Annotated in this window: 52 protein-coding genes, 4 tRNA genes and 1 other RNA gene (1 of these 57 cut by a window edge); 17 read left to right on the top strand and 40 right to left on the bottom strand. The window is 49.3% G+C overall.

All coding sequences use genetic code 11. The annotated features are described in order from the left end of the window. Positions 1–135 precede the first annotated feature (135 nt). The 5 genes from ACTHSW_RS04620 to rarD all read left to right on the top strand — a co-directional run bounded on the left by ACTHSW_RS04620 (position 136) and on the right by rarD (position 6409). A complete protein-coding gene (locus ACTHSW_RS04620; RefSeq protein WP_003684518.1) occupies positions 136–759 on the top strand; it encodes a c-type cytochrome in 624 nt (207 codons plus the stop codon). A gap of 268 nt (positions 760–1027) precedes the next feature. After that, positions 1028–2980, top strand: coding sequence for a cytochrome c biogenesis protein ResB (locus ACTHSW_RS04615; protein ID WP_199901394.1), 1953 nt, complete (start codon positions 1028–1030; stop codon positions 2978–2980). Then, complete coding sequence (gene ccsB, locus ACTHSW_RS04610; RefSeq protein ID WP_070460493.1) at positions 2973–4160, top strand: c-type cytochrome biogenesis protein CcsB; 1188 nt, start codon at positions 2973–2975, stop codon at positions 4158–4160. Before ACTHSW_RS04615 ends, ccsB begins: the two co-directional genes overlap by 8 nt. A 99-nt stretch (positions 4161–4259) precedes the next feature. Further along, entirely contained in the window at positions 4260–5330 is a 1071-nt protein-coding gene (gene tsaD, locus ACTHSW_RS04605) for a tRNA (adenosine(37)-N6)-threonylcarbamoyltransferase complex transferase subunit TsaD (protein WP_070460491.1), read from the top strand. Between the two features lie 176 nt (positions 5331–5506). Further along, positions 5507–6409: an EamA family transporter RarD gene (gene rarD / locus ACTHSW_RS04600; protein WP_070460489.1), complete on the top strand. Its 903-nt coding sequence runs from the start codon at positions 5507–5509 to the stop codon at positions 6407–6409. 93 nt (positions 6410–6502) lie between these two features. Here the strand turns inward: rarD and murU are convergent, their stop codons facing one another. From murU to ACTHSW_RS04465, 27 genes are all read right to left on the bottom strand, one after another. After that, a complete protein-coding gene (murU, locus tag ACTHSW_RS04595; RefSeq protein ID WP_070460487.1) occupies positions 6503–7198 on the bottom strand; it encodes an N-acetylmuramate alpha-1-phosphate uridylyltransferase MurU in 696 nt (231 codons plus the stop codon). Between the two features lie 86 nt (positions 7199–7284). Next, positions 7285–7785, bottom strand: a complete 501-nt coding sequence (gene hpaC / locus ACTHSW_RS04590) for a 4-hydroxyphenylacetate 3-monooxygenase, reductase component (protein ID WP_070460485.1) — start codon at positions 7783–7785, stop codon at positions 7285–7287. 10 nt (positions 7786–7795) lie between these two features. Continuing rightward, positions 7796–8233, bottom strand: coding sequence for a homoprotocatechuate degradation operon regulator HpaR (gene hpaR, locus ACTHSW_RS04585; RefSeq protein WP_003684610.1), 438 nt, complete (start codon positions 8231–8233; stop codon positions 7796–7798). A 340-nt stretch (positions 8234–8573) separates the two neighbouring features. Beyond that, positions 8574–9080: a protein disulfide oxidoreductase gene (locus tag ACTHSW_RS04580; protein WP_070460484.1), complete on the bottom strand. Its 507-nt coding sequence runs from the start codon at positions 9078–9080 to the stop codon at positions 8574–8576. A gap of 87 nt (positions 9081–9167) precedes the next feature. Continuing rightward, positions 9168–9560, bottom strand: coding sequence for a 30S ribosomal protein S9 (gene rpsI, locus ACTHSW_RS04575; protein WP_003681515.1), 393 nt, complete (start codon positions 9558–9560; stop codon positions 9168–9170). 12 nt (positions 9561–9572) lie between these two features. After that, positions 9573–10004: a 50S ribosomal protein L13 gene (gene rplM / locus ACTHSW_RS04570; protein ID WP_003684605.1), complete on the bottom strand. Its 432-nt coding sequence runs from the start codon at positions 10002–10004 to the stop codon at positions 9573–9575. Positions 10005–10182: 178 nt separating this feature from the next. Continuing rightward, positions 10183–10363, bottom strand: a non-coding RNA gene (ssrS, locus tag ACTHSW_RS04565) — 6S RNA. A gap of 14 nt (positions 10364–10377) precedes the next feature. Next, the gene (locus ACTHSW_RS04560; protein ID WP_070460483.1) at positions 10378–10674 is read right to left on the bottom strand and encodes a cell division protein ZapA; all 297 of its coding nucleotides are present in this window, start codon (positions 10672–10674) and stop codon (positions 10378–10380) included. Between the two features lie 11 nt (positions 10675–10685). Continuing rightward, entirely contained in the window at positions 10686–11009 is a 324-nt protein-coding gene (locus tag ACTHSW_RS04555; RefSeq protein ID WP_039864236.1) for a hypothetical protein, read from the bottom strand. A gap of 74 nt (positions 11010–11083) precedes the next feature. Then, positions 11084–12073 carry an NAD(P)H-dependent glycerol-3-phosphate dehydrogenase gene (locus tag ACTHSW_RS04550; protein ID WP_107810433.1) on the bottom strand — a complete coding sequence of 330 codons (990 nt, stop codon included), beginning with the start codon at positions 12071–12073 and terminating at the stop codon, positions 11084–11086. 135 nt (positions 12074–12208) lie between these two features. Next, the gene (locus ACTHSW_RS04545; protein WP_107769119.1) at positions 12209–14368 is read right to left on the bottom strand and encodes a polysaccharide biosynthesis tyrosine autokinase; all 2160 of its coding nucleotides are present in this window, start codon (positions 14366–14368) and stop codon (positions 12209–12211) included. 26 nt (positions 14369–14394) lie between these two features. Then, positions 14395–14844: a low molecular weight protein-tyrosine-phosphatase gene (locus tag ACTHSW_RS04540; RefSeq protein ID WP_070584690.1), complete on the bottom strand. Its 450-nt coding sequence runs from the start codon at positions 14842–14844 to the stop codon at positions 14395–14397. 171 nt (positions 14845–15015) lie between these two features. Beyond that, positions 15016–16143 (bottom strand): polysaccharide export protein, encoded by a 1128-nt coding sequence (locus tag ACTHSW_RS04535; protein WP_107769120.1) that lies wholly within the window; start codon positions 16141–16143, stop codon positions 15016–15018. Positions 16144–16186: 43 nt separating this feature from the next. Further along, positions 16187–18088 carry a polysaccharide biosynthesis protein gene (locus ACTHSW_RS04530; protein WP_107810926.1) on the bottom strand — a complete coding sequence of 634 codons (1902 nt, stop codon included), beginning with the start codon at positions 18086–18088 and terminating at the stop codon, positions 16187–16189. 108 nt (positions 18089–18196) lie between these two features. After that, positions 18197–19372, bottom strand: coding sequence for a DegT/DnrJ/EryC1/StrS family aminotransferase (locus ACTHSW_RS04525; RefSeq protein WP_070460472.1), 1176 nt, complete (start codon positions 19370–19372; stop codon positions 18197–18199). After that, positions 19365–20144: a methionyl-tRNA formyltransferase gene (locus ACTHSW_RS04520; protein WP_070460470.1), complete on the bottom strand. Its 780-nt coding sequence runs from the start codon at positions 20142–20144 to the stop codon at positions 19365–19367. The genes ACTHSW_RS04525 and ACTHSW_RS04520 overlap by 8 nt, the downstream gene beginning before the upstream one ends. Before the next feature lie 13 nt (positions 20145–20157). Continuing rightward, positions 20158–20850, bottom strand: coding sequence for an HAD family hydrolase (locus ACTHSW_RS04515; protein WP_070460468.1), 693 nt, complete (start codon positions 20848–20850; stop codon positions 20158–20160). Further along, complete coding sequence (locus ACTHSW_RS04510) at positions 20843–21817, bottom strand: ATP-grasp domain-containing protein (RefSeq protein ID WP_070460467.1); 975 nt, start codon at positions 21815–21817, stop codon at positions 20843–20845. The genes ACTHSW_RS04515 and ACTHSW_RS04510 overlap by 8 nt, the downstream gene beginning before the upstream one ends. Further along, positions 21804–22421, bottom strand: coding sequence for a sugar transferase (locus ACTHSW_RS04505; RefSeq protein WP_049333552.1), 618 nt, complete (start codon positions 22419–22421; stop codon positions 21804–21806). The genes ACTHSW_RS04510 and ACTHSW_RS04505 overlap by 14 nt, the downstream gene beginning before the upstream one ends. Then, positions 22414–23586: a glycosyltransferase gene (locus ACTHSW_RS04500; RefSeq protein WP_070460465.1), complete on the bottom strand. Its 1173-nt coding sequence runs from the start codon at positions 23584–23586 to the stop codon at positions 22414–22416. Before ACTHSW_RS04500 ends, ACTHSW_RS04505 begins: the two co-directional genes overlap by 8 nt. 13 nt (positions 23587–23599) lie before the next feature. Then, positions 23600–24670, bottom strand: a complete 1071-nt coding sequence (locus tag ACTHSW_RS04495) for a glycosyltransferase family 4 protein (protein WP_070460464.1) — start codon at positions 24668–24670, stop codon at positions 23600–23602. After that, positions 24667–25977 (bottom strand): O-antigen ligase family protein, encoded by a 1311-nt coding sequence (locus tag ACTHSW_RS04490; protein ID WP_070460461.1) that lies wholly within the window; start codon positions 25975–25977, stop codon positions 24667–24669. Before ACTHSW_RS04490 ends, ACTHSW_RS04495 begins: the two co-directional genes overlap by 4 nt. A gap of 42 nt (positions 25978–26019) precedes the next feature. Beyond that, a complete protein-coding gene (locus ACTHSW_RS04485; RefSeq protein ID WP_070460460.1) occupies positions 26020–27447 on the bottom strand; it encodes an oligosaccharide flippase family protein in 1428 nt (475 codons plus the stop codon). 168 nt (positions 27448–27615) lie between these two features. Continuing rightward, positions 27616–28923 carry a nucleotide sugar dehydrogenase gene (locus ACTHSW_RS04480; RefSeq protein ID WP_070460459.1) on the bottom strand — a complete coding sequence of 436 codons (1308 nt, stop codon included), beginning with the start codon at positions 28921–28923 and terminating at the stop codon, positions 27616–27618. A gap of 572 nt (positions 28924–29495) precedes the next feature. Continuing rightward, the gene (gene ribD / locus ACTHSW_RS04475; protein ID WP_070460458.1) at positions 29496–30599 is read right to left on the bottom strand and encodes a bifunctional diaminohydroxyphosphoribosylaminopyrimidine deaminase/5-amino-6-(5-phosphoribosylamino)uracil reductase RibD; all 1104 of its coding nucleotides are present in this window, start codon (positions 30597–30599) and stop codon (positions 29496–29498) included. 14 nt (positions 30600–30613) lie between these two features. Further along, on the bottom strand, positions 30614–31066 hold the full coding sequence (nrdR, locus tag ACTHSW_RS04470; RefSeq protein ID WP_004520863.1) for a transcriptional regulator NrdR: 453 nt from the start codon (positions 31064–31066) through the stop codon (positions 30614–30616). A 199-nt stretch (positions 31067–31265) separates the two neighbouring features. Continuing rightward, on the bottom strand, positions 31266–32108 hold the full coding sequence (locus tag ACTHSW_RS04465) for a class II glutamine amidotransferase (protein WP_070460457.1): 843 nt from the start codon (positions 32106–32108) through the stop codon (positions 31266–31268). Positions 32109–32391: 283 nt separating this feature from the next. Between ACTHSW_RS04465 and ACTHSW_RS04460 the strand changes: the two genes are divergently transcribed. The 3 genes from ACTHSW_RS04460 (at position 32392) to ACTHSW_RS04450 (ending at position 35776) form a co-directional block, all read left to right on the top strand. Continuing rightward, positions 32392–33132 carry a Slam-dependent surface lipoprotein gene (locus ACTHSW_RS04460; protein WP_070460456.1) on the top strand — a complete coding sequence of 247 codons (741 nt, stop codon included), beginning with the start codon at positions 32392–32394 and terminating at the stop codon, positions 33130–33132. A gap of 106 nt (positions 33133–33238) precedes the next feature. Further along, positions 33239–34678: a surface lipoprotein assembly modifier gene (locus ACTHSW_RS04455; RefSeq protein WP_070460453.1), complete on the top strand. Its 1440-nt coding sequence runs from the start codon at positions 33239–33241 to the stop codon at positions 34676–34678. 237 nt (positions 34679–34915) lie between these two features. Beyond that, on the top strand, positions 34916–35776 hold the full coding sequence (locus ACTHSW_RS04450) for a DUF6236 family protein (RefSeq protein WP_070460452.1): 861 nt from the start codon (positions 34916–34918) through the stop codon (positions 35774–35776). Between the two features lie 140 nt (positions 35777–35916). Here the strand turns inward: ACTHSW_RS04450 and ACTHSW_RS04445 are convergent, their stop codons facing one another. Both ACTHSW_RS04445 and ACTHSW_RS04440 read right to left on the bottom strand, forming a co-directional pair. Then, positions 35917–36753, bottom strand: a complete 837-nt coding sequence (locus ACTHSW_RS04445; RefSeq protein ID WP_070460450.1) for a PHP domain-containing protein — start codon at positions 36751–36753, stop codon at positions 35917–35919. Between the two features lie 60 nt (positions 36754–36813). Next, on the bottom strand, positions 36814–39201 hold the full coding sequence (locus ACTHSW_RS04440; RefSeq protein ID WP_070460449.1) for a penicillin-binding protein 1A: 2388 nt from the start codon (positions 39199–39201) through the stop codon (positions 36814–36816). A gap of 153 nt (positions 39202–39354) precedes the next feature. Here ACTHSW_RS04440 and pilM point away from each other — a divergent pair, with 153 nt between their 5' ends. The 7 genes from pilM (at position 39355) to aroB (ending at position 46203) form a co-directional block, all read left to right on the top strand. Next, entirely contained in the window at positions 39355–40446 is a 1092-nt protein-coding gene (gene pilM / locus ACTHSW_RS04435) for a type IV pilus assembly protein PilM (RefSeq protein WP_039862505.1), read from the top strand. Between the two features lie 4 nt (positions 40447–40450). Further along, positions 40451–41074 carry a PilN domain-containing protein gene (locus ACTHSW_RS04430; RefSeq protein WP_440373770.1) on the top strand — a complete coding sequence of 208 codons (624 nt, stop codon included), beginning with the start codon at positions 40451–40453 and terminating at the stop codon, positions 41072–41074. Then, positions 41074–41745, top strand: coding sequence for a type 4a pilus biogenesis protein PilO (locus ACTHSW_RS04425; RefSeq protein WP_070460443.1), 672 nt, complete (start codon positions 41074–41076; stop codon positions 41743–41745). The genes ACTHSW_RS04430 and ACTHSW_RS04425 overlap by 1 nt, the downstream gene beginning before the upstream one ends. Before the next feature lie 15 nt (positions 41746–41760). Continuing rightward, the gene (locus ACTHSW_RS04420) at positions 41761–42303 is read left to right on the top strand and encodes a pilus assembly protein PilP (protein ID WP_070460442.1); all 543 of its coding nucleotides are present in this window, start codon (positions 41761–41763) and stop codon (positions 42301–42303) included. A gap of 20 nt (positions 42304–42323) precedes the next feature. Further along, on the top strand, positions 42324–44456 hold the full coding sequence (gene pilQ, locus ACTHSW_RS04415) for a type IV pilus secretin PilQ (RefSeq protein WP_070460440.1): 2133 nt from the start codon (positions 42324–42326) through the stop codon (positions 44454–44456). 132 nt (positions 44457–44588) lie between these two features. Next, positions 44589–45101 (top strand): shikimate kinase, encoded by a 513-nt coding sequence (locus ACTHSW_RS04410; RefSeq protein WP_049333679.1) that lies wholly within the window; start codon positions 44589–44591, stop codon positions 45099–45101. A gap of 22 nt (positions 45102–45123) precedes the next feature. After that, positions 45124–46203, top strand: a complete 1080-nt coding sequence (gene aroB, locus ACTHSW_RS04405) for a 3-dehydroquinate synthase (RefSeq protein ID WP_070460438.1) — start codon at positions 45124–45126, stop codon at positions 46201–46203. Between the two features lie 128 nt (positions 46204–46331). Here aroB and ACTHSW_RS04400 read toward each other — a convergent pair whose 3' ends face one another. From ACTHSW_RS04400 to ACTHSW_RS04390, 3 genes are all read right to left on the bottom strand, one after another. Then, the gene (locus ACTHSW_RS04400; protein ID WP_070460436.1) at positions 46332–47645 is read right to left on the bottom strand and encodes a sensor histidine kinase; all 1314 of its coding nucleotides are present in this window, start codon (positions 47643–47645) and stop codon (positions 46332–46334) included. Positions 47646–47674: 29 nt separating this feature from the next. Beyond that, positions 47675–48352 carry a response regulator gene (locus tag ACTHSW_RS04395; protein WP_070460434.1) on the bottom strand — a complete coding sequence of 226 codons (678 nt, stop codon included), beginning with the start codon at positions 48350–48352 and terminating at the stop codon, positions 47675–47677. A 145-nt stretch (positions 48353–48497) separates the two neighbouring features. Continuing rightward, positions 48498–49064: an NADPH-dependent FMN reductase gene (locus tag ACTHSW_RS04390; protein WP_039864340.1), complete on the bottom strand. Its 567-nt coding sequence runs from the start codon at positions 49062–49064 to the stop codon at positions 48498–48500. Positions 49065–49200: 136 nt separating this feature from the next. Here ACTHSW_RS04390 and ACTHSW_RS04385 point away from each other — a divergent pair, with 136 nt between their 5' ends. Further along, the gene (locus ACTHSW_RS04385) at positions 49201–50637 is read left to right on the top strand and encodes an MFS transporter (RefSeq protein ID WP_070460431.1); all 1437 of its coding nucleotides are present in this window, start codon (positions 49201–49203) and stop codon (positions 50635–50637) included. Positions 50638–50707: 70 nt separating this feature from the next. Next, positions 50708–52120: a D-alanyl-D-alanine carboxypeptidase/D-alanyl-D-alanine endopeptidase gene (dacB, locus tag ACTHSW_RS04380; RefSeq protein WP_070460429.1), complete on the top strand. Its 1413-nt coding sequence runs from the start codon at positions 50708–50710 to the stop codon at positions 52118–52120. Positions 52121–52409: 289 nt separating this feature from the next. On the opposite strand, the gene ACTHSW_RS04375 is transcribed toward dacB, so the two are convergent. The 8 genes from ACTHSW_RS04375 to ACTHSW_RS04340 form a co-directional block, all read right to left on the bottom strand. Then, positions 52410–52486: transfer RNA gene (locus tag ACTHSW_RS04375), tRNA-Asp, on the bottom strand. Positions 52487–52518: 32 nt separating this feature from the next. Beyond that, positions 52519–52594 (bottom strand) — tRNA-Val (locus ACTHSW_RS04370). A gap of 39 nt (positions 52595–52633) precedes the next feature. Then, positions 52634–52710 (bottom strand) — tRNA-Asp (locus tag ACTHSW_RS04365). A 32-nt stretch (positions 52711–52742) separates the two neighbouring features. After that, positions 52743–52818 (bottom strand) — tRNA-Val (locus ACTHSW_RS04360). Between the two features lie 69 nt (positions 52819–52887). After that, positions 52888–54870: a monovalent cation:proton antiporter family protein gene (locus tag ACTHSW_RS04355; protein WP_107792208.1), complete on the bottom strand. Its 1983-nt coding sequence runs from the start codon at positions 54868–54870 to the stop codon at positions 52888–52890. 264 nt (positions 54871–55134) lie between these two features. Continuing rightward, a complete protein-coding gene (fabG, locus tag ACTHSW_RS04350; protein WP_070460425.1) occupies positions 55135–55881 on the bottom strand; it encodes a 3-oxoacyl-ACP reductase FabG in 747 nt (248 codons plus the stop codon). A 44-nt stretch (positions 55882–55925) separates the two neighbouring features. Continuing rightward, positions 55926–56963, bottom strand: a complete 1038-nt coding sequence (locus ACTHSW_RS04345; RefSeq protein WP_070460423.1) for a glycosyltransferase family 8 protein — start codon at positions 56961–56963, stop codon at positions 55926–55928. Continuing rightward, positions 56956–57083: the end of a hypothetical protein gene (locus ACTHSW_RS04340; RefSeq protein ID WP_070460634.1), read on the bottom strand. The gene runs 943 nt beyond the window's last position; only the last 128 of its 1071 coding nucleotides appear in the window; its start codon lies beyond the right edge, outside the window — the gene reads right to left on this strand; the stop codon is at positions 56956–56958. Before ACTHSW_RS04340 ends, ACTHSW_RS04345 begins: the two co-directional genes overlap by 8 nt.

Genomic DNA, 57083 nt, shown 5'->3' with positions numbered 1-57083 from the left:
AGTAGTAATTTAATGTAAACTTGGTATAGAATAGCACGTTTATAGAATTATCGGTTTTAATCGGGAAAATTCCCCGGTATTTGAGTATAAAAAAGGCATTGACGCGGTACGCAATGCTGTAATCAGGAGCACTCCATGAAACGATTGACTTTATTGGCCTTGGTATTGGCTGCCGGTGCGGTTTCCGCTGCCCCTAAAGCAGATGCTGAAAAAGGCAAACAGGTAGCGACTACTATCTGTGCGGCGTGTCACGCAGCCGATGGTAACAGCGGTATCGCAACTTATCCTAAACTGGCAGGTCAGGCTGCGGCCTACACCTACGGTCAAACCATGGCCATCAAAGACGGTACCCGTACGCACGGTGCTGCCGGCGTAATGAAACCGATGGTGATGAACTTGTCCGAACAAGACATCCGCGACGCTGCCGCCTACTATGCTAAACAACAAGGCAAACCGGGCGAAGCCAATCCTAAAGAAAACCCAGAGCTGGGCGCGAAAATCTATCGCGGCGGCCTGAGCGCTAAAAAACTGCCGGCATGTATGTCTTGCCACGGTCCTAGCGGCGCAGGTATCCCTGGCGGCGGTACTGAAATCCAAGCCTATCCTCGTCTGGGCGGCCAGCACAAAGCTTACGTTGTCGAGCAAATGAAAGCTTACCAATCCGGCCAACGCAAAAACGCCATCATGGCCGATATTGCCAACCGCCTGAGCGAAGAAGAGTTGAACGCAGTAGCCAACTTTATCCAAGGTTTGCACTAATTTCGTTTTGAAACGAGCTTATTGATACAGGCCGTCTGAAAACCCTTCAGACGGCCTTAGCCAATATAGGCCGATAAGCCTGATTGTTTTTTTCAAATAGCGACAGCAAGATTTTTACTACAATATGCAGTATTCTTCCTTTCGCATCACACGTCATTGCAGTCCGTTCCATCGGATCGGGTTGCCCCAAGCCGACATTTGAGACATGAGTAAATCTTCATCATCCGTCCCACTCATCCGCAGACCGTGGTTTGCCTTTTTCAGCTCCATGCGTTTTGCCGTCGCCCTGCTCAGCCTGTTGGGCGTGGCTTCGATTATCGGTACGGTCTTGCAGCAAAACCAGCCACAAGTCGATTATTTGGTGAAATTCGGCCCGTTTTGGTCGCAGATTTTCGGCTTTTTGGGCCTGTACGACGTATACGCCTCGGCGTGGTTCGTTGTCATCATGATGTTTTTGGTGATTTCCACCGGATTGTGCCTGATTCGCAATGTTCCGCCGTTTTTGCGCGAGATTCGTTCGTTCCGTGAAAACGCGAAGGAAAAATCGCTGGCGGCAATGCGCCATTCCATCGTTTTAGACGGACAGGTGACGCCTGAAGTCGCGCAACGATATTTGGAAGTGCAGGGCTACGGCTGCAAAACTGTTACGCGTGAAGACAGCTCGGTTTTGGTGGCGGCGAAAAAAGGCGCGATGAACAAATGGGGCTATATCTTTGCCCATGCCGCGCTTATTGTGATTTGTTTGGGCGGTTTGATAGACAGCAATATCCTGCTGAAAATCGGTATGCTTACCGGCCAAGTCGTGCCGGACAATACGGCGGTTTATGCCAAAGACTTTAAGCCCGAAAGCGTGTTGGGAGAATCCAACCTGTCGTTTAGGGGCAACGTCAATATCGCGGAAGGGCAGAGCGCGGACGTGGTGTTTCTGAATGCGGATAACGGCATGCTCGTGCAAGACTTACCGTTTTCCGTCAAATTGAAGAAATTCCATATTGATTTTTACGATACCGGTATGCCGCGTGATTTTGCTAGTGACTTGGAAGTAACGGACAAGGCGACCGGCAAAGTCAGCGAACACACCATCCGCGTCAACCATCCTTTGACGCTGCACGGTATTACAGTTTATCAGGCAAGTTTTGCCGACGGCGGCTCGGACTTGACGTTTAAAGCGTGGAATCTGGCTGATGCCGACCGCACTCCGGTCAAACTCAAAGCAACTTCCATGCGCGAGTTTCCGCTGGATTTGGGCAAGGCTTCTTATAAATTGGAATTCGACCAGTTTACTTCGATGAACGTCGAAGACATGAGCGAGCCGTCTGAAAAAGAGCAAAACCTGAAATCCGCCCTCAACGATGTTCGCTCCGTTCGTCAGGAAGGCAAAAAATACACCAATATAGGCCCGTCTATCGTTTACCGCATCCGCGACAAAGCAGGGCAGGCGGTCGAATATAAAAACTATATGTTGCCGGTAAAACAAGATGAAGACTATTTCTTCATTACCGGCACTCGCAGCGGCTTGGCGCAGCAATATCGTTGGTTGCGCATTCCGATGGATAAAAACGGCCAAATCGACACCTTTATGGCTTTGCGCCAATATCTGAAAGATGATGCGGCACGCCGTAAAACCGTTGCTAATGCCGTTAAAGGCGCGCCTGCCGAAATCCGTGAGCAATTCATGGCAGCGGCGGAAAACACTTTGTCGATTTTTGCCAAAGGCGGCTATTTGGCTTTGGACGAATTTGTTACCACCAATATTCCGAAAGAGCAGCAGGAAAAAATGCAGGGCTATTTCTATGAGATGCTCTATGGCGTGATGAATGCCGCTTTGGAAGATACGATCAGCACATACAATCTGCCGGCTTGGACACAAGATGAAAAACGCAACCGCTTCCTGCTGCACGCAATGGATGCTTACACCGGTTTGACCGAATATCCCGCGCCAATGATGCTGCAACTGGAAAGTTTTGCCGAAGTACGCTCTTCCGGTTTGCAGATGACTCGCTCGCCGGGCGCATTCTTGGTGTATTTGGGTTCGGTATTGCTGGTGTTGGGTACGGTGTTTATGTTCTATATTCGTGAAAAACGTGCTTGGCTGCTGTTTTCAGACGGCCGTATCCGTTTTGCCATGTCTTCCAGCCGCAACGAACGCGACTTGCAGAAAGAATTTCCGCAACACACACGGCAATTGCAGCAGCTTGCCAAGGATTTGAACCATGAATAACAAACATCAGGCTTTGCCCGAGCATGAGCTTCTGACACACAAATCATTTATCCGAAACCTCAACCTTTTCGACTGGGCATTCGCGCTGCTGATTGCAGTCGGTGCGTTTATTGCCCAAACCCAGTCCGGTCTGCATATGGACATCTACGAAATGGTGATTTTGTGGGCGAGTGCCGGTATTGCCGTTTTTCTGGGTTGGTTTTTCAAACCGATGCGCTGGTTTATCCCTTTGGGCGTGTGCTTGGCGTATTTGGCCGTTGATTTGTATGGCGGCAACATCAAACACGCAGACGGCTTCCTGCTCAAATACCTGTTAAGCAGCCAGTCGGCGATTATGTGGCAATGCGCGTTTGTGTTCTTCGCCTTGTTTGCCTATATCGTCGGTGCGATAGCGGCGGTGCGCAAAAATGTGCCGTCCAATACGCTTTTGGGCATGGGTACCGTGTTTGCATGGGTTTCCGCGATGGCGGGCTTTGTCGGTTTGCTGGTGCGCTGGCATGAAAGCTATCTGCTGCGTCCCGATGCCGGCCATATTCCGGTCTCCAACCTTTACGAAGTATTCATCTTGTTCTTGGTTATTACGGCGCTGATGTACCTCTATTACGAAGGTCGTTTTGCCGTACAAAAACTGGGCGGCTTCGTGTTCAGCTTTATGGCGATTGTGGTCGGATTTGTCTTGTGGTACAGCGTTTCACGCGAGGCGCATACCATCCAGCCGCTGATCCCTGCTTTGCAGTCTTGGTGGATGAAAATCCACGTTCCGGCCAACTTTATCGGCTACGGCGCATTCTGTATCGCCGCCATGTTGGGTATTGCCGAACTGCTGGCACTCAGAAAAGAAGATGCAGGCAAAAAATCATGGCTGCCGCACTCGCAAGTCATTGAAGAAGTGATGTACAAAGCGATTGCCGTCGGTTTCCTGTTCTTCACGATTGCCACCATTCTCGGCGCATTGTGGGCGGCTGACGCGTGGGGCCGCTATTGGAGCTGGGACCCGAAAGAAACTTGGGCATTCATCGTTTGGCTGAATTACGCGGTCTGGTTGCATTTGCGGCTGGTGGCAGGCTGGCGCGGCAAAGTGTTGGCTTGGTGGGCGGTCATCGGCCTGGTCATTACCGCCTTTGCCTTTATCGGCGTGAATATGTTCTTGAGCGGCCTGCACTCTTACGGCACTTTGTAAACCGCTTATTCCGCACTTTATTTCAGACGGCCTTTTTCCGTTTTCGGAGAAAACGCCGTCTGAATCGTTTTTAATCATTTTTTCAGACGGCCTCAAACCATGTTGGTATTAGGAATTGAATCATCTTGCGACGAAACCGGCGTTGCGCTCTACGATACCGAGCGCGGCCTGTTGGCGCATCATTTGCACACACAAATGGCGATGCACGCCGAATACGGCGGAGTTGTCCCCGAATTGGCCAGCCGCGACCATATCCGCCGTGTCGTGCCGTTGACGCAAGGTTGCTTGAAGGAAGCAGGCGTAGGCTATGCCGATATTGACGCGGTTGCCTTTACGCAAGGTCCGGGCTTGGGTGGCGCATTACTGGCCGGTTCAGGCTTCGCCAACGCTTTGGCATTTGCCATCGGCAAGCCCATTATCCCTGTCCACCATCTTGAAGGCCATTTGCTCTCGCCCTTGTTGGCAGACGATAAGCCTGAATTTCCATTTGTCGCTTTGCTGGTGTCGGGCGGACATACGCAATTTATGGCTGTACGCGGTATCGGTGATTACACCTTGCTGGGCGAGAGTGTGGATGATGCGACAGGCGAGGCATTTGATAAAACGGCCAAGCTCTTGGGCCTGCCTTATCCCGGCGGTGCCAAATTATCCGAGCTGGCCAAACTCGGCACGCCTGATGCTTTCACATTCCCACGCCCCATGCTCCATTCGCACGATTTGCAGATGAGCTTTTCCGGTTTGAAAACAGCCGTTTTGACCGCTGTCGAAAAAGTCCGCGCCGAAACCGGCAGCGATGAAATTCCGGAACAAACACGCAACGATATTTGCCGCGCCTTCCAAGATGCAGTGGTTGACGTATTGGCGGCCAAAGCCAAAAAAGCGTTGTTGGATACCGGCTTCAGAACTTTGGTGGTTGCCGGCGGCGTGGGTGCAAACTGGAAACTGCGTGATGAATTTTCGCGCTTAACCGTCAAAGTGCCGTCTGAAAAAGGCAAACCCAAACCGCAGGAAGAAAAAATCAATGTTTATTTTCCGCCGATGGCATACTGTACCGACAACGGCGCAATGATTGCCTTTGCCGGCGCGATGCGTCTTGCCGAGCGTCAGGCTGTCAGTGCATTCAATGTTAAGCCGCGCTGGCCGCTGTCGGATATTGTGAAGCAGGGCTGATGTATTAGACTGCTTCGATGCAATGAAAGGCCGTCTGAAAACCTGAAGATATGGTTTTCAGACGGCCTTTAATGAAACGGATGTTTGCGGTAAAACTTCATTCAAAAAGATGAGTAATTTTTTCATCCGTTTTTTCTACAATATTAACTTTGATTGATTGCAAAAGGCCGTCTGAAATGACGAATTTATCCAAAGGTTTGCTGGCTGCGATAGCGTCCAATTTGTTGTTTGCCATGCTGTTTCTGTACGGCGTATGGATGCAGCCGATGAGTGGCACAGAAATTTTCGCGTGGCGTATGGTGGCGATGTTGTCGGCTTTATGCGTGCTGATGACGATGGTCAACGGTTGGCGGGCGGCGGCGCGGTTTGCGAGCAATATCGGCCGCGATTGGAAGCGGTGGCTATTGATTGTATTGCCGACGCCGATATTTGCCAGCCAGTTGTGGCTGTTTGTCTGGGGGCCGGTCAACGGGGAAGGGGTAAACATCGCCATGGGTTATTTCCTGTTTCCTTTGGCGATGATGCTGGGTGGACGGATTTGGTTTAAAGAGCGTTTAAACCGATTGCAGACGGTTGCCGTTGCGTTGGCGTGTGCAGGCGTGGCATGTGAATTGGTACGGTCGGGTGCGTTTTCGTGGACGACTGTATGGGTGTTCGGCACCTATCCGTTTTATTATCTGCCACGCCGAAAACTGGGTGTGCCTTCTTTAATCGGTCTGACTTTTGATTTGATGATGATTACGCCATTTGCGTTGGCGTATATTATATTTGCAACGGATACGCCGGCGATGATTGCGGCCAAACCGGTTTTAATTTTCTTTATTGTGTTGCTAGGCTTCAATAGCGCAATATCTATGCATTTGAATTTGAAGGCGAGTCAGTTGTTGCAGGTTGCGGTGTTCGGCATGTTGAGCTATTTGGAGCCTGTATTGCTTTTTATTGTGTCGATTGTATGGCTGGGTGAGCCGGTGCAAAAAGGCGCATTGATCGGCTATGGCCTGATTTGGTCGGGATTGTGCGTGATGATTGTCAATGGCTTGTTGGGAATGAAGAAAGAAAAGAAATTGGCTAAAGCTTGATGATAGATTAAGGCCGTCTGAAAACTGAGTTGGTCAATATTTTCAGACGGCCTTTGATATTGAAAGGGACGTATCGGATACGCCCCTTTTGTTTTACCAGCTTTGGGCGACACGGTCGGCTTCTTGCAGGCGTTCGACTGTGCCGACGTCCAACCAAAGGCCGTTGTGGTGTTCGCCGCTGATTTGGCTTTGGCTCATGGCTTGACGCAACAGAGGGGCAAGTTTGGCAGCCTGATGCGCCGGGGTATCTTTGAAAAGTGCGGGATGATAAACGCCCACGCCGCTGAAAGTCAGGGCTTGGCCGTCTGCAGATGAGGCGGATACCAGGCCGTCTGAAAGCAGGCCGAAGTCGCCTTCGGGATGGTGGGGTGGATTGTCCACCAGCCATAAATGGGAGAGAAGGTTGTGTTCCTGCATACGCTGGGCAGCCAGTCGTGCAGCTTGGAAATCAATGTCAGTCAACACATCGCCATTGACGACCAAAAACGGCTCGTCGCCCAAAAGAGGCAGGGCGGTGGCAATGCCACCGGCGGTTTCCAGGCCTCCGGCGAGTTCTGGAGAATAGGCAATGCGTACGCCGTAGTCCGAACCGTCTTTCAAGGTATCTTCGATTTGTTGGCCAAGCCAGGCATGGTTGATGACGATTTCAGTGAAACCGGCTTGTTGCAGGCGGCGCAAGTGCCAGCCGATAAGCGGCGTGCCTGCTACTTCGAGTAAGGGTTTGGGCGTGTGGTCGGTCAGCGGGCGCATGCGTTCGCCGCGACCGGCGGCCAATATCATTGCTTTCATGGGTGTGCCTATAATGTGTGAAACAGAAAAAGTCTCAGGCCGTCTGAAACATCGGTTTCATTTTTCAGACGGCCTGAGACCTTTATTTATGCCAAAGATTTGAATTGCCTACGAAAATACAGCAATGCCGGTGCCTGCGTGTCGGTATTGCGGATTTCGTTGAGCTGAACGAAAAAGACGTAATGCGTGCCGATTTCGCGTTGATCGACAATGCTGCCGTGCAGGTGCGCCAGCGCACCTTCGACTTCAAGCTGTCCGGTTTGTCCCCTGTGCCAAATATGGTATTCGAAGCGTTCTTCGGGCGAGAGGTCGGTCAGTCCGGCAAAGTGTTCAGCAACATCCTGTTGGCTGTCGTTGAGCGTGTTGATGCACAAGTCACGGTTGCCTTGCAGGATGGGAATGATGGCGGATTGGCGGTTGATGCACAGCATGACCGTCGGCGGCTCGTCGGTAACGGCAGTTACGGCAGTCATAGTAATGCCATAGCGTCCCGTTTCGCCGTCTGTCGTGATAATGTGTACGCCGGCGGCACAGGAGGCCATGGCATCTCGAAATGGTCTCTTGAGTGTGTGTGTTGAGTCTGTCATCCGGCTTTCTTTATTTTAATGCCTGCTCGATTTTTGCCAGCTCTGCCAAGAGTTCTTTGAGTTGTGCCATTTTTTCTTTGGACAGAACTTTTTCAATCGCATCGTAGCGTTCGTCAACCAATGCACCGATGGATTCATAGAGTTTCTCACCTTCGGGCGTTAGTTTCAGATAAACACGGCGTTGGTCGTTGGAAGGCTTCAGGCGAACGGCCAAACCTGCTTTTTCCAGGCGAGTCAGAATGCCGGTCAGGCTGGGGCGAAGGATGCAGGCCTGATTGGCCAAATCTTGAAAGTCGAGTGTGCCGTTTTCCGCTAAGAGCCGGATGATACGCCATTGCTGGTCAGTAATATTGGCTTGGTTCAGAATAGGGCGGAATTGGGTCATCAATGCTTCCCGTGCCTGAATCAGACCGATATTGATAGATGCATGTTTAGATTGGTTGGGCATTACTAAGTCTCCGGTGTTATCAAAAATCAAACCGTTGAAGCGTGAGGTAGATTGATAAAGGTGAATATTGCTGTTTTAAGGCTGCCATCGGCAGCCGGGTCTATGGGAACAAAAGCATCACTGCCACGATATTAGATGAGAATCTCTAACAGTTTGTTTTGATAATAATGTTTCCAATTGTTCTTATGGTTATATCTTAGTCTATTTTCTTTATAATCTCAACAAAATGATATGTTATTGGGAAAGAGATAGTTTATTTATTTATGAAATTGAATTGTTTGAATATATTCAGGTGAAATTATTCTTTAGATTTTCTATTTTTAGTGGATTTTCAATGAATTTAGCTGAAGATATTTGCCAAGTAAATTCTGATTTTTAATCCGATATAACTGGAAAGTCCGGATGTGTGATGAATCATTTTGCCATCTTTTAATATGATAATGGTTGGTGTGACGGCTATGTTCCATTTTTGAGCCATCAGGCCGTCTGAATCGTTGAAGTTTGGAAAGGATAGATTGTTTTGTTGCATATGGTGGGCAATGTCCGCGTCACTTCCGGAGCGCAAGGCTACGCCCAATGTTGGGATATTGTCTTGGTGCAGTTTTTCTATGGTTGATGATGTGTATGAACAAATACGACACCAGCTGCCCCAAAAATAAACGACGGCAACCCGATTTTGGCTGAAGGATTGGAGGGAAGTGGTTTGACCATTGGTTAAAGTCAGTGTTTGTGCTGCCGACTGCAAAGGTTGGTCAGGCTTGCGCACCCAGTCGACAATCAGGGATAAGAAGATGAAGAGAATCACAGCCTGAAGCAATGATTTGGCGTAGTGGAGCAGGGTTTTCATCATATATTGCGGGGATATTGGATTATTGTTTGATAAATGAAAAAAGCCTTGCAAAGCAAGGCTTTTTGATTCGATTCTGAAAACGTATTAACGTTTGGAGAATTGTTTTGCGCGACGTGCTTTGCGCAAACCAGGTTTTTTACGTTCAACTTCACGAGCATCGCGAGTAACGAAGCCTGCTTGAGACAGGGCTGGTTTCAGAGCTGCATCGAAGTCGATCAGTGCACGGGTGATGCCGTGACGGATGGCGCCGGATTGACCAGTTTCGCCACCACCGGTTACGTTAACTTTGATGTCGAAAGATTCGGCATTTTCAGTCAAAACCAGAGGTTGACGTACAACCATGCGGCTGGTTTCACGTGCGAAAAATTCGTCAACGGGGCGGCCGTTTACGATGATTTGGCCGGTACCTTTAGTCAAGAATACACGAGCCACTGAACTTTTGCGGCGGCCTGTGCCGTAGTAGTATTTACCGTTCATGTCGTGTCCTTATTATTTCAGTTCCAAAACTTTAGGTTGTTGTGCAGCGTGGCCGTGTTCGGCGCCGGCGTACACTTTCAGTTTTTTGATCATGGCGTAGCCCAGAGGACCTTTAGGCAACATGCCTTTTACGGCTTGTTCCAAAGCGCGGCCAGGGAATTGCTCTTGCATTTCACGGAAAGTACGCTCGTAGATGCCGCCTGGGAAACCAGAGTGACGGAAGTATTTTTTGTCTTCGAATTTAGCACCGGTCACGCGCAGTTTGTCTGCGTTGATGACGATGATGTAGTCGCCGGTATCAACGTGAGGGGTGTATTCGGGTTTGTGTTTGCCGCGCAGACGGTGTGCGACTTCGGCTGCGACACGACCCAGAACTTTGTCTTCTGCGTCAATGACGAACCATTCGCGCTTCACCTCGTGGGGTTTTGCAGAGAAGGTTTTCATGGTTGGAATCCAGATATATATAGAAAGTTATGGATTTTAAAGAGGAGATTGGTTTTTGTCAATCTTAATCGAACGTGTTTGATGCATGAATATGCGGTTTTTTCAGACGGCCGGAAATCTTTACGAAAGTCTTTACTTGGAAAGGGAAAAGCCACACCTGTCGGTATGGCTTTTTTAGGGAATCCCCACGAGTGCCGTTTAGGCTGAATCCGCTTGAACCTTGCTGACAAGGCGGTCACCTCGGGTAGTTTCGGGTGCGTCCGATAAACGGACGCTCGCGCCCACTACAGCTCCCGGCAACCTAAAGCGAACGTATTGGTTCAAAGGAATGTATGCCTTCGCGAACACCGCAGGGAAAAGGGGAAAATCAGTTTTACTCCAAGCGCGCCAGTGCTTTTTGGCACGCGTTGTTCATGTCGGTTATTCTACGCTCAAATTCACCGATTGCCAAATCGTCGTTGAGGGTGGCTTTCAAGAGGTCGTGTACAACGTTGAGGGCTGCCATGACGACGATTTTGTCCGTGCCGACGATGCGGCCGCTTTCTTTAATCGCATCGCTTTTTTTGTTTAGCATTTCAACGGCTTGCAGGAGGGTGGCTTTTTCTTCACTCGGCGTGTTGATGGTGAAGTTGACATTCATGATGTCGAGATTGACTTGTTCGATACTCACGAGGCATCCTTTTATTGTTGTGTTTCTTGGGGCAATCGGGCAATGAGGCTGCGGATTTGGTCTGCACTTTGGGCCAGCGCGTTGCGGTAGTTTTCTTTTTCGGCAGTCAGGTTGTCAATTTTGCTTTGCAGGTCTTCTTTGAGTTTGCCGACTTGAACCAGCAAGGCTTCACTAAGTTCGTCAATGGCAGCGTCGTGTTGGTGTTTTTGTTGCTCTTGCTCGAGTTTGAGTCTGTCGATTTCTTCGTTGAGACGGCGGTTTTCTGAAACCAGCGTTTCAAATTTTTGGACAAGTTGGTAAACGTTGATTTCCAGATTGTTCAGTGATTGGTTCATGTGTTTCCCTTCAGACGGCCTGATGGCCGCCATATTGTGCGTCAGGCCGTCTGAATGGCAGACGGCGCGACCGTTTATTCGAAGCGCGCGCTTCGTTCCATCAGTCGTTCAACGACTTGCTGCGGGGTCATTTCTTTGCGGATGAGTTGCAGCAGGGTTTGAGTGATGGGCATATCGATTTGGTATTTGGCAGCGGTGTTGAAGACTTCTTCAATGGTGCTGACGCCTTCGGAAACGTGGCCGATTTCAACAAGCACTTGATGCAACTCTTTGCCTTCTGCGAGGCCGAGGCCGACGCGGCGGTTGCGCGAGAGTGCGCCGGTACAGGTTAGGATAAGGTCGCCGATGCCTGCCAAGCCCATCATGGTTTTAGGTTGTGCGCCCATGGCGATGGCAAGGCGGGTGATTTCGGCAAGGCCGCGTGTTACTAAGGCTGCGCGTGCATTGAGGCCGTATTCGAGGCCGTCTGAAAGGCCGGTGGCAATTGCCATGACGTTTTTAACGGCACCGCCCACAGCGACGCCGATGACGTCGGTGCTGCCGTACAGGCGCATTACGTTGGTGTTCAGTTGGGCAGTGGTTTCTTCCACCCAGTCTTTGTTTTCGGAAGCAAGCACGACGGCGCAAGGTAGTTGTGCTGCAAGTTCTTGGGCAAAGCTCGGTCCTGAGAGAACGCCGATTTTTTTATTGTTAGGCAGGACTTCTTTCAGTACTTGGAAAGTCAAAAGGCCGGTATCTTGTTCAAAACCTTTGCAGGCGGCGAGAACGGGAATATCGGCGGCGTTATGCTGTTTGAGCAGCTCGGCGCTGCTTCTGAGTCCGGCTACGGAGGTGACGATCAGGGCAAGTTGGCTGTCTTTCAGCGCTTCTCCCAAATCGGCGTGAACGGTTAGGGACTCAGGGAAAGGGAAGCCGGGCAGGCCGCGTTTGTTTTCGCGATCTGCTTGCAGGGTGCGGATTTGGTCGGGATTGCGTGTCCAAAGGGCAACTTCATTGTTGTGGTGCGCAAAGTGCAACGCGAGAGCTGTACCCCACGAACCTGCGCCGATGACGGTAATTTTCATGTTTCTCTTCCATATGGGAACGGGGCTTACTTTAAAACAAACGGCTTTGGGGTGCAAGGGCGGCGTTTGTGAAAAATTTTTTGTGCCGTTTAAAAAGCCTTAGGCCGTCTGAAAGTTCAGACGGCCTGCTTCGGTTTATGATTTATTGTTACCGGAATGGTAGGCATCGTAGGCGTAGTAGTCGTAGCTGTTGTTGGCTTCGCGCTTCATGCCGTTGAGGACGACACCTTTGATGTTGATACGGTTTTGTTTGAGGCGTTCAACGCTGGCCTCAAGCTCTCGTGCACGCGTGTGTGCATAACGGCTTATCATCAGGACGGTGCCTGCATGTTGGCCGATGATGACGGCGTCGGTCACGGCCAATACAGGCGGCGTGTCCAAGATGACGTAATCGTAGCGTTGGCGCGCGTGGGCGAGCAACTCGTTGAAACGTTTGTCCATCAAAAGCTCGGATGGATTGCTAGGATAGCTGCCGCTGCTGATGAGGTGGAGGTTTTCAATGCCGGTCTCTTGTACGGCTTTGGCCGGAGCCGCTTTGCCGTTGAGGATGTCAGACAAGCCGAACTCGGGGGTAAGGCCGAAGAGTCGGTCGAGGTAGCCTTTGCGCATATCGGTATCGATAAGCAGAACGCGTTTGCCTGACTGCGCCATTACGGTGGCGAGGTTGGCGGAGATAAAGGATTTACCTGCTTCAGGCGCGGCACCGGTAATCATGAGGATGTTGTTAGGCGCGTCCAGCATGGAGAAGTAGATATTGGTGCGCAGGGCGCGGATGGCTTCGACGGCAGTATCGGCGCGGTCTTCACTGGCCAGCAGATAGTTGGAACGGCCGCCGGTTTTCTTGAATTTGCTTTTGAAGAAGTCGCGTTTTTGCTGGGTTTTGGAGTGCGGAACAAGAGCGACGACTTCCAAATTGAGGTTTTCGATTTCTGCAGATGAAGTAATGCCGTTTTTCATGCGGTTGCGAATCATCAGCCACAAAGCGGTCAATGAGCCTGCGGCAAGTGCGCTCAGGAACGTGATTACGGCTTTACGCGGTGCAACGGGGTTTTCAGGGACATAGGCATAATCGACGATGCGGACATTACCTTGCGCGCTGGCTTTCATGATGTTGAGTTCTTGTTGTTTGCTCAACAGTTGGACGTAGGTAGCCTGGTTGGTTTCTACGTCGCGGGTCAGGCGGATAACTTCTTGTTGGGTATTCGGCAACTCGGCGATTTGTTGATTGATTTTGTTTTTAGCGCGCTCGAGAACGGCAAGTTTGTCCAATACGGCTTTATAGGAAGGGTGTTCCGGCGTGTACAGCTCGGCTAAGCCTGCTTCTTCGGTTTTGAGCAGGGTAATTTGGGTTTCGATGCTGGTCAGGCTTTCCAATGCGCCTTTGGACTCGAGTGGAATGTCGAGAGAGCCTGATTGTTGGCGGTAGGCATTGAGTTTGTTTTCAGCGTCTTGCAAGGTTTCTTTCAAGCGTGGCAATTCTTCGCTGATGAAGGCCAAACCGCTGGATGCAACTTGGACATCGCGTTCACGGTTTTGCGCAACGTAGTTGTCGGCAATGCTGTTGAGGATGACGCTGGTACGTTTAGGGTCGGTGCCGGTAAAGGCAAGGTTGATGATGGGGCTAGTTTTACCTTTGCTGATAACAGCCAGTTTGTTTTGGATGTTTTCGATGGCGCTGATGCGGGAGAACTTGGTCAACGTAAATTCTTGACCCGGATTGGCCAGTATTTGATCGATTTTGAGGGTGGTGTGATTGTTGATTTTCAGAGGCACGCCGACCTTGCCTTCGACGACGCGTTTGTCAGGAAGGGTAAGGGTATAGGCCTTGTTGCTTTTGGCGGTCAGCGTGAAGGTTTTGTTGAACCATTCGTCTTGTACGGTAAAGCTGCCGACGGTCAATTTAGGATCGGGGTCGCCGCTGATGTTGTGCATCAGGCTGCCGATAACGGGTGTGTATTTGGCTTTGACTTCTTGGTCAAGCTGAAGGTCATCGACGGTTTTACCCAGCACCAAGCGTGATTGAACCAGCTCGACTTCTGCTTCAGACGGCGTGGTTTGATTGTTGAAGATGCTGTTGATTTCGGTCAGGATTTGGTTTTGTCGCGTTTCAATTTCCAGCATGGCGTCGGCACGGTATTGCGGAGTGGATGCCAGGCTGAAGGCTGCGCCAAGAATGCCGCCTGCAAGCAGGGCAGCGAGGATTTTGTATTTATTTGTCCAAATTACGCGCAGCTGTTGACCGAAGTCGATTTCGTCATTGTCTGCGCTGTAAGGTATGTAGGTCGTTTTTTTCATTGCTTGCTTTCTTGTTTATGCCGGTTTTATACCGGTTGAGTTTTTCCGTTTAGTTTGGTTTTCCAAGTGTCTGCGGCAGCATTGAGCTGTTCAAAAACGGCTTCAAACATTTCGCTGCTTTGTTTGTATGGGTCAGGTACGGTTTTTTTAGGTAACCATTGGGCAAACAGCATGGTTTTGCTGCGTGCCGGCGAATGGATGTCGGCAACCATATCGATTTGACTGGGCTCCATCACAAGAATCAAATCGGCCTGCTCGCACATTTGGGCGGTCAGCTGGCGTGCCGTATGGCCTGCAACGATAACGCCGTGTTTGAGTGCGGTTTTAATAGCTTGGAAATCGGCATCCTTCCCTGCCAGTGCTTTTATGCCGGCGCTGCTGATTTGATGGCCGGGTAGTTTTTTCTGCATGATCCGCTCTGCTGTAGGGGAGCGGCAGATGTTGCCTAGGCAGACGATGAGTATGTTGTGGTACATGATATTGTTTTCGGTTTATGGTCTGAAAAAAGCGTGAGTCAGACTATAAGATACTGCTTTTCCGTTTGTGTGGTGTGTACGGCTTTTGTATGCCGTTTATGTAATTGGTTTGGATTGTGCGTAATTTTGTATCCTGCTGTCAAACGAGGGTCTGACAGCAGGAACCACTGTTTATTTAAATGTATTGTCGAGGGTGTTGACGTTGCTGATGGAGTTGGTAATTTGTGACATTACGCGGTTCCAACGGGTAACCGGGGCGGCGGTAACGTAAACGGTATCTTCCGAACGCAGTTTGAATTCGCTGCCCAGCGCGTAAGAAGTCGCATCTTTCAGGTTGAGCTGATAGATGTGGATAGGTTTGGCCGCATCTTCTGGTGCGCGGCGGATCACGAATACGCCGGTTGCATCAGCATAGTTTTGGTTCATGCCGCCGACTTCGCCGAGCGCTTGGGTCAGGTTGAGGCCGTGATTGCCGATCGGCAGAGTGGCTTGTTTGCCGACTTCGCCCATGATGTAGATTTTGTTGTTGCTGCTGTTAGGAACGTAAACGATGTCGCCATGGCTGAGAAGATGGTTTTGTGACATATCGCCGTATTGCAGCATGTCTTGCAGGGAAATGGTGCGGTCGACGCCGTTGTGCGTCCATTTGATGTGTTGGGTGTCGGCACTTTGGGTGACACCGCCTGCTTGGTTGATGGCATCCAAAATGGTCATCGGGATATTGGTAATCGGCTGCTGACCTGCTTGGTTGATAGCACCGGATACTGAAATGCGTTGCGAACGGAATTCGGTAACGTTGATGGCTACTTGAGGGTTTTTGATGTAGCGTTTCAGAAGGCTGGTCAGGGTATTTTGCAATTCGTCCAAAGTTTTGCCTTTAGCTTGAATTTTGCCTGCCAATGGATAAGTAATATAACCGCCCTCATCTACCCAGGCACCGCGGCTGACTTGGTTGGTTTGCGGGTTGCTTTGCTGGATAGGGGAGTTGAGGTCGGAGTGCGCCCAAACCATGATATTGAGGACGTCGCCGCTGCCGATGCGGTAGCGGTAAGCACTTTTGCTTTGCTCCAAACCTTGGTTGTTTTGGGAAAGTACAGGCGGCTTGCGCATTTTTTCAATTAGGTTGGGTGTGATGGGGTAAACGGCAACGCGGCTGTCGAGATTGGTATCGGCTGCGGTGTCGGTATCGGTGTAAACAATTGTTTTGGTTCTGGTTTTGATGGTTGAACCAGGAATAACTGTCGTGCTGTTACAGGCAGTTAGTGCTAATAAAGCAAGCAGGGAGAGTGTTTTTTTCATGTAGTAGTCCTTGCGGGATGGTGTCCGGGCTGTCTGAAAATATTCAGACGGCCTTATTGTTTTGTTGCCAAACCAGGTCGCAGATACCGTCTTTAGGTACGAAGCCTGTCGGTGCGCGCAACAGAAGCTGGCGCAGGCTGTTTTGGTCGCTTTGGAGACAAGCGGTTTCGAGTTCCGACAGTATGTCAGATAATTGCGTCCATGGAAGCATTACTTCACTGGCGGTCATAATCCGGGGATGAGTGGTTTTTTGCACCTCATCACCGATGAGCAGTTCTTCATAAAGTTTCTCGCCCGGGCGCAGGCCGGTAATCTTGATTTCGATGTCGCCGTGCGGGTGTTGCTCGTCTTTGACTTTGAGGCCGCTGAGGACAATCATTTGACGGGCAAGGTCGATGATTTTGACAGATTCACCCATGTCGAGGACGAATACGTCGCCGCCTTTACCCATTGCGCCGGCTTGGATAACCAGTTGCGCCGCTTCGGGAATGGTCATGAAGTAGCGGGTAATGTCTTGGTGGGTCAGGGTAATCGGGCCGCCTTCGGCAATTTGTTTTTCAAATACCGGGACAACGGAGCCGGACGAACCCAATACATTGCCGAAACGCACCATGCAGAAGCGTGTTTTTTGTTCCGGCTCGGCGGCAAGGGCTTGCAGGCAGAGTTCGGCCATGCGTTTGCTGGCGCCCATGGTGTTGGTCGGACGGACGGCTTTGTCGGTGGAAATCAAAACAAAGGTGGAAACGCCTGCATCTACGGCAGCCTGCGCACAGCAGAGTGTGCCGAACACGTTGTTTTGAATGCCTTCGATGGTGTTGAACTCTACCATTGGAACGTGTTTGTAGGCTGCGGCATGATAAACGGTGTCGACGTGATAGGCCTTCATGATGCTGCTAAGGCGTTCTTTGTTTTGAACCGAACCCAAAAGCGGTACGACTTCAACTTGGCTGCCTTGTGCGGCTTGGGTTTCGCGCAACTCTTTGTCTATGCTGTACAGGGCGAATTCGGACAATTCAAACAACAGCAGTTTGGTCGGCCGGCAATTGAGAATTTGACGGCAAAGTTCGGAGCCGATAGAGCCGCCTGCGCCGGTTACCATCACGACTTTGTCGCTGATGTCGGCGCGCATCAATTCAGGGCGCGGTGCCACAGGAGCGCGGCCGAGCAAATCGACCACAGAGATTTTTTTCAATGAGCTGACGTTGATTTTGCCGTCCACCAAATCCTTCATACCCGGAATGGTCAGGACTTCGCATTTGTATGCTTCGAGGCGGCGGATGATGTCTTTGCGTTCTTCAGGCGTAGAACTTGGAATCGCCAGCAGAATTTTGCGGACGCCGTAACGGCTGATCAGCATCGGGATTTCGTTGGGGTTGTAGACGGCAAGGTCATAGATGACGGTACGTTGGATTTTTGGGTTGTCATCGACAAAGGCAATGGCCGAATATTCGTTAACCTGTTTGATGGCTTCCAACAACTGGCGGCCTGATTGGCCTGCGCCGTAGATGATGACGGGGGTCATCTGTTTGCGGTGATGATCGGTCAGAATCGCACGCAGGATCATGCGCGAGCTGGTGACACCGACCACCAAGACCAAGAAATAGACGATGGGCAGGGCAAGGTGTAGTTTTTGTTCAAAAATCAGGGTGGTCAGGCAGAACAAGACCGCCGAAATAATGCTGCCGAATGCGGCGGCGGTCAGGACGCGGATACTGACGAAGCGCGTGACGGCGCGGTAGAGGCCGATACGGATGAAAAGGATGATGGTCAGCAACGCGGTGCTGCCGAAAGCCAGCCAGTTGGCGATACTCAACCATTCGTCGGAATATTGCACTTTGAGGCTTTGGGCAAACCAAAACGCCACGAATATCATCAAGATATCGTGGATGACGAAGAAGGTTTTTTTAAGGTTGCGCGGCAGAGCCAGCAGGGTTTCCAAGTTCATTTTATATTTCTTGTGTCTGAGTGTTGTAATGTGGCTTGGTACGGATTGTTTGAAGCAGGCTGTTTTATTTTTTCAGACGGCCTGAAGTTGCAGGCCGTCTGAAAATGATTATGCCGTGGCTTCAGTCAATACGGCTTCGATGTTTTCTTTGCAGAACGCAATTTCTTCATCGGTCAGGGTTGGGTGCACCAAGAACATCAGGCTGGTGTCGCCCAACTCGACAGCGTTTTTCAAACGCTCTTTCGGACGCCAAGGCGTGTCATCGAAGGCTTTTTCTAAATACACCTCTGAGCAGCTGCCTTGATAGCATGGGACTTTGCGCGCGGTCAGTTCGTTGACGATGCGGTCGCGTGTCCAGCCGTCTTTCATGTGTTCAGGTTTGACGAAAACGTAGAACTTGTATTGCGCGTGTTCGATGTAGTCGGCCACTTCGACCAAACGGATGCTGGCAAATTTGCCCAAGCTTTCAGCCAGTTTGGCGGCGTGCGCTTGACGGCGGGCAGTCCATTCGGGCATACGTTTGAGCTGGATGCGGCCGATGACAGCCTGCATTTCCATCATGCGCCAGTTGGTGCCGAAGCTTTCGTGCAACCAGCGGAAGCCGGGTGCGTGTTCGCGGTTGTACACGGCATCGTAGCTTTTGCCGTGGTCTTTGTACGACCACATTTTGCTCCACAGCTCTTTGTCGTTGGTGGTTACCATGCCGCCTTCGCCGCCGGTGGTCATAATTTTGTCTTGGCAGAACGACCAAGCACCGACGTGGCCGATAGAGCCGACGGATTTGCCTTTGTATTTCGCACCGTGCGCTTGGGCGCAGTCTTCGATAACCCACAAGTTATGTTCTTTTGCCAACGCCATAATGTCGTCCATTTCGGCCGGCATACCGGCAAGGTGAACCACGATGATGGCTTTGGTGTTTGGCGTCAAAGCGGCTTTGATGGTTTCGGCGCTGATGTTTTGGCTGTTCAAATCGACATCGGCGAACACAGGATTTGCACCGGCGGTCACGATGCAGGATGCGGAAGCCAAGAAAGTGCGCGAAGTGACAATCACATCATCGCCTTGGCCTATGCCCATTGCTTTGAAGGCTACGTCCAAAGCCAACGTACCGTTGGAAAGGGCGACGGCGTATTGTGTGCCGACAAAAGCAGCAAATTCTTTTTCAAATTCGCGACATTCCATACCTGTCCAGTAGTTGACTTTGTTGGACAGCAGGACTTTGGAAACGGCATCGGCTTCTTCTTGAGTAAAGCTTGGCCATGGGGAGAGTGATATATTAAGCATTTGTTTTTCCTGCGAAAAGACTGGTTGAGCCTTTGGGGGCGATTTCTTCCAGCAGTTGGCGGTTGATCAGGGTGTATTTCTGACCTTTGATTTCGACGTATGCGCCGTCGTAAGGCGGGAACCAAAACGCACGGATTTTTTTCTCCACATCGTCGCCGTCGCGGATTTGCTTCATGGCTTCCATCTCATCACGGCTGACGTAGCGGCCACCGATGTTTGGCGTAGTCGGCAATTTGGTTTTTGACTCGATGGCGCGGGTGATGATGCGTCGCGCGAAATCTTCCAATGCCTGCATGGTTTTGCGTTCGAGCGATTGGGCGGTTTCTGTTTCAGCTTCGATAGGGAAACGATCCACTTCGATGATTTCGCCGGTATCGATGGAAGCATCGACGTAGTGGGCGGTATTGCCCCATTCGTTCAGCTCGTCCATGATGGCTAGGTTGTAGCCGCCTGTGCCTTTGTATTCGGGCAACAGCGCAGGGTGGAAGTTGATCGTGCCTAAAGTCGGAATGCTCAGGAATTCATCACGCAGCTTGCGCCAGTAAAGGACAGACAAGCCCAAATCGTATTTCAGACGGCCTTCTCGCATTGCTTCCAAAGCCGTATCGAAGGTGTACAGGGGTAAGCCCAATTCCTGCGCGGCGGCCGTGGTCGGCGAACCTTGTAGATGGTTGTCGGTCAAGACACCGACGATTTCGATATGGTCTTGTTTGGTCAAAAAACGAAGCAGGTTGGCGGAAACCTGTTTACGACCCATAAATAAGATTTTCATGGAGAAATGTCCCTTATGCATTTGCTTTTTCGGTGGCGGAAGTTGTCAGTGTAGCCAATTCTTCCAGGGTGTTTATCCAAAGGGTGGGCTGGTATTCACGACCGTATTGCTCGGGATCGGCTTGATGAATATTGTGCGGCTTAGGCATGATGCCTATGGAGAGCCAACCCAGTTTGTTGGGTGCGACAAAATCTTTTTTGATGTTGTCGCCGATGTAGATGAAACGTTTTGCAGCCAGATATTTGTTTTGCAGGAAGACAAAACGCTTATCGTCGGGTTTTTCCGATTGCATGGCTTCCGAAATCAAAATGTCGTCAAACAAATCGGTCAAACCCAAGGCCTGTATTTTCAAACGCTGTGTCAGACTGCGGCCGTCTGTAATCAGGGCACGTGCGGCAAAAGGGCGCATCAGCTTCCGTAAAAAAGACGGTTCGACATAGGGTCGGATAACAGGCCGGTGTAGTCGATATTGCCACAAAAGTGATTGTTTCTCTAGTTCGTTTAATTTGCAATGATGACACAAATTTTCGAGCCAGTCTTTACTTTTATTGTCTGCAATTTCATTTAGTACGTCGACATTGTATTGCGGGTAAAGCGACGTAATTGTCCCTACAACTGCCTGTATTCCGGAGCATTTGTAGTCGTACTCAGAGTAAAGCGTATCGTCAAGATCGAAGACGATGACGGATTCTTCCGGCTTAATCATGTTCTCTTACCAAAATCTTAGCATCATAACGAAGCATGATTAAATTGTTTTCCCAGTCGTCGGAGAAAGGGATGTCTTGGCCGCCGATGTATTCTTGAATCAGCCAGCCCGGATAGTTGCCGCCTGCAGCGTAAGTCAGCGGGAAACCGCCGCCGAAACGAGGGTTGATTTCCACACCGTAGGTCGTGCTGTCGGTTTTGCTGACGAAGAATTGCGCGGTAATGCAGCCGCGTGCGCCTTCCAATACGGCCATTTTTTCAACCAGCTCTTTATACAGGGCATTGCGTCGGGTTGCGCCTTTGCTGACTTCGCCGGTGCGCACTTCCAAACGCTCGCGAGGAATGGCGCATTTCAGACGGCCTTGACGGTCGTAATACATATCGACGGTAAATTCGGAAAAAGTATTCTCGATATCGATGTATTGGGTGAACATCATTTTCGGGTCTTCGGTAATGTCGACAGTCAAATCAGCTGGTGTGTTGATTTTTTTCGCACCGATGGCGCGGCTGCCGTCATAAGGCTTGGTAAAACATGGGAAAACCAGGTGGTCCCGTTCGTAAATTTCAGGGGAACGGATGCTGTATTGTGCAAACAGGCATGAGGTCAGGCGCTTGTCGCGGCACAGGGTAATCAGTTTTGCATCGGAAATGACAATATGTATTCCTTCAGCTTCAAAACGGTCACGTGCTTCGGCCAGTTTGAGCAGCTCGGTATCGATGGTTGGCACAATCAGACCGATGTCGTGTTGTTTGGCCAACTCGAAAATGCTGTCAATGTATTCGGCTGCATCGATACGCGGCACGCTGAAAGTGCGGTCGGCAACATGGCAGGCAGAAGACATGTGGGGGTTGAGGTCAGTGGCAAAAACGCCGATACCGTCTGAAAAACGTGCGGCTTCGGTTTGAAAGTCCTGCACCAATTCGACACGGCGACCTGCCGACAGAATCAGTATATTATTTTTTTTCATCAGTTTTGTTACCCGTGAAATAAGGCATTGTGGCTTCCCCTTCGGCTGAGATGCCTTCTTTGACGAAGACTTTTTTAACTGTCAGGAACAAAATTTTTATATCCAGCCAAAAGCTAAAGTTGTCGATGTACCAAACATCGTGGGCGAATTTTTCATCCCATGAAATGGCGTTGCGGCCATTGACTTGAGCCCAACCGGTCACGCCTGGTTTCATTTCGTGGCGGCGGTTTTGAAAGTCGTTGTACAACGGCAGGTAGTGCATCAGCAGCGGACGAGGGCCAACTAGACTCATCTCACCTTTTAAGACATTCCATAATTCAGGAAGTTCGTCCAAACTGGTGGCACGTAATTTTTTGCCGAAATCGGTCAGGCGTTCGCTGTCCGGCAGTGGGTTGCCGTCTTTGTCGATTGCATCGCGCATGGAGCGGAATTTAATCATTTTAAACGGCTTGCCATCTTTGCCCGGCCGCTCTTGGATGAAGAACACGGGCGAGCCTAGGTTTTTACGGATGAGGTACACCAAAATCAAAAACACAGGCGACAGGATAATCAGTCCTGAAGCGGAGGCGACAATGTCAAACAGGCGTTTGAAAAATTTATTCATGAGCTAATCTTTCAATCAGGTTGACGATTTTTTGATAGGCAACGTCGCGTTTGAAGCGGCCGACGATTTCTTCGGACTGAACAGGATCGCTTTTGCGCTTCAAAATATCTTTGGCGGCTTGAACGAAACCGTCCACATCGCCGGAATGGTAGTTCGCATGCGGCAGCAGGGTAAGGACTTTGGCAACTTCGTTGTTGACTTGGCTGTTCAGAATCGGTTTTTGCAAAGCCATATAGTCGGAGAGTTTGTTGGTAATCGATGCCATTGAATAGGACTGGATGGCATTGATGGCAATGTCGCAGCCCTTAGCAACCGACATCATTTCGGCATAGGGAATGTAGCCGTAAAACTTGATGTCGTCGCAGGCGTATTGTTTGAGCCTGTCCAAATCAGGGCCACCGCCCATGATGTGCAACTCGACGTTTTCGCCGGCGTCCAACAGCTTGAGAACGCCTTTGCACACGGTTTCCACGTCATAGCTGTAACTGAGCGTGCCCAAGTAGAAAAAGCGGGTTTTGTCATCGCCAAAATCTTTGGCAGGCGCGGCATCGAGTTTCGGAAAGTCAGCACCGATATAGACGACTTCGCCAGGTACATTCGGATTGGCTTCTTTGGCACGGTAGAGATAAGTCTGCGATACGGCAACCAGCGCGTCGGCGTAGCGGTAGGCTTGGTTGGCGCGTGAAGCAAAGGGCAGCAGGTTGTGCGGTACTTTTTTCAAAAACGGTACGACCGAGGAAAAAGACTCCGGCCATACGTCCTGCACATCGACAATCAGTTTGTAACCCAAACGGGCTTTGTGTTTGCCCAACAGCAGGTTGGTGGCAATCAGCGGATAGGCGGAAAAGACGACGTCTTGTTCGCCCGGACGGCAGTTTTCCAACCATTTTTCAAAATGTTTGACGAAGTGGTGATGGCTGGCCAAGCGTCCTAAAGACACGTTTTTGCTGTATCCGCTTTCTTCCAACAGCATGACTTTCAGACGGCCTTGTGAGGCGGCCTCGGCATCTTCGGGCCGTCTGAAAGATTTGTCGTAGTGTTTGAAATTGCTGGTAATCAGCAGCACGTCATGCGACTGCGACAACAGCTCGGCAAGATACCAGAAGCGGTTGAAATGCGGCTCGGACGGCAGTGAGCAATAAGGGGCGACGATGGTAATGTTCATGTTTCAGACAGCCTTACATTTCGTACGCAGCCATGGTGGTGCGGTAGATTTCGTCGTCGGAGCATAAGGTTTCGACGTGTTTGCGCAGGGCTTTACCCATTTGACTGCGCAACTCAGGATGCTTGATGAGTGTATCGACGGCTTCGATAAATGCTTCATCGTCGCCGAAAGGAATGCAGTAGCCGGTTTGGCCGGTAATGACCATTTCCGAAATACCCGCCATGTTGTAGGTCACGACAGGCGTGTCGTAAAGGCCGGCTTCCAAAATATTGTTGCCGACACCTGCGCCGTGGTCGCCCACGCAATGCGGTGTGTTCACCAAAATATCGACTTCTTTGAAGTAGCCGGTCAAGTCGCGGACGCCGCCGAGGAAGGTAACTTTGTCTTCGATGCCCAAACGTTTGGCTTGGGCTTTGAGGTTGTCCATTTCTTCGCCGATACCTGCAACGTTGAGGCGTACAGGCATACCGCGGTCAACCATTTTCTTCAAAATATCCAACATCAGGTGCACGGCGCGGACGGTGTCCAAACGGGAAAGCGTGCCCAGTTGGACATAGTCTTTGACCGTTTTTTCAGGAACGAAATCTGCTTTGTGCAGGGCATTGTAGGTGTAGGTGATGCGGTTGGCAGGGAAACCGTAGCGGATGAGTTTTTCGCGTTCGTGTTTGCAGTTGCCGATGATGTACACGCCCAGCTTGTCGAAAAGCTTGGCAATTTTCGGATAAGTTTCCGGATCAAGGCCGCGCGCGTGGTAGAACACTTTGGTTTTCGGCGAGGCAAACTTGGCCGCAATGGCGCAGGCCGGAACGATACGTGCCATTTGGCAGTGAATCACATCGGGCTTCTCTTTTTTCAGCAGTTTCATATAGGCAAACATGCCTTTGACATAACCCAAAAGACCACCTTGGTAAAAATCAATCGGCTGCCAACGGATGCCCAATGCTTGCGCTTCCTGAATCAAAGGGCCGTCTGAAGAGGCCAATACGATATCGTGTCCGCGTTGTTTGAGCAGGCGACCAAGGCGGAAAGTGGCGTTTTCAGTGCCACCGAGGCCAGACATGGAGGTAGTCAGGGTGATTTTCATGATATTCCCTTTGTTTTAGATGGGGTATAGCTATATGTGTAAGCGGCCTGATTTTGTAATTTGGATGCGACAAATGCGCTGTAAATGTAAATCAGCAGGCAGGGTAGCCAGATGAAGGGCATACGCAAAATGGTGGACGGAATAAAACCTGCCAACAAGAAAATGCCCAAAGTTACCCAAGCCAGTACGCGTGATTTGTTGGTTAGTGCACGGCTTGAGGTAGTGTAGAGGAAATAAAACGCTACAAATGCAATAAAACCGAGCAGGGAAATTATGCCGAAACCCAAATACAGTTCGATGATGAAACTGTGCGGATTTTCAAAACCCAGGCTGTTACTCAAGTGGCCGCCAAAATAGTCGCGAAAATTTTTTGGTCCGTAGCCGGTTAGCAACAGGGGCGGATTATTCCAAAAATAGTTGTAAATCTCCTGACGGTAGGACACAGAGTTGTCGCTGTCTAAATCGAATAGAAAAAGGTACACGCGGCTGGAAAACCGTTCAAGAAAAGGGTTGCCGTTAAGTGACAGCAAAAATTCCGCGATGACACGGGATGGAATCATCGATAATGTTAACGCGAGCAGTCCTGTGGCAATAACGGTAATAAAACCATTTTTACGATAAGCTATATAAATGAGTGAAATCAAAAGGTAGCAGGCAATAGCTGTTCTTGATACGCAAACAAAAATGGCCATACCTAGTAGTAAATATAATCCCCAGCCCAGTAGTTTCTCTTTGTGTTTGCGTCCTTGCAGTTGAAAGAAAAACAGGATGGCGGGTGCGAGGCAAACGGCAGTAGCAGCAAGGTTGTTGGGGTTGAAAAACAGCCCTTTGAGCGAGCCTTCTTTAATGGCCAGTTCATCACTGGCACTGACAAACTGAATGCCGGTAATCAATTCCACAAATGGTGGAATGGCAACATAAAGGGCAAAGACCAATAAAAACTTCTGAATAACGCCCAATGGATCTTCAGCGCGCATAAGCACTTGGTAAAACAAGTAGAAAAAAACCGGCACCGCCATAAAAAACAAGATGTCCATGTATTGAGTCGGTATCAGCGATGTAATGCCCATGTGGATGGCCGGCCAAATACACATGGCGGCCAGGGCGCAGAGCATGACAAAAATTTTGCGCGGAATATGCTTGCCCTCCAAAAAGAATACGGCAAGGCCAATCAATACGAACAACAACGATAAAGGATTATCGATGCGCGGTACGCCGATTTTAAAAGACAGCGCCGGCCCCAGCATATAAGCTGTAAACATAATGTATAGGATGTAAGTGTATAAATTTAGACGTTTTATTTTCATAGTCGTTCTGTTGTTATCGTAGAGACCTGAATCTCAGGTTGGCTATTTTGCCGAACGGTTTAATTTGGCTTTGATTTTTTCGGTCGCGGCAAATAGTGCGTGTTTGTATTTTAGGAACAGGAAACCTAGCCCGACTGCCCATGCCAGCGCAAACCAGATGTAGTTGTCGCGCGTACCCAGCCAAGTATAGGCAAGGCAGATCATCAGGCAGAGCGTTGAGTTTGTATAAATCTTCAGGCGCGGCAAAGGCTGCCACAGGCGTGAAGAGAATTCGGTTTTAAAGATGAAAAACAGCCAAAAAGCCGTTGCGCTGGCCATAGCCGCACCTTTTGCACCGAATTTCGGTACCAGCAGATAGAGCAGGGCGGTATTGGCGATAAAGGCAACGATGTTGATGACGGTAATCAGCCAAGTTGAGCGGACAACGTTCAAACCGATGCCGCTGACTTCGGTCAGCGTGTAAAACAGGGGGAAGAGCATACACGAGAGCAGGATAAATTGAACCTGCGTGTATTTTTCCGGCAGTATCCAGGTCACCATCGGCGAGAAAATCCCAATGAGGCAAATCATTGCGCTGATGAGGACGGTCATGGAAAGCGTGATGTCGCCGATTTTATCCAGATTGGTTTTTTCTTCTACCCATTTGAACACCAAAGGCGCCCAAATAGTGGAAAACACACTTTGGAAAATCAAGGCGACGGCACCAAAGCTGACTGCCATCGAATAGATGCCCAATTCGTCCAAACCCGAGATGTCTTTGAGGACAAAGCGGTCAATCGAAGTCAGGCCCCAATAGGCCAAGTTGCCGAATGCCAGCGGCAGGCCGTAGCGCAGGCCGTCCCGATGCAGCTCGGGCGACCATTTCGCATGGGAAACGGCTTGCAGGTCTTGGCGCAGCTGATATATCAACAGTACAACGGTCAGCACTTGGGCTGCGGTGTAGGTAAAAACCAGCGAAGTAGTATTGGTAGGTAAGCCGGAAGCAATCACGGCAAAAACCAACACCAAAATCAAGAATTTCGGCGCAAGCTGGCTGACGGAAAAAGCCAATGCCTGCTCTTTCATCCGCAAAATCAAGGCTAAAAAACGGGTAATCAGCGTAGTGGCCAAGAAAATCAGAAAGAGAATCCCCAAATTTGCACTGGGGATGTCAAAAATGATTTCAGACGGCCATGATGCGTTTATCAGTAACACTAAAACCACAACCGCCACAGTCAGAATCAATGGCGATAAAAAAACGGATTTGAACAGCGCGGCCTTGTCTTTAACGGCGTAATAGTCGCGAATATAGGATTGGTCCAGCCCCAAGCCCAGCAACAGGATGCTCAGTCCGGCAATGGTCTGCAAGAGTACGATACGGCCGATGTCTTCCGCAGGGAAGTACCATGAGATGAGCGGCAGGGAAAGCAGGCCGAAAGCGGCGCTTCCTATCGGGCCCAATGCGTAGCCGAGGATTTTTTTCGCGTTCATATTATTTGTTTTCAGACGGCCAGAAGTTCGAGCTGAGCGTTTTTCGTAGGGTATGTGTTGTTACCGTTGCCGGTTTGCCAAGGCCGTCTGAAAAACAAATAGCCTTGGGAAACCGGCTACCGTCCCGGTCGGGGAAACCGGAGGCAGCCGGATGTGTCTGAAGCAAGATTATGCTTTGATGACTTTAGGATTTTTTACTGGGAATTTGCCGCGTGTATCGACAATCAGCTTGGCATGTTCGGTGATCATGTCATAGTCGAATTTGTCGTGATCGGTGGTCAGAACCACGCAATCGTATTGGGCGACAGTTTCAGGAGTCAGCGCTTCGCTCTTCAGGTCGAAGTAGTGGTGGCCGGGGATGTGCGGAAACTCTGGAACGTGCGGGTCAGAGTAGGAAACCACTGCGCCCAGTTTGTGCAGGCGGTCCATCACTTCTACAGACGGGCTTTCACGCATATCGTCCACGTTTTTCTTGTAGGCGATACCCAATACCAAGATTTTGCTGTCTTTGATAGAACGGTTGTGGTCATTCAAAGCCAGGCCGACTTTTTCGATAACGTAGTCAGGCATGTGGGAGTTTACTTCGCCGGCAAGCTCGATGAAGCGGGTGTTTACGCCGTATTCGCGTGCTTTCCAAGTCAGGTAGAACGGGTCGATAGGGATACAGTGACCACCCAAGCCTGGACCTGGGTAATAAGCAACGAAGCCGAACGGTTTGGTCGCAGCGGCATTGATGACTTCGTGAATGTCGATGCCCATTTTGTCGGCAACGATTTTCATCTCGTTCACCAAGCCAATGTTTACGGCGCGGTGGATGTTTTCCAGGAGTTTGGTCAGCTCGGCAGCTTTGGTGGAGCTTACTGGAACAACTTTATCGATGGCAGGTTGGTACAGCGCAAGGCCGACTTCCAAACAGGCAGGGGTATGGCCGCCGATGACTTTTGGAATGGTACGGGTTTCAAAGTTAGGGTTACCCGGGTCTTCACGCTCAGGAGAGTAAACTAAGAACACGTCTTGACCGACTTTCAAGCCGCCTTCTTCCATACGTGGCAGCAATTCTTCTTCGGTAGTACCGGGGTAGGTGGTGGATTCTAAAGACAGCACTTGACCGGCGCGCAGGTAAGGTTTTACCGCATCGGTAGTGTCAATCACAAAGCTCATGTCCGGCTCACGGTATTTGTTCAGCGGAGTCGGTACGCACAAAATGACGGCTTCTACTTCGCCGATGCGGGAGAAGTCGGTCGTTGCTTCAAACAGGCTGTTGGAAGCAGCGGCAATTTTGTCGGAAGGGATATGCTCAATGTAGCTTTCGCCTTTGTTGAGCTTGTCGACTTTGTTGGTGTCAATGTCGAAACCCAAAACTTGGTAACCGATATCCACATAGCGCAACATCAGTGGTAAACCGACGTAGCCTAAGCCAACGATGCCGATTTTTGCGGTCTTATCGGCAAATTTTTGTATCGTAACGTTTTTCATGATGTCTTTCGTTTAATGAATGAGTAAATCGGGAGTGTTTTCCCGATGCCTGAGTTGTTTGCTGCAACCGCATAGCCATAGCCGGCTGCCGTATCGTGTGAAGCCTTAAAACCATACTTATAATTACATTAGACGGAATCATAAGCACTTATCTGATTCGTCTCAATCAAAAAAGTTTAACGGTCGTTCAGACGGCCTGTAAGGTATGAAAAAGGTATTTTTGAATATTGAATTTTTAGAAATTACACTCAACCAAATGTTTTAATTTTAAATATCTCTTTGTCAAATGCATGGTTCATGAAATTAAACTACCGTTTATGCCGTTTAAAACCCTTCTAGAATAAAAACTTTTAACAAATTTTCATGGTTTAACTTATCTTAATAATTCATTCTTTTGTGATGAAAAAAAGGAAAATTTGTCGACAATCAGCTCGAGGATAGTTAGTGCAAGTCAAAGTTTTAAATTGGAATACGTTATAGTCATTATAATATTTCGGCGAAAAACACATTTATTGCCATGCAAATGATAGATAGATTCTATTGAAAATGGTTTAATTATCAAGCTGAGGCAATTAGGTGGATTTTTTCCGGAGAACCCATTTAATGTCCTGCCCGATGATTTCTACTGATTGACTTTGCCAAGGGCCGTCTGAAAGCAGGACGGCCGGATTTTCAGGAATGGAGAAAAGAGGTTTGCCTGCGCCTAATAGTTTCGGCGCTTGGTAGAGGACGATTTCATCCACCAAGTCATCCTTCAGGAAGGCTGAAGCAAGTGTTGAGCCGGCTTCTACCAGAACTTCGCCAAAGCCAAGCTCTGCCAGTTGCGGCATGAGTGAAAGAAGATTGATGCGACCGTTGATGTGTTCAGACGGCCTGATGATGCGGATATGTTCAAATGCACTCAGAGCCTGCAAACGTTGTTCGTCTGAGGAAAGGGTAACGATAACGGTCGGGCTTTCGGTATCGGTCACGAGGTGGCAGTCCAAAGGGATTTGCAGTCGGCTGTCCAAGACGATACGCGCAGGTTGACGTAGGGTGGGGAAGCTGCGAACGTTGAGTTTCGGGTTGTCGGCAAGTACGGTACCGATACCGGTCAAAACGGCGCAACTTTCGGCACGGAGAATTTGTACGTCTTCGCGTGCCGCTTCGCTGGTAATCCAAAAGCTGCGGCCGTCTGAAAGAGCGGTTTTGCCGTCCAAACTGGCAGCGCATTTGAGGCGGACAAACGGTCTGCCGCGTTCGATACGCGACAGGAAACCGCGGTTGAGTTCGCGCGCCTGAGCTTCCAGCAAACCGCTTTCTGTACGGATTCCGGCGGCTTCCAGCATGGATAAGCCTTTGCCTGCGACCAACGGGTTAGGGTCGGTCATGGCGGCGACTACGCGCGTTACGCCGGAATGAACCAGCGCTTCGGCGCACGGTGGTGTACGGCCGTAATGGCTGCAAGGTTCCAGCGTGACATAGGCTGTTGCGCCTTTTGCCGCCGCTCCGGCCTGCCTCAATGCGTGAACTTCAGCGTGCGGCTCGCCTGCTTTGACGTGGAAACCTTGTCCGACGATTTGTGTGCCGTGTGCAATCACGCAACCGACGCGGGGATTGGGGGAAGTAGAAAACCGCCCAAGCTTGGCCAGCTCGAGGGCGGTTTGCATCATTTGGGTATCAAGTGCGGAAAACATGGTTTCAGACGGCCTTATTTGGCTTTGCATTCGGCGATGACTTGGGTGAATTCGGAAACGTCTTTAAAGCTTTTATAGACAGACGCGAAGCGGACATAAGCAACTTGGTCGATTTTTGCCAGTTCCTCCATCGCCATTTCGCCGACGATGTGCGAAGCGACTTCTTTTTTGCCCAAACGGTAGAGGCGCTGCTCGATAAGGGCAACGGTTTCATCGATTTGTTCTTGTGTGACAGGACGTTTGTGCAGCGCGCGCTCAAGGCTGGTCTGCAGTTTGTGCGCATTGAAGGGAACCCGTGTGCCGTTGGATTTGATGACTTGCGGCATCCGCATTTCAACGGTTTCAAAAGTGCTGAAGCGTTGTCCGCATTCCAAGCATTTGCGACGGCGACGGATGCTGTTGGTGTCTTCTAGCCATCGCGAGTCGGTTACTTGTGTGTTGGGGTGTTGGCAAAACGGGCACTTCATCGGGTTTCCTTGTCATACGCTCGGCAAGGTCGCTAAGCAATTGAATTTATTGTTTGTGAACTATTATTGTAGCGGATTGCGTTATTTTCGTATAGTAAAGGCTTTGTCTATGGATTAAGTATAAAAAGGCCGTCTGAAAGGGCAACTTGAGCGAAGTTGAGCCTTTCAGACGGCCTTGAGTTTTTCAGCCAATCAAACGTCAAACCGATACGCCGACGGCACGGGCGATTTCCAAACCTTCTTCCGCGCTCATGTAAACCGGATTGTCGGGGCGGTCGCTGAGGACAATGTCGCCGTCTTGAAACATCACCAATTCATTGACTGCCAATTGCGACCAAGTTTCATCTCGCGTCAGGGGCAGGGTAGCGATGACGGAAACTTTATCGTTCGGGGTGGTCACTTCTGAAAAATCGACCATGACATCATCGTCCAGCAGGCGTGCTTTGCCAAACGGGGCTTTGCGCACGATGTAGTGCAGTAAGGTACTGGCGTGGGCAAACAGGCAGTCACCGTTGGACATCACAAAGTTGAACAAGCCGTAGCGGCGGATTTCATGAGTCAGGCCGGCAATGGCGTCAAACAAAACTTCAGGTTCGGGCTTGGTGGCAAAGCGGCTGCGCAGGCGGTTGAGGATAAAGCAGAACGCGCGTTCGGAATCGGTCGTGCCGACGGCATGGTAGTACTCGCCCTGCTCGGGGTAAAAATCAATCAAATGGCCGTTGTGGGCAAACAGCCAATATTCGCCCCACATCTCGCGCATGAAGGGATGAGTGTTCGCCAATGAGGTCTGACCTTGTGAGGCCTTGCGGATATGGGCGATAACGTTTTCGGATTTGATTTGGTAGGCGCGCACCAAGTCGGCAACGGGCGAGTTGGCACTGGGTTTGTCGTCGTGAAACAAGCGCACGCCTTTGCCTTCAAAGAAACCGATGCCGAAACCATCGGCATGGTGGTCGGTAATGCCGCCTCGACGGCGGAAGCCTTCAAAAGAAAACATGATGTCTGTGGGAGTGTTGCAATTCATGCCGAGCAGTTGGCACATGGCGTTAACCTTTTTTCCGAGTATTTATAGGGTCATTATGGTGTATCGGGCAGGCAGTTTCAATATATTCTTTGCCGTTTTAGGGTAGGTGATACAGGCTGTATCGAATTAAAAATAAAGAATTTCGCTTTGTAGGGGATTGTTAGGATATTTACTAATTCTGTGCTAACACTTCCCCTATAAAATGCTTTGCAGAACAAAAAGACCTCCTCACATAACGATATGTTCTACTCACAACGAAACATAATTTTCCCCACCATCGTTTTACCTCAAGGAGTGTTCAATGAAACTGAATCTGCAAAAAACCACCGCTGCTGTTTTGGCTGTTGTGTTCAGCGTAGGCGCATTTGCAGCTAATAATGCCTATAACCCATTCGAGTATGGCTACAAAAATCACAAATACGGCAAAAAATGGGGCAAGCCTGCATCTGAAGCCGAAGGCGAAAAAGTGATGAAACACGCTGCCTACCGTTCAGGCGTGTACTACACCAACGTAAACCGTATGCCTGGCAATGCAGACCGCAATGGCGTGAAAACCGTACAGGTTAACGACGCATATACCCGTCAAAACCTCGGCCGCTATGCGTTCAACACCATCAAGAGCGGTGACTCTGAAGTATACTACGGTGAGTGGGTCGGTAAAGAATACGCTAAAGGCTCTAACCGCGGCGTTTTCTACTCCGGCGACAAACGCGCTACCTCTATGCCTGTATCCGGTGTAGCCAACTACGCAGTTAAAGGTATCAATAACTACACCGGCAACAACCCGATGGTTGGTACTTTGCGCGCAGACTTCGGTCAACGCGTCTTGACCGGTTCTATGAAAAATAACGCTGTACAGATGGACATCCATTCCCGCATCAAGCCATCCAGCGCATCATTTGAAGGCTACGCTCGCGCCAACGGCCACTTCGGTAAAACCGAAGGCCACTTCTTCGGCAACGGTGCAAGCGCGTTGGCCGGTGTTGCCAAATTTAAGACCGACCGCAATCTGGATACGGCATACGGCGGCGTAAAACGCTAAAATCTGTCTTTAAGTAAAATAAAGCCTGCCATCCGCAGGCTTTTTTAAACACTTGCTTCCAAATTTCTCAAGGTCGTCTGAAACTTGCGACCGGAAAGCCGATCCCATGTACAAACCGTCTGCCTGCCTGATTCTGCTTCTTTCTGCTCCCGTCCTTGCCGCGCCGCGTTCTGATTTTTCAGACGACCGCACCGCGCAACGCCTGTGGCAGGATACCCGCCAAACCATGCAGGAGCAGGAACAAAAAGTGCGCGAATATCATCTCGATATTTCTGCTCCGCATACCGGGAAGACAGCCGAGAGCGACTCCGAAGCCGACCAAGGCGAGGCACTGTTTAATGCTGTCAACCGCAGCGATTGGCAAACCGTTCGCCCTCTGCTGGAGCGTTATACCCAGCAAACCGAATACGATCCCGATATCGCTTCGTTTGCCCGTGCTTCTCTTGCACGAGGCGAAGGTAAGTGGAAAGCCGCCAAACAAGAATACGAAACCCTGTTGCAACGTCATCCCGATTTTACACGCGGACGGCTTGATTACGCACGCCTGCTTTTTGAAGGCCGTCTGAACCGCGAAGCATCTTCTGAATTTGTACACCTTCAAAACGAAGACTTGCCTGAAGCCGTCAAAGAAAACATCGCCCATTTCCAAGATGCCTTGAACCAGCGTCAAAGCTGGAAAGGCAGCCTCTCCGTCGGCGCCGTCCACAATAGCAACATCAACGAAGCCAGCGGCAAAGTGTGGTGTAAAACCGAAATCGACGGCGAATGTTGGGAAGAATTTTCAGGCGACAAACCCATTTCCGCCAACGGCATCAAATACGAAGCCGCCGCCGTCCGCCGCTGGCAGGTTAAAGGACACCACGGCATTGCCGCTCGCGCGCTCGGCTATGGCCGCTTCTACCGCGACCATAAAGATTTCAACGAACACACGCTCAACCTCAGTGCAGGCTATCAGTTTGAAAACCAGCGCCACACTTTCGCCTTCGCACCACTTGTCGAATGGAATGGCAGCGGCAGCAAAACCCTCAACCGCGCCTATGGTGTGCGCAACGAATGGAACCTCGACAAGGGCGATTGGACATGGAACACGGAAGCTGAGTGGAAACACCTTTCTTATGCAGACAAAACCCGTTTGCTCGACGGCAGCCTCCTCTCCGTTTACAACACCTTGTCTTATTTTCCGCGCAACGACCTGATGCTCTACGGTGGCATAGACTGGCAGCAGCGCAAAACGAAAGACCCTGTGGACAGCTATCGCCAAATTTCCGCACGGCTGGGTGCGGCAAAAATGTTTGAAGCCGGTTTCGACGTTTCCGTGTCTGCTACCTTCGGCATCCGCAGCCATAGGGAAGAGAATGCCGTCCTCGAACAACGCCGCCGCGACAAAGAACAAACCTACCGCCTCAGCATAGGCGCTGACCGCTGGAAATTCGCCGGCCTTAAGCCCGTCCTCAGCTATAAACACCGCCGCGTTAACGGCAACACCGACTGGCTGTACAGCTACAAACAAAACGAAGTCGGTTTGTCACTGGTGAGGTCGTTTTAACTTGCGGTAAACAGAAATAAAAATGCACAGGCCGTCTGAAAGTATTTTTCAGACGGCCTGTGCATTTTTATTTCTGTTGTTATGATTTTACTTAGAGAAGGGAGTATATTATAGTTATACAGTATTTTTATGTTATTTTTATTTATTGCAAATATGGATTTTATATCTAAATATTCAAAATTTGTTACTCTTTGAGTTAAATATTGGAGATAAGAAGTGAAGAAGCGTGGAATTATTATGGCACCTCCTGTCGAGGTTAATGGTAATACGATCATTGGGGGTGGAGTTGATTTAGAACAGGAAATTAGAATGGCACTGTTTTTTTGGGATAAAATCATTTTACCTAATAATAATATGTTCTATATGAGTTATTCCAATATAGGTGATGTTAATTTACTTCAAAATGAAAAAATTCTAACAATTGAAGAAGTATGGTTAACAGGAAGTTATTCGGTAAATGAAGATTTCTTCTTGAATATTCAAGAAGAAATTTTTAATAATTATAATCATAAAGGTACAGAGTATCTCTGGAGTTTGCAACAATTACATAAAGATTTGTCTTTTAAAGCTTCTAAAAACATAAGGAAAACTCTTCAAAGGACGATTGAATTTGAACTATATAAAGCTATTCCTATTCCACAAAGATCTATACCTCTTGAAGAAATTTTAAATTTCAAAGAAAAATATAATGATGAATTAATAATGTTGCGTTTATGCTTAAGTGCTATGTATGATGAAATAATTAGTTCTCCTGATCAAATATTTACTCAGAATACAAAGATGTTGCAACTAGAAAAAGCAATTTGTGATTTACATAAATCAATGGACTCACATAAGGTAATGAAAAACAAATGTCTGGTTAGTCATAAAATTGTATTAAGAGCAGATTTTTCAGATTTGGTTGGATCCATCTCGGCAGCTTATGGATTCTATGAAGGGATGAAGAATCTTGGAGTATCTCAATATTTTTCTGCGTTTTTGGCGTCAGTGGGTGCCTTTATAAAAATAGGAATTAAAAGAAATGAAATAATTGAGGATATTCCTAATGAATTAAAAGATTATGCATATATTTCTAGAATAGAGAATGAGTTTGCCTAACACATTGCTTAAAAACGATACATGTCAGTTGAGGGAGTTTTATGAGGTATATTTGATTATTGAATTTACTTATGTAAATTGTGTAGATGCTGTGTCTCTGTTTATAGATAGATAAGCTATTTACAAAAATATGAAAAAATTCAGACGGCCTTAAAGTGTTCCCAGACAGGACGGCATTGTTCGGGTAGGTCGGGACAGGCGCCGAGTATGCCGCCGCTGAAGTCGTTGGGGCGGTGGAAGTCGCTGCCTGCGCTGGCGAGAAAGTCGAAACGGTCGGCAAGCAGGGCATAGTTGAGGCGGTCGTTTTTGCAGCAGTTGCCGCTGTGCACTTCAATTCCTGCGCCGCCGAGATTTTTAAATTCTTGAAAGAGGTTTCGTTTGGCGGTGGCGGATAATTCATAGCGCATCGGGTGGGCGATAATGGCCATGCCGCCCGCGCCTGTAATCGCGACTACGCAGTCTTCCAGTGTGGCCCATTCATGTCTGACGGAACAGGATTTGCCGTCGCCCAGATATTTGGTAAATGCCTGCTGTTTGTTTTTAACATGGCCTTCGCGAATGAGGAATTCGGCAATGTGGGTACGGCTGGCCATTTCTTTGTTGGCGGCCAATGCCAGCGCGCCTTCATACGAGCCTGTTATGCCTTTTTTCTCCAGTTTGGCCGCGATGGCTTCCAATCGTTTTAGACGGCCTTTGCGGACTTCGGCAAGCAGGTTTTGCAGGGCTTCGTTGTGTTCGTCAAAGTCCAAACCGACAATGTGGATGGTGCGGCCGCGCCAAGTGACGGATATTTCCACGCCGTTGACGAAGGGGAGGCCGAGGGTATCGGCTTCGGCACGTGCTTCGGCAAGTCCGCCGGTATGGTCGTGGTCGGTCAGGGCGAGCAGGGTGCAACCGTTTTGAAGGGCGAGTCGGACGACTTCGGTTGGGGAAAGCATGCCGTCTGAAACGGTTGAATGGCAGTGTAAATCAATCATGGTTTTGCTTTGAATTTTCTCAAAAAAGGCCGTCTGAACGTTTCAGACGGCCTTGATTTGTTAGAACAGAGAGTCCAGTTGTTGTCTGTTATTGTTGCCGGTATTGCTTGGCAGAACTGGGGTTTCGTCTAATTCTTCACGGGCTGGCGCATTGCCGCTCTCGGTACGGCGGCGGTTTTCATTCGGAACGGCACGATGGGCAGGACGCGGAGCAACGCCGCTGTTGTCCAAGGCCAGGTCGGAGCTGGTGGTCATGCGTTCGCGCATATACACTTCGCCGCCGTTTGTAACCACGCCTTCAGGTGCTTTCATCGGTTTGACGCTGGTGCCTTTCAGGGCGAAGCGCATGTATTCTACCCAAACCGGTACGGCGATTGTACCACCGTAACCTGCACGACCCATGCTGCGCGGTTTGTCAAAGCCGATATAGACGGCAGTCACAACGCTAGGGTTGAAGCCGACAAACCATGCGTCTTTGTTGTCGTTGGTGGTACCGGTTTTACCGGCGATGTCGGCGCGGCCGAGTGCGGCTGCACCGCGTGCGGTACCGACACGGACAACGTCTTGCATGATTTTGTACATGATGTAGGCGTTGCGCGGGTCAATGGCCTGAGGTGCGTTCTCACCGGCTACCAAAGGTTGCATTTGCGCTCTCAGACGGCCTTGGCTGTCGTAGATTTTGTCGATGACGTGGGCAGATACTTTGTAACCGCCGTTGGCAAAGACGCTGTAACCTTCTGCAATACGCAACGGTGTGGTTTCGCCTGTACCCAAAGCCATAGACAGGCTAGCAGGGATTTCAGACGGCTTGAAGCCGAAGCGTTGGATGTATTGTTGCGCGTAGCCGATGCCGATAGACATCAGGATGCGGATGGACACCATGTTTTTCGAAGCGGTCAAAGCCTGGCGCAGCGTGATGTAACCGGAATAGCGGCCGTCTGAATTTTTCGGGTTCCACACTTTGCCGTTTGCACCTTTGCCCGGCAGGGAAATCGGCGCATCGTTAATCATGGTGGAGGCAGTCATGCCTTTTGCCAAAGCGGCGGAATAAACAAACGGTTTAAACGTAGAGCCGGGTTGGCGCATGGCTTGAGTTGCGCGGTTGAAGGTTTTGCTGTGGTAGTCGTAGCCGCCGACCAATGCGCGGACTGCACCGGTTTTCGCATCTAAAGACACCAATGCGCCTTGCAGCAAAGGCTCTTGAACGACGGTAAAGGTATCGCCGCTGCCTTTAACGCGGATGACGGAGCCGCGGCGGATGCGGTCTTCGCCCATTTTTTCGTTGTTGACGGCACGGGCGGCAAAGCCTAAAGCGTGGCTGTTCAGCGTCACTTTACGGCCGCTTGGCAACTGAATCTGTACACCTTTGCGTGAGGCTTCCAATACAACCGCCGGAATCATTTTATCAACGGTGTAAAGCGTAGAAAGATATTGGCTGACGGTTTCTTCTACGTTGTCGCTTTTGCTCAGGTCGATGTAGTTTTCTGCACCGCGGTAGCTGCTGCCGCGGTCGAAGTTGCGCAGAACTTTGCGCAGGGCTTCGGTGGCCACGCGCTGGTGTGCAGTGTCGACAGTGGTATATACCTTAAAGCCTTGAGTGTAGGCATCTTCGCCGTATTTCTCAAACAGCTCTTGACGTACCATTTCGGCAACGTACAGGGCGCTTTGATCGATGTTTTGTACAAAACGCTCGTAATGCAACTCTTCTTTCAAAGCCTGATCGCGTTGCTGCAGGGTAATCATGCCTTCTTCCAGCATATTGTTCAGAATATAAGCCTGACGCAGTTTGGCACGCTCAGGGTTCACAATCGGGTTGTAGGCAGAAGGTGCTTTAGGCAAGCCGGCCAACATGGCGGCTTCGGCCAATGTTAATTCGTTAACATTTTTGTTGAAATAAATTTGGGCGGCGGAGGCAAAACCATAAGCACGTTGACCCAAATAGATTTGGTTGAAGTACAGCTCCAAAATCTTATCTTTGCTCAAAGACTGCTCGATTTTGTAGGCCAACAGGGCTTCGTTGAATTTACGGGTGAACGAACGCTCGCTGCTCAGGTAGAAGTTTTTGGCAACCTGCTGCGTAATCGTACTGGCACCGGATTGAACGCCGCCGGCCATGACGTTGCCGATTGCGGCACGCGCCACACCCCAAACGTCCACGCCCCAGTGGTCATAGAAGCGTTTGTCTTCGGCGGCAATCACGGCATCTTTCAAAATTTTCGGGAAGTCGCCGATTTTGGTAAATTCACGCCGTTGTTCGCCGTAAACGCCAATGACTTGGCCGTCTGAAGAATAAATCGTCAGCGGCATTTTTGGTTTGTAGTGTTGTAAAGAGTCCAAAGACGGCAGTTTTGGATAGGTTACCAAAATTGCAATTGCAATCAGACCTACACCAAAAAGAGCCAGTCCTAATAAGAGACCCATGCAGGTCGTTATAATCTTTTTAATCATGACTAGGTAATAATTTTGCCATTAATGGCGATAAATAAAGTAAAATGGGAAACGATTTCTATCAGCCACAGTCAATACTGTGTAAAGAATAAGAAGTCCTTTACGGATAACGAAACAGTTACTCACTCCTAAATGATACAGGGAAGTCAAATCATGCGCTTATTTAAAAGCACGAAAGATACCAAAACAGGCAAGGCTTCTAGCGGATTGAACAACCGCTCTGCCATCGGCGTCGACATCAGCCAACATGCCATTAAGATGGTACAACTGACAGGCCGTAGTTTAAACCAAATTCAGCTGGAAAAATACGTTATTACCAAATTGCCTAAAAATATTGTCAAAGGCAACAAAATTCAAGACTACGATCAGCTTGCTACTTACATCCAACATACTTACACACAATTACGCAGTTCTTGCAAAAATATTGTTGCTGCCGTGCCACAAAATTTGGCGACAGTCGAGCAAATTATTTACAACCCGCGTGATACCGATTTGGACTTGGAAGAGTTTATCGAGGCGGAAGTCGGCCAATTTGCGCCTATTGAAGAAATGAACTACGACTTTCAAGCTGAAGAAGTCGGTTCGGGTCAGCATGTTTTAGCTGTTGCCGCCAAAAAAGACGATGTCGAGCCACGCATTGAAATGTTTGAAAATGCCGGTCTGCCTTTGTCTGCTTTGGACTTGGACTTGCTGGCGCAACGCAATGCCTTTGTCTATTGGATGAATACGCATGCTCCCGAAATGGCAGAGGAAAAAGTTGCCGTGTTCGGTATTCATGCGACTCAAATGTATGCCCTGATTCTGCAAAACGGCCGTATCCTCTACAAACAAGAAACACCGGTCAGTACAGAGCAGCTCAATCAGCTGATTCAGCGTACTTATCAGGTAACGGAAGAAAAAGCCGCTCAAATGATGGCTTCCCAAAACAAGCCTTCCGACTACCAGTCTCAGATTGCCGACCGTTTTAATGTGCAGGTTGCACAAGAAGTTCAGCGTGTCCTGCAATTTTACTATACCACGCAGGCCACTGATTCTTTTCACAATATCAAACACATCCTGCTGACCGGCTTTACCGCGCAGCAGGCAGGTTTGGCAGAAAGCATTTTCTCGCAAACCAATACGCCAACAGAATATCTGCATCCGATTTCATATGTGGAACGCAGTGCAAAAGTAGAATTGCCGCAGTTTCAAATTGATGCGCCGTCACTGACTTTGGCGTTCGGATTGGCATTAAGGGGACTTTGAGAACATGATCGAATTAACCAGAATCAACCTTCTCCCATATCGGGAAGAGATTAAACAGCGCAAGCAGCAGCAATTCAAAATATTGATGCTTGGCGCTTTTGCAGTAGGTTTGGGCTTGGCGGCCGCTACCTATCTTGGTATTGACAGCGCCATCAGCAATCAAGAAGGCCGCAACAACTTCCTGCAAACCGAAATCGACAGACTTGATAGAGAATTGGGCGAAATCGATAAACTTCAGCAAGAAAAAGAAACCTTCTTGGCCAAAAAACTGAAAGTTGAAGAGTTACAGGAAAAACGCTATCAAGCGGCCTATATCCTTGATTCTTTGAATACACTTACGCCCGATAATACTTATTTGACCGCGTTGGAAGCCGAAAGTCCGACCAGCTATAAAATCAGCGGTCATGCCATCAGCGACAATAAAATTGCCGTTATGATGCGCTCCTTGCCAAGTACAGGTATTTTCTTGCAGCCTGAATTGTTGAGCATTAAAAAAGTAGATAACTACCAAGAATTTACTTTGAAATCTTCAATCAACCAAGTGAATACGCCGGCTCCTGCACCAACTGCCCAAAGTAGCGGTGAAATGGCCGAACCTGTGGCAGAACCTGCTCCGGAGGCTCAATAATGGCATCTAAAAACCTGAAACAATTGGACGTACAAAACCTGTACCTGCTTAATATGCCTTCAAAACTTTTGCTGGCAGGTTTATTGATTGTCGGTATGTTGGCTTTGGGCTATGTCGGCGTATTTAAAGATCAGATTGAAACTTGGAATACGCAGGAAGCTAAAGAAGAAGAACTGAAGGAAACCTTTACGCGTAAAAGCATTCAGGCAGCAAGCTTGAATAATCTGAAGGCTGAATTGGCTTCGATTCGTTCTGCATTTGATGTGTTGTTGAAACAACTTCCGACCGACGCGGAAATTCCGAATCTGATTCAAGAGCTGCATCAGGCAGGTTCAACCAACGGATTGCGTTTGGACAGCGTTGCACCGCTCCAACCTGAAAACGATGGTCCGATTCAAAAACTGCCGTATCAGATTTCCATCACAGGCAAATACTCACAGATCAGCCAATTTACCCGTGATGTAGGCGATTTGTCGCGCATTATTACTTTAGATTCTTTAAAACTCGTGAACGCAGGCGAGGACAAAGAAGGCAAAGGCAATAAAGGCGAATTGACATTGAGCGCGATTGCGACGACTTACAAAGCACGTCCGGCCGAAGAGATTGCTGCCGAATTGGCTGCGCAACAGGCACAAGAAGAAGGCAAACCTGCCGAGAATGAGCAAAAATAAAAGAATAGGGAAATCATGAAAAAAATCATCTTACTCTTAAGTCTTCTTCCCTTGGCAGCCTGTACGCAAAGCTATGAAGATTTGACTCAATGGATGACGCAAACCCGTCAGGAAGCAAAATCCAAGATTATTCCGTTTGAAGAGCCGACGGTTACATTGCCTAAGCCGTATAGCCCGCCGAACTTTAAAGGTATGAATGCGTTTGATTCACGCCGTTTGGACACTGCCCCTAAAGGCGGTAATGCGCCGGATGTGAACCGTCCGAAAGAAACATTGGAAGCCTTCAGTTTGGAAAATATGGCCTTTGTCGGAACGCTGCAAAGCGGCGGCAAAGTTTCCGGATTTATCAAGGTCAAGGACCATGTTTATACCGTTTATCCCGGAAACTACATCGGTCAGAATTACGGCAGAATCCAAAGTATTACCGAAGATAAAATTATCTTAACCGAGCAAGTTGAAGACAGCTACGGCAACTGGGTGTACCGGAAGGCCGAATTGCCATTAAGCAGTAAAGAGGCGGATTCTTCCAATAGCTCAGATAGTTCGAATTCAAATTAATTTAGGGGTCTCACTCAATTATGAAAACCAAACACATGACAAAATTATTTGCCGGCTTCAGCGTTGCCCTCGCTGTTCAGATGGCCTTTGCAGGCAATATTACCGATATCAACGTTTCCACTTTGCCTGACAACCAAAAAATCATCAAAATCCGTTTCGACAAAGACGTCACTACACCTCATGGTTTTGTAACATCTACTCCGGCGCGTATTGCATTGGATTTTGCCAATACCAATATCCGTTTGCCTCAGCCTGTTTTGGAATATGCCGACCCATTGCTGAATCAAATTACTGCGGCGCAAAACAATGACCGTGCACGCGTGGTTTTGGGTTTGAACAAAATCAGCCAATACAATACTGAGATTCGCGGCAACGAAGTTTGGGTATTTGTAAACGAATCTACTGACCAAACCAATGCTGCCGTTGCCAATGAACGTGTGGCTACACCGTCTACTGCGCGCGCTACTCAGGCTTATCAAGCCGTTTCGGCCGCCAATATCGATTTCCGCAAAGGCGCACGCAATTCCGGCATTATTGAATTGTCTGCCCCAGGTTTTAGCGGGCAGCCGGACATTAAACAGCAGCGCGACCGCGTGGTTGTGACATTGAAAAACCATACGCTGCCGACACAAGCGCAACGCAGTTTGGATGTGGCTGACTTCAATACGCCTGTACAAAACGTTACGCTCAAACGTATCGGCAATTCTACCCAGCTTATTATCCGCAATAATAATGCGAATTGGGACATCAATACCAAAGCTTCTTCCGGCCGTTTTGTATTTGAAGTATCGCCTAAAGCCGCCAATACCGAATCCAGCGGCTTGAACCAAAATGCGAACAAATCGTTCAAAGGTCGTAAAATTTCTTTGGACTTCCAAGATGTAGAAGTTCGTACCATCTTGCAGATTTTGGCAAAAGAATCCGGTGTGAATATTGTTGCCAGCGATACCGTCAAAGGCACCATGACTCTGTCCTTGAAAGATGTACCTTGGGATCAGGCATTGGATTTGGTTATGCAGGCGCGCAATTTGGATATGCGCCGTCAAGGCAACATCATTAATATTGCGCCTCGCGATGAATTGTTGGCAAAAGACAAAGCCTTCTTGCAGGCTGAAAAAGAGATTGCCGAATTGGGTCCGCTGTATTCTCAAACCTTCCAGTTGAAATACAAAAACGTGGAAGAGTTCCGCAAAATTCTGCGTTTGGAAGAATACGACAGCAATAATTCCAATACCCGCAACACTCTGTTGAGCAATCGAGGCAGCGCCTTAATCGATCCGGCCACCAATACGCTGATCGTGACCGACAACCGCGGCGTGATTGAAAAATTCCGCAAACTGATTGATGAATTGGACGTTCCAACCCGTCAAGTGATGGTGGAAGCGCGTATTGTGGAAGCAGAAGATACCTTCTTCCGCAACTTGGGCGTTAAATTCGGTTCCGGTGGTGCAAGTGGCCGTAACGCATGGGGCAGCAACTGGAGCAATGCACAAACCAACTACAATACCAATGCCTCGTTTAACCGTGGTGATGTCCGCTATCCTACTTGGTCTTTGGATCCGAACGTCAGCCTGCCGACCGCAGCCGCAGTCAACAGCATTGCGCTGGTGCGTGCGTTCTCGTCCGGTGCATTGGGTTTGGAAATCAGCGCGTCTGAAGAACAAGGTAAGAGCAAAACCATTTCCAATCCGCGTGTGCTGACACAAGACCGCAAAGAAGCCAAAATCGAATCCGGTACGGAAATTCCTTACCAAGAAGCTTCTTCCAGCGGTGCGACTTCGATTACCTTCAAGAAAGCCGTTTTGGGCTTGACCGTAACGCCGAACATTACGCCTGATGGTCAAATCATCATGACTGTGAAGATTAATCGCGATACCCCGATCGACTGTACCGTGGATTCTCTGACAACCAAGTGTATCAACACCAAACACTTGAATACCCAAGCCATGGTTGAAGATGGCGGTACGCTGATTGTCGGCGGTATTTACGAAGAAGAAAGCACCAATGCAGTGAACAAAGTACCTGTTTTGGGCGATATTCCTGTTGTCGGCAATCTGTTCAAATCACGCGGTAAACGTGAAAACCGCCGTGAGCTGTTGATCTTCATCACGCCGCGCATTATGGATAATGTGGGTAACAATCTGCGCTACTGATTTTTAAAATGACAAACAGGCATATCTGCAAAGGTATGCCTGTTTTGGTTTTCGGACGGCCTGAGATGAAAAGGCCGTCTGAAAAACGACGAACTTTTCCACGAAACCACCATATCGTATAAAATGACCCTCATGGAAAAAATCAACGGTAATTTAATTTTAATCGGGCTGATGGGCGCGGGCAAAACCACTTTGGGCAAGCAGCTTGCCCAAATGTTTGAATGCCCGTTTTACGACAGCGACTACGAAATCTGCACTTCTTCGGGCGTATCCATTCCGACTATTTTTGAGATGGAAGGGGAGGAAGGCTTCCGCAACCGAGAAACCAATATGCTGAAGAAGCTCGCTTCCCGGCGCAACATCGTTTTATCGACCGGTGGCGGCTCCGTATTACGCAGTGAAAACAGACAGATTTTGCGCCAAAACGGCACGGTTGTTTATCTGCATGCCAGCCCCGAAACCTTGCTGGAACGTACCCGCTACGACAGCAACCGGCCGCTGTTGCAAGTTGCCGACCCTTTGGCCAAACTGCAAGAGCTGTATGACCAACGCGATACGCTGTACCGTCAAACCGCCCATCTCGTCATCGAATCCGACAGCTGTCACAAAACGCTCAAACGCCTGATACAGGCTTTAGGCGAATAAAAACGCTTTGCAAAGGAACACCATGCGCACACTGACTGTCCAAACCCCGTCCCATCAATACCCCATCTTTATCGGGCATAAACTGATTGAGCAGGCCGATACGCTGCTTCAGCCCTATTTAGGCAAAAAAGCAGCCATCATTACCAACGAAACCGTTGCGCCGCTTTATCTCAAACAGCTTCAGACGGCCTTAGACAGACTGGGCGTGCCGCATTTCAGCATCATCCTTCCCGACGGCGAAGAGTATAAAAACTGGCAGACGCTTAACCTGATTTACGATGGCCTGATGCAAAACCGTGCCGAACGTAAAACTACTTTAATCGCTTTGGGCGGCGGCGTGATAGGCGATATGGTCGGCTTTGCCGCGGCGACTTATCAGCGTGGCGCACCTTTTATCCAAGTGCCGACCACATTGCTCAGCCAGGTCGATTCCTCGGTCGGCGGTAAAACCGCCATCAACCACCCGCTCGGTAAAAACATGATTGGCGCGTTCTACCAGCCGCAAGCCGTTCTGGCCGATTTGACCGCCCTGCAAACGCTGCCGCAACGCGAACTTTCCGCAGGCATGGCCGAAGTCATCAAATACGGCGCATTGGGCGATGCTGAATTTTTTGCTTGGTTGGAAGAAAATATGGCCGACCTGATGGCGCAACATCAAGAAAAAATGGCAGAAGCCGTTTACCATTGCTGCAAAATGAAGGCCGATATTGTTGCCCAAGACGAAACCGAGCAGGGCATCCGCGCATGGCTTAATCTCGGCCACACTTTCGGCCATGCCATTGAAGCCGAAATGGGCTACGGCGTATGGCTGCACGGCGAAGCCGTTGCCGCCGGTTGCGTCCTTGCTTCCCGTTTGTCGCAAATCTTGGGCAAAACCCAACAAGCCGATACCGACCGAATTGCCGCTTTAATGGAAGCCGCCTCCCTCCCGTCTGCGCCGCCTGTTTTCTCCTTTGAAAAATGGATTGAACACATGAGCCACGACAAAAAAGTCAGCAGCGGCATCATGCGTTTTGTCGGCTTGGAATACTTGGGCAAAGCCAATATCACCGAAATTACCGATATGGAAATCCTCCGCCTAACCTTGCAGCCGTATTTGTGAGGAATGAATGAGGTTTGCTTTAAAATATAAAAGGCCGTCTGAAAGTCATTTTCAGACGGCCTTTGGTTTTAAAACGTTTTCATTTATCGGCTTAAAGCTAGATAAACCAATTTGAGCGGGTCAATTATTTAAAGCGTCTTTTTATCCAACTCGGCAATAATCAGCAAGCCGCTGTCAAAGCGTCGGCTGTCGGCCAGTTTCAGACGGCCTTGATGGCGTTTGACAATGGTGTTTGCGATGGAAAGCCCCAGGCCGGTGCCTTGTTGTTCGGTGCCGAGAATGCGGTAGAAGGGGTCGATAACGCGTTGGCGCTCGCTTGGGGGAATACCGGGGCCGTCGTCTTCCACCCAGATGTTGAGGTATTCGGCGGTTTCGTCAAAGCCCAAATCTATGCGGCCGCCTTTGGGGGTGTAGCGGATGGCGTTGTCGGTAAAGGTTTTGATGAGGGTGTAGATTTCAGTGTCGTCGGCGTGGATTTGGCAGTCGTTTTCAACGGCGACGCCGATGTCTTGACCTTTGGCCAGCGCCAGCGGCATGAGTTCCTGCAAGATACGGCGGAACTGGTTTTGCAGGCTGATCAGGGTTTTGGGGCGTTGAGTTTTGGGTGATTGGGCACGTGCGAGGGAAAGGAGTTGCTCGAGCAGGTGGCGGTTGCGCTGTATGCTTTGTTGCAACAGGGCGGACTGCTCGCGCGCTTCGGCGGACAGCTGCATATTGTTGAGCCGCTCTGCCTGAAGGGAAAGGGCGGTCATGGGGCTGCGCAATTCGTGTGCGGCATCGGCGATAAAGCGTTGCTGTTGGCGGACGTTTTCGTCGGTACGCTGCAACAGGTTGTTGATGGCGACGACAAAGCCTTGGATTTCGCTGGGAATGTCTTGCGTGTCCATCGGCGAGAGGTCGTTGATTTGGCGCTGTTCTAAATCGTTGGACAGGGTTTTGACGGAACGCATGGCGCGGTGGGTAATCCAGACGGTGAGCAGGATAATCAGGGGTAGGGCGAGGAGCATGGGGAGGATACTCTGCACGGCGGCCATTTCGGCCAGCTCTTCGCGGTAGTCGCTTTCCTGCATGACGGCGATGCGGCCTTGCTTGGTGTTGCGGGTATAAACGCGGTAGTAATCGTCGTCGTCATCGGCCTGAATGGTGTGCAGGCCGTCTGAAATCTTCTCAGGCAGGCTGACAATGGGGTTGGGCGTATTGGGAAATTGAACGGAAATCTTGTTGTCGTTGTCGAGCGAGTGATTCTCGTCATCGGCATCGCTCGGGTCGAGATAGTTCGCGACTTGGCGCAACAGATCGTCTTGAACCTCTTGGGTCTCGTGATAAGTATCGTAATATGAAAATATGCCTGCAAGGATGGAGAGGGGCAGGAGCATGCAGATCAGGGCGAGGCTGATTTTGACTTGCAGGGATTGTTTGATGGTGTGGATAAGGCGTTGCATGGTTTGTGTGTTGATATTGTTGTGGTTTTTCAGACGGCCTGGTTGTTTTGTGCAACCAGCCAGCCGACCCCGCGGACGTTTTGAATCGCTTCTTTGCCGAGTTTTTTGCGTAAGGCGTGAATCAGGAAGTCAACGGCATTGCTTTCGACTTCTTCCCCCCAGCCGTAGATTTTGTCTTCCAAATCGCTGCGCGACAGAATCATGCCCGGACGCAGCAGCAGGGCTTGGAGGACGGCAAATTCTTTGTTGCTGAGCATGATGGCCTGTTCCTGCCCGACTACTTCCGCCTGATGGGTGGAAGGGTTGAGCGTGATGATGCCGTTGCTCAGCAGCGTTTGCGCCTGTCCGCCGTGTCGGCGCAATACGGCACGCATACGGGCTTGCAGTTCCGCCATGTCGAAGGGTTTGACGATGTAGTCGTCTGCGCCGCCGTCTAGGCCGTTGAGCCGGCTGTGCAAATCGTCACGCGCGGTCACGATTAAGACGGGAACGGTACAGCCGCCGTTGCGGATTTGCGCCAATACGTCCAAACCGTCTTTGCCGGGCAAACCCAAATCCAAGAGTAGCAAATCGTATGCCTGCGCCGCCACTGCTGCGGCAACTTCCGAACCGCGGCTGACCCAATCGACAGCGTAGCCGGTGTCTTTCAGGTTGGCACTGACGGCTTGGGCAATCATGGCATCGTCTTCAACCAATAATACGCGCATGGAAATTCTCCAGAGAATGGGCGGACAGTGATTATAACCGCACTCAATTAGTAAAAATTTAGGAAGGGTTGAAAAACTGATTTTTTGCAAAAGATGAGGCCGTCTGAAATTCGTTTTTCAGACGGCCTGTATGCTTCAATCCCGATTATTTAGGGTTTTTCTCAATCAAGGCAACCAATTGGTCGATATAGCCTTGAACAAAGCCGCGTGCGGATTCGATGAGCTGGCCGTTGTCGTCAAACAGGGTAGGCGAGTTGCCGAGGAACACTTCCGGCTGGCCGGTCAGTGGCATATCGAAATACGAAAGGGCAAGGCGCAGATTTTTTTGCGCGCTATAACCGCCCATTTTGCCGACAGAATGACTGATGATGCCGGCAGGTGTTTTTTTCCAGGCAACATCGGCATTGGGTTTGGAGCCGATGTCGATGGCGTTTTTCAGGCAGGCCGGTACGGTACGGTTGTTTTCGGAAGTCACGAACAATACGCCGGCAGAGGCTTTGATGGTTTCACGGAACTCGGTATAGCTGGACGGAGTAGGGAAGTCGGTAACGGCAGGATCGTCGTAGTCGAAGTTGTATAAAGGCAAATGCCCGATTTCGACGATTTGCGCTTCGTAGCCTTCGGGGAACATGGAAACGACGTTTTGTGCGACTTTTCGTGCGAACGAGCCTTTACGCAGGCTGCCGACCAAGATGCTGACTTTCTTTGACATGTTTTTCTCCTGTTTAATAATAAAAATGAAAACAATTCTAAATTTTAGTATTATCTGGGGAAGCGGTCAAGGTTTCAGACGGCCTGTCAAAACGGTTTATGCTAAAATAACGGTTTCGCTGATATTTCAAATTATTATGCACGCTTCTGATTCGCAAGAGGGCGAAACGGTACACGAATACTACGCCGACAACCCCGACAACCCCGACTTTCCTGCTAAAACCATTGTGGCGACGCTGTTTATCGGCGCATTTTTCGGCTATCTCAACGACACGCTGCTGAATGTCGCGCTTACGCCGATTATGAAGGATTTCGGTGTCGATAAGACCACGGTTCAATGGCTGACGACGGGTTTTCTGCTGGTCATGGGTGCATTTACGCCGATTACGGCAGGCGTGATTCAATGGTTTGAAACGCGAAAAATGGTGCTGTTTACGCAGGCAACGTTTTTAGCAGGCTCGTTGATTTGCGCGTTTGCACCGACTTTCGGAATTTTGGTTGTGGGGCGTATGGTGCAGGCAGTGTCTGCCGCGTTTTTTGTCCCGCTTCTGTTTAACGGCGTATTGTCAATTTTCCCGCCCAATAAGCGCGGAACGGCGATGGGCGTGATTACCATGATGTTTACCGCCGCGCCTGCAATGGGGCCGACGCTGTCGGGCATCATCATCGACCATACGCATTGGCGCGTGCTGTTCGGCTTTACCGCGCCGTTTATGTTGGCGGCGATGGTGCTGGTGGGCAAATATTTGACGGTCAATTTGAGCAACATCAGCCGTCCGAAAATCGATATGTTGTCGGCCGTGTTGTCGATTGCGGGCTTCGGCGGGCTGGTTTATGCGAGCAGTAATTTTGCCCATATGCCGCTGCTGGAATTTATCCTGCTCTTTGCCGCTTCCGTTGTACTGGTGGGTTGGTTTGCGCACCGTCAGTTCCGTTTGGCTACGCCGTTGTTGAACCTTCGTGCTTTTGAATACAAACAGTTCAGATATTGCGTTGTGATTTTGGCCGGTGCGGTATTCCTGTTCTTGGGCTTGGAACTGATGGTGCCGATGTACACGCAGCAAGTGTTGATGCTGACCGGTACGGCAACCGGTCTGATTCTGATGCCTGCCAGTATTGCCCAAGCGGTTGCCGCACCTTTGTTCGGCAAATTGTTGGACAAAAAGGGCGGACGCTTTGTCGTTTTGCCGGCAACAGTGATGCTGGTGGTGTCGTTGGCGGTATTGTGGCTGTTTTTGCGGATTGATACGCAAGTGGTGATGTTGACGGCGATGTTTACGCTGTTGGCGCTTTCCGTGTCTGCTTGTGTAACCGGCGAAACTCATGGTCTGAACGCGTTGCCGAAAACGCTCAATCCGCACGGTGCGGCGATTCTGACCACCATCAACCCGATTGCCGGTGCCATCGGCGCGGCGTTTTTTGTCGGTGCAACCAATATCGGCGAGAAACTTTCCAGTGCAGATATGCCGCAACAGGCAATGTTGGATGGTATCCATTTGGCGATGGGTTGCGCTTTGGTTGTCGGTGTCGTGGTCGTCATGTTTGCTTTGCGTTTGAAAGCGCATCAGAAATAAATAAAAAGGCCGTCTGAAACGTTCAGACGGCCTAAGTACCTCGTAAGAATTTATAAGATTTTGTAACACAATGAAGTTAAAAAGTATTTTATCAATCAGCCTGATGATGACGGTTTGTCCGTCATGGGCTTTGGATTTCGGGCGTATTCCTGAAAATGAAATTTCCGTTTATGTGCAGGAATTGGACAGCGGTAAAGTGATTGCCGAACACCGTGCCGATGAATTGCGCAATCCTGCTTCGACGATGAAGCTGGTAACGGCGTTTACCGCGTTTCGTATGTTGGGCGGCGATTATCGTTGGAAAACCGAGTTTAAAACCAACGGCCTAATCAAAGGCGATACGCTGAAAGGCAATGTGTATTGGGTGGGGAGCGGCGATCCTGTGTTTGACCAGCATGATCTGGTGCAAATGCAGCAACAGATGCGCGATAAGGGCATACGCCATATTGACGGACATCTGATACTCGACCGCAGCCTGTGGGGCGATGTGAAGAATCCGGATGATTTTGCTTCCGATTCTGCCGAAAGCTTTATGACACCGCCCGATCCTAATATGTTGGCGTATAAAACCGTTGAACTTCGTGCTGAAAAAGAAGAAGACGGAAGCTTGGTCATCCGTACCAATCCGCCGCTGCCGAATTTGAACATTCAAAACAAATTGACGCTTGAAGATAAGGAAGGGAAGTGCAGCGTTTTAAAGAACCACATGAAAACTTCCTATAAAAACAATACGCTGACCGTATTGGGCAAGCTGCCGGAAAGCTGCTTGGGCAAAGAGCTGTATCTGAATATGTATAGCATGAAAGAATTTGTCGGCAAAAGTTTTGTCAACCAATGGCGCCAACAAGACGGCACGATTTCAGACGGCCTGACGACAGGTGCTGCGCTTCATGACGCGCATGTGTTGGCGAGTCATCAATCCAAACCGCTTGCCGATATCCTCACCGATATGAACAAGCATTCCAATAATCTGATTGCCCGTTCGGTTTTCCTTAAATTTGCCGGACATATATCTGATTACAAGCAGGCGCAGGCCAAGGCCGCGTCTATCGTAAAAAGCGAGTTGGCGGTTGCCGGTATCAATACGGAAGGGCTGGTGTTGGAAAACGGCTCAGGCCTGTCCCGCGTAGAACGGCTCAATGCGCGAATGATGGCGCAAATGTTGGAAAAAGCCTACTTCAGCCCGTTTAAAAACGAGTTTATCAGTACGCTGCCGATTGCCGGTAAAGACGGCACGCTTAAAACACGCTTGAAACAGCCCGGTGAAAACTTACGCCTTAAAACCGGTACGCTTAAAGATGTCCGTGCATTGGCAGGATATTGGTTGGGCGAAAAGCCGTTGCTGGTTGTCGTCATTATCAACAGCCAAAAATCAACCAATTATTTACGCGACTTGGATAAGCTGGTGTCTAAAATTGTTCAGCCAGGTGGTGAACATTGGATTGATGCTAAGGCCTCCTGCATGATTAGATATCAGGCTTGATAAGCTAAAAAGGGCCGTCTGAAAATGTATTGACGTTTTCAGACGGCCTTTGTGTAAGAAGGGGAGGCAAGTATTTATGTCTATTTTGAAAGATGATTTAGGGATTTGATGAATAAGCGTTTGGTGTGAAGCAGCTTGAGATAGATGGCCTTTCAGGATTCAAGCCATATGTCTGCTTTATTGTGATGTCCTGTTTATACTATCTAAAAAGCTCGATTTTTTATAAAAAGGCATAGGGTACAGACGAAAAAAATACCGGTAAAAACCGGTATTTTTATTTTTAACTTGATGGCGCGGCGGACGGGGCTCGAACCCGCGACCCCCGGCGTGACAGGCCGGTACTCTAACCAACTGAGCTACCACCGCGCATCCATTGTCAGAGACAATGAAAAGGAAAGTGGTGGGTGATGACGGAGTCGAACCGCCGACATTCTGCTTGTAAGGCAGACGCTCTACCAACTGAGCTAATCACCCGAAAAAGGGAGATACTGAAGAGTCAGTATTTTTAAATAATGGCGCGGCGGACGGGGCTCGAACCCGCGACCCCCGGCGTGACAGGCCGGTACTCTAACCAACTGAGCTACCACCGCGTATTCACTGTCAAAGACAATGAAAAAAAACTTGGTGGGTGATGACGGAGTCGAACCGCCGACATTCTGCTTGTAAGGCAGACGCTCTACCAACTGAGCTAATCACCCATGCGCAAAATTGCGAAGACGCTATTAAACCAAAAAATCCTGATGCGCGCAAGATTTATTTGTCGATAATTAGATATCTCCCTGCAAGCACCAGTTTTCAAAGGAAATAATTTCTTCCTGCTTGCCTGCGACAACCAAAATGTCGCCGTTTTCCAGAACAAAATCAGGGTCAAGGTCTTGGATTTTTCCGGTATTGCGGCGGATAAACAATAGTTTCAGATAATGCGCTGCCAATGGCAATTCACGGATGGTTTTACCGATGGCGTGCGCTTCGCCTTGCAATGGGAAGGCATGGCGGCAGACGGCCTTGCTGTCTTCATCGGAGAAGCTGTCATCATCACTGCCGACAAACAAGTCTTGCAACGATGCATAGCGGCTGTGACGGATGTGGGTTATGGTTTGATAAACATGGTTGTAAGAGAGACCGTGACCCAACATGGCATAGCTTGCCAGCACCAGGCTGGTTTCTTTGGTATCGGAGACGGTTTCTTCCGCACCCATTTCGGTAAAGGTTTTGACGTAATCGTCATTGGTGGCGCGAACATAAACCGGCATACTCGGATGCATGGACATGATGTTGCCGAGAACATGTTGGGTTTCATGCATATTGTTCAGCGTGATGACCACCATTTTGGCGCGCCCCAAGCCGGCGGCTTCCAAGACTTCACGGCGTTTGGCATCGCCAAAGGAAACCGGTTCGCCTGCGTTGCGTGCCACTTGTACGCGGGCAATATCCAAGTCAAGGGCAAAGTAGGGGATACCTTCTTGCGCCAATACACGGGCAACCGATTGACCGCCGCGTCCGAAACCGATAATCAGGACGTGTTCGGATTTGCTCATGGTTTCCACCAACATAGAGTGCAAGTCCAAGGCTTTCATGTCCCAGTCGGATTTAACGAAGCGGCTGACGATGGCATCGCTGCTGCCCAAAATGAATGGTGCGGCAATCATGGAGAGCAAGACGGCTGCAGTGGCCGCTTGTTCCAATTCAGGTGAAACCATATTGATTTTGCTGGAAATGGCCAGCATCACGAAGCCGAACTCGCCGCCTTGCGCCAAATAAAGCGCACTCTTGAGGCTGTCGCCCACAGGGTTTTTCATGCGCAAAGCGATGATGAAGACGACCAGTGCTTTCAAGACCAACAGGATTGCCAACAAAATCAGGATTTGCTGCCAGTTGCCGATCAGCGCCTGAATATTCAGCTTCATACCGACGGTAATGAAGAAGAAGCCAAGCAGGATGTCGCGGAATGGACGGATGTCGTCTTCTACCTGAATACGGTATTCGGTTTCGGAAAGCAACATACCGGCGACGAATGCGCCCAATGCCATAGACAGGCCTTCAAGCTCTGTCAGATAGGCCACGCCCAAAGTAACCAGCAAAACGTTGATCATAAAGAGTTCGGACGATTTGCGTTTGGCAACCAGTCTGAACCAGCGTGACATCACTCGGCTGCCGACAACAAACAAAATGCCCAAGGTCAGCAACATTTTCAAACCGGCCAAGCCCAGCTCTACCCACAAGTTGCCTTCGCTGCCGCCAGCAAGCGCCGGAATCAGAATCATCAGCGGTACCACGGCAATATCTTGCATCAGCAAAACACCCATGGCCATTTGACCATGCGGCTGACCCAGCTCGGTTTTCTCCGACAGAATGCGGCTGACGATGGCGGTGGACGACATGGTCAGTGCGCCCGCAGTGGCAAACGCCCAGTTAAACGGCGTGCCCATTGCCATCAAAATGCCCATAATCGAGAGCATGGTAATGATGACTTGTAAACCACCCAAGCCGAATACGAGGCGGCGCATGGCTTTGAGTTTGGGTAGGGAGAATTCGAGACCGATGCTGAACATCAAGAACACAATGCCGATTTCGCCCAAATAGTCGGTGGCGTAGCTTTGCGGAATCAGTTTGAACATACCCGGACCGGCAATAAAACCGACCAAAAGATAACCGAGCATGGAAGGAATGTTGAACTTGCGACAGCAGATAACCGTAATGACGGAAACCAACAGGACAATGACAATGGGACCGAGGGAGAATTCGTGCATAGAGTGGGCGGCCTTTCGTTAAAAGTAGCTATTGTTATATAGGCCGTCTGAAACACGTCGAAAACCGACAGCAAATCCAAATAAAAACGCACAGAATGAACTTCATTTCTGCGATTTGATTTCCCGTATCATGCTTATTTGGACTTACTGTTTCGAGCGTTATCTAACGGATTATTAAGATTATATCAAGATAGAATGTAAAGTAGTGTTTTGATTGACAAAAAGGGCCGTCTGAAATATTCAGACGGCCTTTAAATAAACGGTTTAAGGCATCAACATGCCGCCGTTGACATGAAGTGTCTGACCGGTAATGTATTTTGCCTGTTCAGAAGCCAAGAACAAAACTGCATCGGCAATATCTTGCGCTTCACCGAATTTGCCCAAAGAAGTTTGCGCTTCAAAGGTTTTGCGGGTTTCTTCCGGCAGGGCGCGGGTCATATCGGTGTCGATAAAGCCCGGGGCAACGCAGTTGACGGTAATGCCGCGGCTGCCGACTTCACGCGCCATAGATTTGGAGAAGCCGATTAAGCCTGCTTTTGCCGCTGCATAGTTGGTTTGCCCGGCATTGCCCATCACGCCGACAACAGATGTAATGTTAATGATGCGGCCGGCACGCTGTTTCATCATACCGCGCAATACGGCTTTGGAGGCACGGAACACAGATTTGAGGTTAACCTGCATGATGTCGTCCCACTCTTCCTCTTTCATGCGCATTAGGAGGTTGTCACGGGTAATGCCGGCGTTGTTGACCAGAATATCCAGTTTGCCGAATTCTTTTTCGATGTCGGCAATCAGGTTTTCGATGGTTTCAGGTTCGGCAGAATTCAATGCACGGCCTTCGCCGCCCCATTGTGCCAAGCGTTCGCCGATTGCAGCCGCACCGCTCTCACTGGTGGCTGTACCGATAACTTTTGCACCGGCCGCAGCCAAAGTATCGGCAATCGCCGCACCAATACCGCGAGAAGCGCCGGTTACCAAAGCGATTTTGCCGCTCAAATCTTGTGTACTCATGTTTTATTCCTTAATTGCGATTGGAAAAATGGTTTCAGACGGCCTTATTTACCTAGGGAGGGTGCTTGATACCGTCGTTTGTTGATTCTTCGTAATAAATATTCTTTGTAGTATGCCCATGCTTGCTTTTTTTGTCCTTGTTTCCAAAGTCGTTTGGCTGCTTGTCTAAATTTCCTTTTAGGATTTGGAAAGGGCAACCAAGTTGATAGAGGTTGTTCTAGATATCCGTTATTCCATGGGGAATTCTTAAAATATTGATCATATGCGGGGTGGAAGCCTAATTGATGCCACGGTTTGATATGACCAACAAAATGGACTAAGCGGATATTGTTGGGATTATCGATCAATTCACTGTATTTTTGATGCCAATGTATCCAGTTAAAGTTTTCTGAAAGCCAGTGTACATGACCTATACAGGCTAAATTCAAAATATCTTGATCTGGGCAGGAGAGTTTAAAATTTTGTTTTTCTACGGCTTGCATTTTTTCAGACAAAATTTTATCTATTGCCATATCATTCCATTTGTCAATATTGAATAGAATGACCCCGGAGTTGAAATAAGGCTCAGTATCTGTAAAACCAAATTGATTGAGTTGTTTTATATATGCTCTGTATAAGATTGCATCAGGTACGGCGGCAATCAAAGAATTTGAAATGTCGATTTCAAATAAATCATCAATGTTACCCAAGCACAGTACATCAGTATCTAAATAAAGTGCAGTATGAGCAATACCTTTTAATAAGCAAGGGATACTCATACGGTAATACATAGCGATAGTAAAATAATGAGTAGTTTGCAGGGTAGAAAAGTATTCTGTATTTAAATGGTAAACGCTTATTGCGTAGTTTTGATTTGATGTTTCAATTTGATCGAAAATATTAAAATCATAACCTTCTGAACCACTAACTAACAAATGAAAATGTATTGGGCTGGTATTGTTTTGCAATACAGAAAGTAACGCAGTGCCGATGTGTTTGATATAGTTTTGATCGGCTGCATAAACAATATGTTTCGGCTGTTCAATGAATTCTCGTTTGCGGATATGAACAGTTTCTAATACCAATTTTTCTCTATCAAACATTTAAATTCTCCACAACTTCTCTATTGATTTCAGGTAATCTGATAGGGATATTCGGTTCAATATCAAATGCGCAGCTGATCCAGTTGCTGAAGCTGTATTTGTGTTTCAGGCCGGGGGCAA

The organism is Neisseria sp. P0008.S004 (assembly GCF_051962755.1).
Classification (GTDB): domain Bacteria; phylum Pseudomonadota; class Gammaproteobacteria; order Burkholderiales; family Neisseriaceae; genus Neisseria; species Neisseria subflava_A.
This window is presented reverse-complemented; position numbering and strand designations above follow the sequence as displayed.

What these genes read in the sequence shown, in the direction of transcription:
- ACTHSW_RS04620 (WP_003684518.1), top strand. Translation starts at nt 136, where the DNA reads ATGAAACGATTGACTTTATTGGCCTTGGTATTGGCTGCCGGTGCGGTT.
- ACTHSW_RS04615 (WP_199901394.1), top strand. Translation starts at nt 1,028, where the DNA reads ATGCGTTTTGCCGTCGCCCTGCTCAGCCTGTTGGGCGTGGCTTCGATT.
- ccsB (WP_070460493.1), top strand. Translation starts at nt 2,973, where the DNA reads ATGAATAACAAACATCAGGCTTTGCCCGAGCATGAGCTTCTGACACAC.
- tsaD (WP_070460491.1), top strand. Translation starts at nt 4,260, where the DNA reads ATGTTGGTATTAGGAATTGAATCATCTTGCGACGAAACCGGCGTTGCG.
- rarD (WP_070460489.1), top strand. Translation starts at nt 5,507, where the DNA reads ATGACGAATTTATCCAAAGGTTTGCTGGCTGCGATAGCGTCCAATTTG.
- murU (WP_070460487.1), bottom strand. Translation starts at nt 7,198, where the DNA reads ATGAAAGCAATGATATTGGCCGCCGGTCGCGGCGAACGCATGCGCCCG.
- hpaC (WP_070460485.1), bottom strand. Translation starts at nt 7,785, where the DNA reads ATGACAGACTCAACACACACACTCAAGAGACCATTTCGAGATGCCATG.
- hpaR (WP_003684610.1), bottom strand. Translation starts at nt 8,233, where the DNA reads ATGCCCAACCAATCTAAACATGCATCTATCAATATCGGTCTGATTCAG.
- ACTHSW_RS04580 (WP_070460484.1), bottom strand. Translation starts at nt 9,080, where the DNA reads ATGAAAACCCTGCTCCACTACGCCAAATCATTGCTTCAGGCTGTGATT.
- rpsI (WP_003681515.1), bottom strand. Translation starts at nt 9,560, where the DNA reads ATGAACGGTAAATACTACTACGGCACAGGCCGCCGCAAAAGTTCAGTG.
- rplM (WP_003684605.1), bottom strand. Translation starts at nt 10,004, where the DNA reads ATGAAAACCTTCTCTGCAAAACCCCACGAGGTGAAGCGCGAATGGTTC.
- ACTHSW_RS04555 (WP_039864236.1), bottom strand. Translation starts at nt 11,009, where the DNA reads ATGAACCAATCACTGAACAATCTGGAAATCAACGTTTACCAACTTGTC.
- ACTHSW_RS04550 (WP_107810433.1), bottom strand. Translation starts at nt 12,073, where the DNA reads ATGAAAATTACCGTCATCGGCGCAGGTTCGTGGGGTACAGCTCTCGCG.
- ACTHSW_RS04545 (WP_107769119.1), bottom strand. Translation starts at nt 14,368, where the DNA reads ATGAAAAAAACGACCTACATACCTTACAGCGCAGACAATGACGAAATC.
- ACTHSW_RS04540 (WP_070584690.1), bottom strand. Translation starts at nt 14,844, where the DNA reads ATGTACCACAACATACTCATCGTCTGCCTAGGCAACATCTGCCGCTCC.
- ACTHSW_RS04535 (WP_107769120.1), bottom strand. Translation starts at nt 16,143, where the DNA reads ATGAAAAAAACACTCTCCCTGCTTGCTTTATTAGCACTAACTGCCTGT.
- ACTHSW_RS04530 (WP_107810926.1), bottom strand. Translation starts at nt 18,088, where the DNA reads ATGAACTTGGAAACCCTGCTGGCTCTGCCGCGCAACCTTAAAAAAACC.
- ACTHSW_RS04525 (WP_070460472.1), bottom strand. Translation starts at nt 19,372, where the DNA reads ATGCTTAATATATCACTCTCCCCATGGCCAAGCTTTACTCAAGAAGAA.
- ACTHSW_RS04520 (WP_070460470.1), bottom strand. Translation starts at nt 20,144, where the DNA reads ATGAAAATCTTATTTATGGGTCGTAAACAGGTTTCCGCCAACCTGCTT.
- ACTHSW_RS04515 (WP_070460468.1), bottom strand. Translation starts at nt 20,850, where the DNA reads ATGATTAAGCCGGAAGAATCCGTCATCGTCTTCGATCTTGACGATACG.
- ACTHSW_RS04510 (WP_070460467.1), bottom strand. Translation starts at nt 21,817, where the DNA reads ATGAAAAAAAATAATATACTGATTCTGTCGGCAGGTCGCCGTGTCGAA.
- ACTHSW_RS04505 (WP_049333552.1), bottom strand. Translation starts at nt 22,421, where the DNA reads ATGAATAAATTTTTCAAACGCCTGTTTGACATTGTCGCCTCCGCTTCA.
- ACTHSW_RS04500 (WP_070460465.1), bottom strand. Translation starts at nt 23,586, where the DNA reads ATGAACATTACCATCGTCGCCCCTTATTGCTCACTGCCGTCCGAGCCG.
- ACTHSW_RS04495 (WP_070460464.1), bottom strand. Translation starts at nt 24,670, where the DNA reads ATGAAAATCACCCTGACTACCTCCATGTCTGGCCTCGGTGGCACTGAA.
- ACTHSW_RS04490 (WP_070460461.1), bottom strand. Translation starts at nt 25,977, where the DNA reads ATGAAAATAAAACGTCTAAATTTATACACTTACATCCTATACATTATG.
- ACTHSW_RS04485 (WP_070460460.1), bottom strand. Translation starts at nt 27,447, where the DNA reads ATGAACGCGAAAAAAATCCTCGGCTACGCATTGGGCCCGATAGGAAGC.
- ACTHSW_RS04480 (WP_070460459.1), bottom strand. Translation starts at nt 28,923, where the DNA reads ATGAAAAACGTTACGATACAAAAATTTGCCGATAAGACCGCAAAAATC.
- ribD (WP_070460458.1), bottom strand. Translation starts at nt 30,599, where the DNA reads ATGTTTTCCGCACTTGATACCCAAATGATGCAAACCGCCCTCGAGCTG.
- nrdR (WP_004520863.1), bottom strand. Translation starts at nt 31,066, where the DNA reads ATGAAGTGCCCGTTTTGCCAACACCCCAACACACAAGTAACCGACTCG.
- ACTHSW_RS04465 (WP_070460457.1), bottom strand. Translation starts at nt 32,108, where the DNA reads ATGTGCCAACTGCTCGGCATGAATTGCAACACTCCCACAGACATCATG.
- ACTHSW_RS04460 (WP_070460456.1), top strand. Translation starts at nt 32,392, where the DNA reads ATGAAACTGAATCTGCAAAAAACCACCGCTGCTGTTTTGGCTGTTGTG.
- ACTHSW_RS04455 (WP_070460453.1), top strand. Translation starts at nt 33,239, where the DNA reads ATGTACAAACCGTCTGCCTGCCTGATTCTGCTTCTTTCTGCTCCCGTC.
- ACTHSW_RS04450 (WP_070460452.1), top strand. Translation starts at nt 34,916, where the DNA reads ATGGCACCTCCTGTCGAGGTTAATGGTAATACGATCATTGGGGGTGGA.
- ACTHSW_RS04445 (WP_070460450.1), bottom strand. Translation starts at nt 36,753, where the DNA reads ATGATTGATTTACACTGCCATTCAACCGTTTCAGACGGCATGCTTTCC.
- ACTHSW_RS04440 (WP_070460449.1), bottom strand. Translation starts at nt 39,201, where the DNA reads ATGATTAAAAAGATTATAACGACCTGCATGGGTCTCTTATTAGGACTG.
- pilM (WP_039862505.1), top strand. Translation starts at nt 39,355, where the DNA reads ATGCGCTTATTTAAAAGCACGAAAGATACCAAAACAGGCAAGGCTTCT.
- ACTHSW_RS04430 (WP_440373770.1), top strand. Translation starts at nt 40,451, where the DNA reads ATGATCGAATTAACCAGAATCAACCTTCTCCCATATCGGGAAGAGATT.
- ACTHSW_RS04425 (WP_070460443.1), top strand. Translation starts at nt 41,074, where the DNA reads ATGGCATCTAAAAACCTGAAACAATTGGACGTACAAAACCTGTACCTG.
- ACTHSW_RS04420 (WP_070460442.1), top strand. Translation starts at nt 41,761, where the DNA reads ATGAAAAAAATCATCTTACTCTTAAGTCTTCTTCCCTTGGCAGCCTGT.
- pilQ (WP_070460440.1), top strand. Translation starts at nt 42,324, where the DNA reads ATGAAAACCAAACACATGACAAAATTATTTGCCGGCTTCAGCGTTGCC.
- ACTHSW_RS04410 (WP_049333679.1), top strand. Translation starts at nt 44,589, where the DNA reads ATGGAAAAAATCAACGGTAATTTAATTTTAATCGGGCTGATGGGCGCG.
- aroB (WP_070460438.1), top strand. Translation starts at nt 45,124, where the DNA reads ATGCGCACACTGACTGTCCAAACCCCGTCCCATCAATACCCCATCTTT.
- ACTHSW_RS04400 (WP_070460436.1), bottom strand. Translation starts at nt 47,645, where the DNA reads ATGCAACGCCTTATCCACACCATCAAACAATCCCTGCAAGTCAAAATC.
- ACTHSW_RS04395 (WP_070460434.1), bottom strand. Translation starts at nt 48,352, where the DNA reads ATGCGCGTATTATTGGTTGAAGACGATGCCATGATTGCCCAAGCCGTC.
- ACTHSW_RS04390 (WP_039864340.1), bottom strand. Translation starts at nt 49,064, where the DNA reads ATGTCAAAGAAAGTCAGCATCTTGGTCGGCAGCCTGCGTAAAGGCTCG.
- ACTHSW_RS04385 (WP_070460431.1), top strand. Translation starts at nt 49,201, where the DNA reads ATGCACGCTTCTGATTCGCAAGAGGGCGAAACGGTACACGAATACTAC.
- dacB (WP_070460429.1), top strand. Translation starts at nt 50,708, where the DNA reads ATGAAGTTAAAAAGTATTTTATCAATCAGCCTGATGATGACGGTTTGT.
- ACTHSW_RS04355 (WP_107792208.1), bottom strand. Translation starts at nt 54,870, where the DNA reads ATGCACGAATTCTCCCTCGGTCCCATTGTCATTGTCCTGTTGGTTTCC.
- fabG (WP_070460425.1), bottom strand. Translation starts at nt 55,881, where the DNA reads ATGAGTACACAAGATTTGAGCGGCAAAATCGCTTTGGTAACCGGCGCT.
- ACTHSW_RS04345 (WP_070460423.1), bottom strand. Translation starts at nt 56,963, where the DNA reads ATGTTTGATAGAGAAAAATTGGTATTAGAAACTGTTCATATCCGCAAA.